The organism is Burkholderiales bacterium (assembly GCA_035543335.1).
Taxonomy (GTDB): Bacteria; Pseudomonadota; Gammaproteobacteria; order Burkholderiales; family JAHFRG01; genus JAHFRG01.
This window is the reverse complement of the sequence record DASZZH010000003.1, coordinates 1-57448: the sequence shown is the minus strand read 5'-3', so window position 1 is coordinate 57448 and position 57448 is coordinate 1. Positions and strand designations below refer to the sequence as shown.

General features: G+C 57.4%; 53 protein-coding genes, 1 tRNA gene and 2 pseudogenes (1 of these 56 cut by a window edge). 32 read left to right on the top strand and 24 right to left on the bottom strand.

Annotation, left to right across the window (positions count from 1 at the left end; all coding sequences use genetic code 11):
• From guaB to fabG, 5 genes are all read left to right on the top strand, one after another.
• Window positions 1–1438 carry the 3' portion of an IMP dehydrogenase gene (gene guaB / locus VHE58_00835; GenBank protein HVS25852.1) on the top strand. 23 nt of this gene lie to the left of the window's left edge, so only the last 1438 of its 1461 coding nucleotides appear in the window; its start codon lies off the left edge, out of view; the stop codon is at window positions 1436–1438.
• A gap of 86 nt (window positions 1439–1524) precedes the next feature.
• Entirely contained in the window at window positions 1525–3150 is a 1626-nt protein-coding gene (gene guaA / locus VHE58_00830; protein HVS25851.1) for a glutamine-hydrolyzing GMP synthase, read from the top strand.
• A complete protein-coding gene (gene tadA, locus VHE58_00825; GenBank protein ID HVS25850.1) occupies window positions 3141–3611 on the top strand; it encodes a tRNA adenosine(34) deaminase TadA in 471 nt (156 codons plus the stop codon). The genes guaA and tadA overlap by 10 nt, the downstream gene beginning before the upstream one ends.
• Entirely contained in the window at window positions 3611–4096 is a 486-nt protein-coding gene (locus tag VHE58_00820; GenBank protein HVS25849.1) for a L,D-transpeptidase, read from the top strand. Before tadA ends, VHE58_00820 begins: the two co-directional genes overlap by 1 nt.
• 169 nt (window positions 4097–4265) lie before the next feature.
• A complete protein-coding gene (gene fabG / locus VHE58_00815) occupies window positions 4266–5006 on the top strand; it encodes a 3-oxoacyl-ACP reductase FabG (protein HVS25848.1) in 741 nt (246 codons plus the stop codon).
• Between the two features lie 131 nt (window positions 5007–5137).
• On the opposite strand, the gene mtnA is transcribed toward fabG, so the two are convergent.
• The gene (gene mtnA / locus VHE58_00810; protein HVS25847.1) at window positions 5138–6187 is read right to left on the bottom strand and encodes an S-methyl-5-thioribose-1-phosphate isomerase; all 1050 of its coding nucleotides are present in this window, start codon (window positions 6185–6187) and stop codon (window positions 5138–5140) included.
• Entirely contained in the window at window positions 6187–8163 is a 1977-nt protein-coding gene (locus VHE58_00805; protein ID HVS25846.1) for a bifunctional aldolase/short-chain dehydrogenase, read from the bottom strand. The genes mtnA and VHE58_00805 overlap by 1 nt, the downstream gene beginning before the upstream one ends.
• 86 nt (window positions 8164–8249) lie before the next feature.
• Between VHE58_00805 and VHE58_00800 the strand changes: the two genes are divergently transcribed.
• Window positions 8250–8651 (top strand): GNAT family N-acetyltransferase, encoded by a 402-nt coding sequence (locus tag VHE58_00800; protein HVS25845.1) that lies wholly within the window; start codon window positions 8250–8252, stop codon window positions 8649–8651.
• On the opposite strand, the gene VHE58_00795 is transcribed toward VHE58_00800, so the two are convergent.
• From VHE58_00795 to VHE58_00785, 3 genes are all read right to left on the bottom strand, one after another.
• Window positions 8646–9425: an NRDE family protein gene (locus VHE58_00795; GenBank protein HVS25844.1), complete on the bottom strand. Its 780-nt coding sequence runs from the start codon at window positions 9423–9425 to the stop codon at window positions 8646–8648. The two genes, VHE58_00800 and VHE58_00795, sit on opposite strands and share 6 nt — an antisense overlap.
• Window positions 9426–9427: 2 nt before the next feature.
• Window positions 9428–9709 (bottom strand): DUF4936 family protein, encoded by a 282-nt coding sequence (locus tag VHE58_00790; GenBank protein HVS25843.1) that lies wholly within the window; start codon window positions 9707–9709, stop codon window positions 9428–9430.
• Between the two features lie 395 nt (window positions 9710–10104).
• Window positions 10105–11142 (bottom strand): folate-binding protein, encoded by a 1038-nt coding sequence (locus VHE58_00785; protein ID HVS25842.1) that lies wholly within the window; start codon window positions 11140–11142, stop codon window positions 10105–10107.
• A 136-nt stretch (window positions 11143–11278) separates the two neighbouring features.
• Between VHE58_00785 and VHE58_00780 the strand changes: the two genes are divergently transcribed.
• From VHE58_00780 to VHE58_00740, 9 genes are all read left to right on the top strand, one after another.
• Window positions 11279–12946 carry a CTP synthase gene (locus tag VHE58_00780; GenBank protein HVS25841.1) on the top strand — a complete coding sequence of 556 codons (1668 nt, stop codon included), beginning with the start codon at window positions 11279–11281 and terminating at the stop codon, window positions 12944–12946.
• On the top strand, window positions 12943–13815 hold the full coding sequence (kdsA, locus tag VHE58_00775; protein ID HVS25840.1) for a 3-deoxy-8-phosphooctulonate synthase: 873 nt from the start codon (window positions 12943–12945) through the stop codon (window positions 13813–13815). The genes VHE58_00780 and kdsA overlap by 4 nt, the downstream gene beginning before the upstream one ends.
• Window positions 13815–15101 carry a phosphopyruvate hydratase gene (eno, locus tag VHE58_00770; protein HVS25839.1) on the top strand — a complete coding sequence of 429 codons (1287 nt, stop codon included), beginning with the start codon at window positions 13815–13817 and terminating at the stop codon, window positions 15099–15101. The genes kdsA and eno overlap by 1 nt, the downstream gene beginning before the upstream one ends.
• The gene (ftsB, locus tag VHE58_00765; GenBank protein ID HVS25838.1) at window positions 15098–15391 is read left to right on the top strand and encodes a cell division protein FtsB; all 294 of its coding nucleotides are present in this window, start codon (window positions 15098–15100) and stop codon (window positions 15389–15391) included. Before eno ends, ftsB begins: the two co-directional genes overlap by 4 nt.
• A 279-nt stretch (window positions 15392–15670) precedes the next feature.
• A complete protein-coding gene (locus VHE58_00760; protein HVS25837.1) occupies window positions 15671–16246 on the top strand; it encodes an HNH endonuclease in 576 nt (191 codons plus the stop codon).
• Window positions 16247–16253: 7 nt separating this feature from the next.
• Complete coding sequence (locus VHE58_00755; GenBank protein ID HVS25836.1) at window positions 16254–17447, top strand: RtcB family protein; 1194 nt, start codon at window positions 16254–16256, stop codon at window positions 17445–17447.
• Between the two features lie 13 nt (window positions 17448–17460).
• Window positions 17461–17934, top strand: a complete 474-nt coding sequence (locus tag VHE58_00750; GenBank protein ID HVS25835.1) for a cytochrome c — start codon at window positions 17461–17463, stop codon at window positions 17932–17934.
• Between the two features lie 307 nt (window positions 17935–18241).
• On the top strand, window positions 18242–20578 hold the full coding sequence (locus VHE58_00745) for a diguanylate cyclase (GenBank protein HVS25834.1): 2337 nt from the start codon (window positions 18242–18244) through the stop codon (window positions 20576–20578).
• Window positions 20557–21171: an EAL domain-containing protein gene (locus VHE58_00740; GenBank protein ID HVS25833.1), complete on the top strand. Its 615-nt coding sequence runs from the start codon at window positions 20557–20559 to the stop codon at window positions 21169–21171. The genes VHE58_00745 and VHE58_00740 overlap by 22 nt, the downstream gene beginning before the upstream one ends.
• Window positions 21172–21267: 96 nt before the next feature.
• On the opposite strand, the gene VHE58_00735 is transcribed toward VHE58_00740, so the two are convergent.
• A complete protein-coding gene (locus VHE58_00735) occupies window positions 21268–23154 on the bottom strand; it encodes an MFS transporter (GenBank protein HVS25832.1) in 1887 nt (628 codons plus the stop codon).
• Between the two features lie 1365 nt (window positions 23155–24519).
• Here VHE58_00735 and VHE58_00730 point away from each other — a divergent pair.
• Entirely contained in the window at window positions 24520–24888 is a 369-nt protein-coding gene (locus VHE58_00730; protein HVS25831.1) for a hypothetical protein, read from the top strand.
• 443 nt (window positions 24889–25331) lie between these two features.
• Here VHE58_00730 and VHE58_00725 read toward each other — a convergent pair whose 3' ends face one another.
• Window positions 25332–25859 (bottom strand): hypothetical protein, encoded by a 528-nt coding sequence (locus tag VHE58_00725; protein ID HVS25830.1) that lies wholly within the window; start codon window positions 25857–25859, stop codon window positions 25332–25334.
• A gap of 260 nt (window positions 25860–26119) precedes the next feature.
• On the opposite strand from VHE58_00725, the gene VHE58_00720 reads away from it, so the two are divergent.
• Window positions 26120–27100, top strand: coding sequence for a hypothetical protein (locus VHE58_00720; GenBank protein HVS25829.1), 981 nt, complete (start codon window positions 26120–26122; stop codon window positions 27098–27100).
• 506 nt (window positions 27101–27606) lie between these two features.
• Window positions 27607–28134, top strand: a complete 528-nt coding sequence (locus VHE58_00715; protein HVS25828.1) for a hypothetical protein — start codon at window positions 27607–27609, stop codon at window positions 28132–28134.
• 155 nt (window positions 28135–28289) lie between these two features.
• Here the strand turns inward: VHE58_00715 and VHE58_00710 are convergent, their stop codons facing one another.
• The 8 genes from VHE58_00710 to VHE58_00675 are packed head-to-tail and all read right to left on the bottom strand — an operon-like array spanning window position 28290 to window position 35830.
• Window positions 28290–29102, bottom strand: coding sequence for a formylmethanofuran dehydrogenase subunit C (locus VHE58_00710; protein ID HVS25827.1), 813 nt, complete (start codon window positions 29100–29102; stop codon window positions 28290–28292).
• A gap of 48 nt (window positions 29103–29150) precedes the next feature.
• Complete coding sequence (gene fhcD, locus VHE58_00705) at window positions 29151–30035, bottom strand: formylmethanofuran--tetrahydromethanopterin N-formyltransferase (GenBank protein HVS25826.1); 885 nt, start codon at window positions 30033–30035, stop codon at window positions 29151–29153.
• Window position 30036: 1 nt separating this feature from the next.
• On the bottom strand, window positions 30037–31698 hold the full coding sequence (locus VHE58_00700; protein HVS25825.1) for a formylmethanofuran dehydrogenase subunit A: 1662 nt from the start codon (window positions 31696–31698) through the stop codon (window positions 30037–30039).
• A gap of 26 nt (window positions 31699–31724) precedes the next feature.
• A complete protein-coding gene (locus VHE58_00695) occupies window positions 31725–33062 on the bottom strand; it encodes a formylmethanofuran dehydrogenase subunit B (GenBank protein ID HVS25824.1) in 1338 nt (445 codons plus the stop codon).
• 20 nt (window positions 33063–33082) lie between these two features.
• Window positions 33083–33430 (bottom strand): molybdopterin dinucleotide binding domain-containing protein, encoded by a 348-nt coding sequence (locus VHE58_00690; protein HVS25823.1) that lies wholly within the window; start codon window positions 33428–33430, stop codon window positions 33083–33085.
• Window positions 33431–33480: 50 nt separating this feature from the next.
• Window positions 33481–34857: an FAD-dependent oxidoreductase gene (locus VHE58_00685; GenBank protein HVS25822.1), complete on the bottom strand. Its 1377-nt coding sequence runs from the start codon at window positions 34855–34857 to the stop codon at window positions 33481–33483.
• A 12-nt stretch (window positions 34858–34869) separates the two neighbouring features.
• Window positions 34870–35175, bottom strand: coding sequence for a ferredoxin family protein (locus tag VHE58_00680; protein ID HVS25821.1), 306 nt, complete (start codon window positions 35173–35175; stop codon window positions 34870–34872).
• 43 nt (window positions 35176–35218) lie between these two features.
• On the bottom strand, window positions 35219–35830 hold the full coding sequence (locus tag VHE58_00675) for a hypothetical protein (GenBank protein HVS25820.1): 612 nt from the start codon (window positions 35828–35830) through the stop codon (window positions 35219–35221).
• Window positions 35831–36876: 1046 nt separating this feature from the next.
• Here VHE58_00675 and VHE58_00670 point away from each other — a divergent pair.
• The gene (locus tag VHE58_00670) at window positions 36877–37179 is read left to right on the top strand and encodes a hypothetical protein (protein ID HVS25819.1); all 303 of its coding nucleotides are present in this window, start codon (window positions 36877–36879) and stop codon (window positions 37177–37179) included.
• Window positions 37180–37339: 160 nt separating this feature from the next.
• Here VHE58_00670 and VHE58_00665 read toward each other — a convergent pair whose 3' ends face one another.
• The 4 genes from VHE58_00665 to VHE58_00650 form a co-directional block, all read right to left on the bottom strand.
• Window positions 37340–38005, bottom strand: a complete 666-nt coding sequence (locus tag VHE58_00665) for a VWA domain-containing protein (GenBank protein HVS25818.1) — start codon at window positions 38003–38005, stop codon at window positions 37340–37342.
• Between the two features lie 24 nt (window positions 38006–38029).
• Window positions 38030–39481, bottom strand: coding sequence for a hypothetical protein (locus VHE58_00660; GenBank protein ID HVS25817.1), 1452 nt, complete (start codon window positions 39479–39481; stop codon window positions 38030–38032).
• 266 nt (window positions 39482–39747) lie between these two features.
• Window positions 39748–39912 carry a hypothetical protein gene (locus VHE58_00655; GenBank protein HVS25816.1) on the bottom strand — a complete coding sequence of 55 codons (165 nt, stop codon included), beginning with the start codon at window positions 39910–39912 and terminating at the stop codon, window positions 39748–39750.
• A 222-nt stretch (window positions 39913–40134) separates the two neighbouring features.
• The gene (locus VHE58_00650; protein ID HVS25815.1) at window positions 40135–40275 is read right to left on the bottom strand and encodes a hypothetical protein; all 141 of its coding nucleotides are present in this window, start codon (window positions 40273–40275) and stop codon (window positions 40135–40137) included.
• Window positions 40276–40426: 151 nt separating this feature from the next.
• Here VHE58_00650 and VHE58_00645 point away from each other — a divergent pair, with 151 nt between their 5' ends.
• The 4 genes from VHE58_00645 (at window position 40427) to VHE58_00630 (ending at window position 43327) form a co-directional block, all read left to right on the top strand.
• The gene (locus tag VHE58_00645; GenBank protein ID HVS25814.1) at window positions 40427–41785 is read left to right on the top strand and encodes a hypothetical protein; all 1359 of its coding nucleotides are present in this window, start codon (window positions 40427–40429) and stop codon (window positions 41783–41785) included.
• A 150-nt stretch (window positions 41786–41935) separates the two neighbouring features.
• Entirely contained in the window at window positions 41936–42175 is a 240-nt protein-coding gene (locus tag VHE58_00640; GenBank protein ID HVS25813.1) for a CDGSH iron-sulfur domain-containing protein, read from the top strand.
• A gap of 86 nt (window positions 42176–42261) precedes the next feature.
• Window positions 42262–42573, top strand: a complete 312-nt coding sequence (locus VHE58_00635; GenBank protein HVS25812.1) for a hypothetical protein — start codon at window positions 42262–42264, stop codon at window positions 42571–42573.
• Between the two features lie 16 nt (window positions 42574–42589).
• The gene (locus VHE58_00630) at window positions 42590–43327 is read left to right on the top strand and encodes an RNA polymerase sigma factor (protein ID HVS25811.1); all 738 of its coding nucleotides are present in this window, start codon (window positions 42590–42592) and stop codon (window positions 43325–43327) included.
• A gap of 251 nt (window positions 43328–43578) precedes the next feature.
• Here VHE58_00630 and VHE58_00625 read toward each other — a convergent pair.
• Window positions 43579–44076, bottom strand: a pseudogene (locus tag VHE58_00625) (YgcG family protein).
• A 495-nt stretch (window positions 44077–44571) separates the two neighbouring features.
• Between VHE58_00625 and VHE58_00620 the strand changes: the two are divergent.
• Both VHE58_00620 and VHE58_00615 read left to right on the top strand, forming a co-directional pair.
• Complete coding sequence (locus VHE58_00620; GenBank protein HVS25810.1) at window positions 44572–44838, top strand: hypothetical protein; 267 nt, start codon at window positions 44572–44574, stop codon at window positions 44836–44838.
• A gap of 32 nt (window positions 44839–44870) precedes the next feature.
• Window positions 44871–45392 (top strand): site-specific integrase, encoded by a 522-nt coding sequence (locus tag VHE58_00615; GenBank protein ID HVS25809.1) that lies wholly within the window; start codon window positions 44871–44873, stop codon window positions 45390–45392.
• Between the two features lie 13 nt (window positions 45393–45405).
• On the opposite strand, the gene VHE58_00610 is transcribed toward VHE58_00615, so the two are convergent.
• Window positions 45406–45481 (bottom strand) — tRNA-Asn (locus VHE58_00610).
• Window positions 45482–45495: 14 nt separating this feature from the next.
• Between VHE58_00610 and VHE58_00605 the strand changes: the two genes are divergently transcribed.
• Entirely contained in the window at window positions 45496–46926 is a 1431-nt protein-coding gene (locus VHE58_00605) for an AsmA family protein (GenBank protein ID HVS25808.1), read from the top strand.
• A gap of 6 nt (window positions 46927–46932) precedes the next feature.
• Here VHE58_00605 and VHE58_00600 read toward each other — a convergent pair whose 3' ends face one another.
• Window positions 46933–48123 carry a pyridoxal phosphate-dependent aminotransferase gene (locus tag VHE58_00600; protein ID HVS25807.1) on the bottom strand — a complete coding sequence of 397 codons (1191 nt, stop codon included), beginning with the start codon at window positions 48121–48123 and terminating at the stop codon, window positions 46933–46935.
• A 177-nt stretch (window positions 48124–48300) separates the two neighbouring features.
• Between VHE58_00600 and uvrB the strand changes: the two genes are divergently transcribed.
• The 4 genes from uvrB to VHE58_00580 are packed head-to-tail and all read left to right on the top strand — an operon-like array spanning window position 48301 to window position 52142.
• A complete protein-coding gene (uvrB, locus tag VHE58_00595; GenBank protein ID HVS25806.1) occupies window positions 48301–50325 on the top strand; it encodes an excinuclease ABC subunit UvrB in 2025 nt (674 codons plus the stop codon).
• Between the two features lie 9 nt (window positions 50326–50334).
• Window positions 50335–51084: a hypothetical protein gene (locus VHE58_00590; protein HVS25805.1), complete on the top strand. Its 750-nt coding sequence runs from the start codon at window positions 50335–50337 to the stop codon at window positions 51082–51084.
• A gap of 22 nt (window positions 51085–51106) precedes the next feature.
• The gene (locus VHE58_00585; GenBank protein HVS25804.1) at window positions 51107–51649 is read left to right on the top strand and encodes a hypothetical protein; all 543 of its coding nucleotides are present in this window, start codon (window positions 51107–51109) and stop codon (window positions 51647–51649) included.
• A 22-nt stretch (window positions 51650–51671) separates the two neighbouring features.
• Window positions 51672–52142, top strand: a complete 471-nt coding sequence (locus tag VHE58_00580) for a low molecular weight protein-tyrosine-phosphatase (protein HVS25803.1) — start codon at window positions 51672–51674, stop codon at window positions 52140–52142.
• Window positions 52143–52160: 18 nt separating this feature from the next.
• On the opposite strand, the gene VHE58_00575 is transcribed toward VHE58_00580, so the two are convergent.
• Window positions 52161–52769, bottom strand: a complete 609-nt coding sequence (locus VHE58_00575) for a MarC family protein (GenBank protein ID HVS25802.1) — start codon at window positions 52767–52769, stop codon at window positions 52161–52163.
• 410 nt (window positions 52770–53179) lie between these two features.
• A pseudogene (locus VHE58_00570) lies at window positions 53180–55180 on the bottom strand (Rne/Rng family ribonuclease).
• Between the two features lie 356 nt (window positions 55181–55536).
• Between VHE58_00570 and VHE58_00565 the strand changes: the two are divergent.
• A complete protein-coding gene (locus VHE58_00565) occupies window positions 55537–56481 on the top strand; it encodes an RluA family pseudouridine synthase (GenBank protein HVS25801.1) in 945 nt (314 codons plus the stop codon).
• Window positions 56482–56498: 17 nt separating this feature from the next.
• Complete coding sequence (locus VHE58_00560; GenBank protein HVS25800.1) at window positions 56499–57155, top strand: HAD-IA family hydrolase; 657 nt, start codon at window positions 56499–56501, stop codon at window positions 57153–57155.
• The last annotated feature ends 293 nt before the right edge of the window (window positions 57156–57448 follow it).

The window sequence follows — 57448 nt, the reverse complement described above, 5'->3', positions numbered from 1 at the left end:
AACCTTTGACGACGTTCTTCTCGTTCCCGCCCACTCGACCATCCTGCCGCGCGACGTCGACCTCACCACGCAACTGACCCGCACCATCTTCCTCAACATCCCGCTGCTTTCCGCGGCGATGGATACTGTGACCGAAGCGCGCCTGGCCATCGCGGTGGCGCAGGAAGGCGGCGTCGGCGTCGTGCACAAAAACATGCCGCCCCAGGCGCAGGCGGCAGAAGTGGCAAAAGTCAAGCGTTTCGAGAGCGGCGTGGTGAAGGACCCCATCACCATCTCCCCGGAGATGAAAGTGGGCGAAGTGATGAAACTCACCGAGCAGCACAAGATTTCCGGATTGCCGGTCGTAGAAGGCTCCAAAGTAGTGGGCATCGTGACCAACCGCGATCTGCGATTTGAAACGAACCTCGCGCAACCGATCAAGAGCATCATGACTCCGCGCGAGCGCCTGATCACGGTGAAGGAGGGCGCAAGCCGCGAAGAGGCGCTGAAGCTCATGCACCAGTACCGCCTGGAGCGGGTGCTGGTGGTGAATGACCGTTTCGAATTGCGCGGGCTGATCACCGTGAAAGACATTCTCAAATCGAGCGAACACCCTTATGCCTGCAAAGATGAACTAGGCCGCTTGCGTGTCGGCGCGGCGGTGGGCGTTGGCGAAGACACCGAAGAACGGGTGGAATGCCTGGTTGAGGCGGGCGCTGACGTAGTTGTGGTGGACACCGCCCACGGCCATGCGCAGGGTGTGCTGGATCGCGTGAAATGGGTGAAGAAAAATTTTCCCGCGACCCAGGTCATTGGCGGCAACATCGCCACCGCAGAAGCGGCGAAAGCGATGGTGGATCACGGCGCCGATGCGGTCAAAGTCGGCATCGGCCCGGGATCGATCTGCACCACCCGCATCGTCGCGGGAGTGGGCGTGCCGCAAATTACCGCGATTCAGGATGTGTCCGAAGCGTTGAGGAACGCCGGGATTCCGGTGATTGCCGACGGCGGCATTCGCTATTCCGGCGACATCGCCAAGGCAATTGCCGCCGGGGCGCATGCAGTGATGCTGGGCGGCTTGTTTGCCGGCACCGAGGAAGCGCCTGGTGAAATCGAGTTGTTCCAGGGCCGCTCCTACAAATCCTACCGCGGCATGGGTTCGCTGGGCGCGATGCAGCAGGGCGCGGCCGACCGTTATTTCCAGGATCCCGAAATGAACGCCGACAAGCTGGTGCCCGAGGGCGTGGAAGGGCGCGTACCGTATAAAGGCAGCGTGGTGGCGGTAATGCAGCAGTTGACCGGGGGCCTGCGCGCCAGCATGGGCTATGTCGGTTGCCGTACCGTCCCCGAAATGCGCACCAAAGCCCAATTCGTCGAAATCACTTCCGCGGGCATACGCGAGTCGCATGTTCACAATGTGCAGATCACCAAGGAAGCGCCGAATTATAGAATCGAGTGAGAGTGAAGAGCGAGGGGTGAGGAGTAAAACGGATATTTCCCCATGGAATTGTTCCTCATGCCTCGCGCCTTACGTCTCACTTAGCCATGCAGCACCAAAAAATCCTGATTCTTGATTTCGGCTCACAGTACACACAGTTGATTGCGCGCCGCGTGCGCGAATGCAACGTCTACTGCGAGTTGCATCCTTATGACACGGGTGGAAAATTTATCCGCGAATTCAACCCGCGCGGCATTATCCTTTCCGGCGGTCCGGCCTCGGTAGTGGAAGGCGGCACTCCGCGCGCGCCGCAAGTCGTGTTCGAGCTCGGCGTGCCGGTGTTGGGCATTTGCTACGGCATGCAGACCATGGCGGCGCAGCTCGGCGGCGAAGTAGAGAACGGCCTGGTGCGCGAGTTCGGCTACGCCGAAGTGCGGGCGCGCGGCCATTCTTCTCTCTTGCGCGAAATCCAGGACCGGGCCAATGCGGAAAATCACGGCCTGCTTGATGTGTGGATGAGCCACGGCGACCGGGTGAATACGCTGCCTGCCGGTTTCAAGATGATTGCCGACAATGAATCGACCCCCATCACCGGCATGGCGGACGAAGCGCGCAAATTCTACGGACTGCAATTTCATCCTGAAGTCACTCATACGCGCCAGGGCAGGCGGATTCTCGAGCGCTTTGTGCACGAGATTTGCGGGATCAAGGGCGACTGGAACATGCCGGATTACGTGGAAGAGGTGGTCGCCAAAATCCGCTCACAGGTGGGCAAGGAAGAGGTAATTCTCGGCCTTTCGGGCGGGGTTGATTCGGCGGTCGCCGCGACGCTTTTGCATCGCGCTATCGGCAAGCAATTGACCTGCGTGTTTGTGGACAACGGGTTGCTGCGGCTGAATGAAGTTGAGCAGGTGATGAATACCTTTGCCCGTAATCTCGGCGTGAAGGTGGTGCAGGTGAACGCAAGCCGGCAGTTTTTAAGCAAGCTCGCCGGAGTGGCTGATCCGGAACAAAAACGCAAAATCATTGGCAAGGAATTCATCGAAGTGTTTCAGCGCGAAGCGGAAAAACTGCCGCAGGTGAAATGGCTGGCGCAAGGTACGATTTACCCCGACGTGATTGAATCCGCGGGCGCCAAAACCAAAAAGGCGAACACCATCAAGTCGCATCACAACGTCGGTGGGCTTCCCGAAACGCTGCATTTGAAGCTGCTCGAGCCGCTGCGCGAATTGTTCAAGGACGAAGTGCGCGAATTGGGTTTGGCGTTGGGCTTGCCGCGCGAGATGATCGACCGCCACCCCTTCCCCGGCCCGGGGTTGGGTGTGCGTATTCTCGGCGAAGTGAAAAAAGAATACGCCGAACTGCTGCGCCGAGCGGATGCGATTTTCATCGAGGAGCTGCGTGCAACCCCTTATATTCCCTCCCCCTCACAGGGGGAGGGTCAGGGTGGGGGTCAGAACACACCAAGGAACTGGTACGACGCTACCGCCCAAGCGTTTGCGGTGTTCCTGCCGGTGAAATCGGTGGGCGTGATGGGCGATGGCCGCACTTATGAATATATGGTGGCGCTGCGCGCGGTCACCACCCAGGACTTCATGACCGCGCAGTGGGCGGAACTTCCTCACGCGTTACTCTCGAAAGTCTCCAACCGCATCATCAACGAAGTGCGCGGCATCAACCGCGTGGTTTACGACATTTCCGGAAAGCCGCCGGCGACTATCGAATGGGAATAACGGCAAGCGACGAAGACTTTATGCGCGAAGCCCTGAAGCTCGCGCAACAGGCGTGGCAAGCCGGCGAAGTGCCGGTGGGTGCGGTGGTGGTGAGCAATGGCGAGATCGTGGGGCGCGGGTTTAATGCGCCCATTTCGAAAAAAGACCCGAGCGCGCACGCGGAAATCCGGGCTTTGCGCGACGCCGCCGCGCGGATGGGCAATTATCGCCTTGCCGGTTGCACGCTGTACGTGACGCTGGAGCCTTGTCCCATGTGCGCGGGCGCCATCATGCAGGCGCGCCTCGCGCGCCTCGTTTACGGAGCGGTGGATCCGAAAAGCGGCGCCTGTGGGAGCGTGGTGAACCTGTTCCAGGAATCGCGGCTCAACCATCACACGCAAGTCGCGGGCGGCGTGCTCGCCGCTGAATGCTGCGCAATACTGAAGCGTTTTTTTGCCGAGCGCCGCGGGGTTGAAAACTGATGGCGAAAATCATCGTCAGTTTGCCGCAGCAAACCCTGACCCTGTTGGACGAGCAGGGCAGGGAAGTGAGCCGCTATCCGATCTCCACTTCAAAAAATGGCGCAGGTGAATTGAATGGCAGCAACTGCACGCCGCGGGGGCGGCACGTCGTCCGCGCCAAAATCGGCGATAACTTACCGGTAAACACGGTATTCGTCGAACGCCGGCCCACCGGCGAGGTTTACACGCCGGAACTCGCCAGGCTCTATCCCGACCGCGACTGGATTCTGACGCGCATTCTTTGGCTTTCCGGCTGCGAAATCGGATTCAACCGGCTGGGCAACGTTGATACCATGCGCCGTTGCATCTACATCCACGGCTCGCCGGATACGGTGGCAATGGGCAAGCCGGGGTCAATCGGCTGCATCCGCATGCGTAATTCGGATCTCATCGAGCTTTTTGACGGCGTAAGCCCGGGTACGCCGGTCGAGATCCGCGACCGCTGATTTTAGCCTGCTTTTTTAATTGTGGCGCAAAACCTTAAACCTTGATTATTTTTTGAAAAATACGACATTATGTACTGATATAGAATATATTGTGCGCTGCACAATGCCATGCTACACTTTTCCTGTCCAGGCGCTTACCTGAACTGATTTGAAGGGAAGGATAATGTGTATGAGACTGAAAAATAAGGTTTCCATCATTACCGGCGCTGGCCGCGGCATTGGCCGGGCAACTGCCGTCAAATTTGCCAAGGAAGGCGCCAAGGTCGTGGTATGTGACCTGACTCCCGAGTGGATAGATGAAACGGTGCAGGCCATTCAGGTCGCTGGCGGAGAGGCGGTGGGTTTTATAATGGATGTAAGAGACAAGACCAGCATCGAAAACATGGTCAAGGCGGTGATGGAGAAATACGGGCGCATTGACTGTCTCGTCAACAATGCCGGCATTGTCATGGACAGTCAGCTGAAAAACATGACTGAAGAACAATTCGACCAGGTGATCGAAATCAATCTTAAAGGCGTTTACAACTGCACCCGGGCGGTGGTGGACATCATGCTGCAGCAGAATTCCGGCGTCATTCTCAATGCCTCTTCAGTCGTCGGCCTTTACGGCAATTTCGGCCAGACTAATTATGCGGCAAGCAAATCCGGCGTGATCGGCATGGTAAAAGCCTGGGCGCGCGAACTGGGCAGGAATGGTATACGCGCGAATGCCATCTGTCCCGGTTTTATCAACACGCCGATTTTGAGCTCGATGCCGGACCGAGTGCTGAAAGCGATGGAAGAAAAAGTGCCTTTGGGCCGTCTCGGCAGTCCGGAAGAAATCGCCAACACCTACGCCTTCCTCGCCTCCGATGAGGCGAGCTACATCAACGGCGCGGTGATCGAAGTCAGCGGCGGCATGACGCTTTGAAACTGCCGCGCACCCCATTTACTTTGTTGCTCGGTCGCTCGACGCTCGCCGTACTTCAGTGTACTGTCTCGCACCTCACTTCTTCGCGTCGCGTAACTGGGGTTGCTCGCGACGTTTCAAAAACCGCTTGCTTACTTCTTAAATAGCGCTTCTAATTTACTTCGATCAGGATTGAGCACCACGCCTTTTTCGGTGATCAATCCCGTCACCAGTTCCGCGGGGGTCACATCAAACACCGGGTTGCGGATATTCACCCCTTGTGCCGCCCACCGCGTTTCGCGATAACCGCTTACTTCTTCAGCCGCGCGTTCTTCTATTGGAATGTCCCTGCCGCTTGCCACCTTGAGATCAATGCTGGAGAGCGGGCAGGCGACATAAAAAGGAATGCGGTGACGGTATGCCAGCACCGCCAGCATGTAAGTGCCGATCTTGTTCGCCACATCGCCGTTGGCCGCCACTCGGTCGGCGCCGACGATGATCACATCGATTTCCCCGCGGCTCATCAAGTGTCCCGCCATATTGTCGGTAATCAGCGTCGCGGGAATCTGCTCTTGAACCAGTTCCCAGGCAGTGAGCCTTGCGCCTTGCAGGAAAGGGCGCGTCTCGTCCACCACCACCGAAACTTTTTTGCCTGCTTCCATGGCGGAGCGAATCACACCCAGCGCGGTGCCGTATCCGGCAGTGGCCAGTGCGCCGGCGTTGCAATGGGTAAGGATTCTGGCCTCATTTTTTATAAGTTCAACTCCGTGTCGGCCGATGGCGCGATTAATGCGGATGTCTTCAGCCTGGACGGCCTGCGCTTCGCCCAGCAGTTTTTCCGCAATCAACGCGGGTTGCCGGCTTTTGGCCGAATTCCAGGTTTCGCGCATGCGCGTGAGCGCCCAAAACAGATTCACCGCGGTAGGGCGGCTCCCCGCGAGCAGGCGGAAACCCTGTTCCAATGCCGCTTCGAATTCTTTTGCCGGCAGATGTTTCAGCCGCAGCGCTTCAAGCGCGACACCATAGGCGGCGGCGCAACCGATGGCGGGCGCGCCTCTCACCACCATGTTGCGTATGCCGTCGGCGACGGCAGCGGCGGAATCGAAACTCAAGTATTCAAAGCGTTCGGGCAGGATGCGCTGGTCTATCATCTCCAGGCGGTTACCGCGCCAGCGCAGCGTTTCGACTTTGTCGGTTTGCATCAAATAACCCGCTCATTGCCGCCGTCTACGGGAACTTGCGCGCCCGTAGTCTTGGCAAACAGTGGGCCACACATTTCCGCCGCCAGCTCCGCCACATCGCGGCTGCTGACTTCTGTCTTGAGCACATTGTTTTTCCTGTATTGCTCTACGGTGAGGCCGTATTGGGCCGCGCGCGAAGCCAGCACCTCATCGCTCCAGATGGCGGTATCAAAAACGGCATTGGGATGTATGGTATTGATGCGGATGCCCTCCGCTCCCCATTCCAGCGCCGCCACCCGCGCCAATTGATTGAGCGCCGCCTTGGACGCGGAATAGGCAGCGGCCCCCGGGCCCGGCGCGGGGACGTTCTTCGAGCCGATGACCACCACCCGCCCGCCCTTGGGGGCGAGCTTGAGCAGGGGATGGCATTCGCGCATCAGCATCAGGTTGGCGTCGAGATTGACGTTCATCACCTTGCGCCATTCATCAGTTTTCAAGGCTTCGATGCGGCGGCTAGCAGGGAAAATTCCGGCATTGAGCACCAGCATGTCGAGCCCGCCAAATGCCCTGGCGCCGGCCTCCAGCGCTCCTGCCGCCGCTTTTTCGCTGGTGACATCGCAACGCAACCCCAGAAAATCGCTGCGCTGGTAAAGCGATTCAATCGCCGGATTCAAATCGAGCCCGATGACCGCGGCGCCGCGAGCCAGCAGCGAGTCCGCGCAGGCCCTGCCTATGCCGGAAGCGGCACCGGTCACTAGCGCGATTTCGCCGGCAAACACCGGGGGCTTGCCGCCTTTCTTCAGTTTCGCCTGTTCGAGGTCCCAGTACTCGACTTCAAATAATTCTTTTGCCGGAAGAGCGTGAAACCCGCCCAAAGCCGTCGCGCGCAAAATGACTTCAATCGTGTGCAGGTAAATTTCGGCGACGATTGCAGCATCTTTCGCCGTCTGCCCCACCGCGCCCAGGCCGAATTCGGAGTCCAGAATCACCCGCGGCGCGGGATCGAGCATGGTCTTCTTTTCCCTGGCGCCGCGCACATACCGATGGAAGTATTCCTTGTAGGATTTGGAATAGGCTGCAACGTCTCTTCCCACCATCGGGATGCGCTTGGTACGAATCACATGATCGGGCGTGGCCGGGCCTTGCTGGGAAATTTTCGCTACATCCTTGCGTTGAGCAAAAGCCAGCGTCCGGCTGTCGGTATAGGTGGCGAGAACCACCGAGAAGCCGGCGGCTTTCGAGATTTCTTTTCTTAGCGCAGCCAGGTCGAATCGCAGCGGCTTGGTGGAAGCGTTCATAAGGCGTGGGGCGGTGATTTTCCATGCGCCTTTTTTGGCCAGATATTTTTCCGCGCGTGAGACCAGCGCAACCATTCGCTCATAAGATTCCTTTGCGGTTTCGCCGAAGGAGAATATGCCGTGATTCAGCAGCACCATGCCTACAGTCTTGCGCGTGGACTCGCTGGCGAACCGCCTGGCGCAGACCCGCGCCAGGTCAAAGCCGGGCATGACATAAGGAATTACCACCACGCTGTCGCCGTAGATTTCCCGTATGTGCGCCTCACCGTTATCGGTATTGGTCACGGTAATCACCGCATCGGCGTGGGTGTGATCGACATATTTATAAGGGAGAATCGCGTGCAGGATGGTTTCGATGGAGGGTGCGGGGGCAGAAGCGCGAGTCAGGTGCGTTTTCAGCTCGTTCACCATTTGCGGATCGGACAGCGCATCAAGCCGAGCGAGCCGCAGCAAGTGCGGCATGCGTACCGGGGAGAAACCGGCTTCTTCTATAGTTTCCAGGTCCCAGCCGCTGCCCTTGACGTAGAGAATTTGTTCTTCCGCGCCGAGAATGTCGCACTCCTTGATTTTGACCGAAGTGTTACCGCCGCCGTGCAGCACCAGCGATTTGTCGCGCCCGAGCAGGCGCGAAGTATAAACGCGCAAGCCCAAATCACCCTTATGCTGCGCGGCTTCCTTGTCGTTCCACAAGTTTTTCATGGTTACCTGATTGCTAGTTTGTGCAATATTATATCGTTGGCCGGATGGGGATTCCGCAAAAAATGCAAGATTACCGAATACGCAAAGTGAGCTGGCAAGAAGCGCAGCATGAACTCAAGCGCGTCCGCGAGACGGTTTTCATCGTCGAGCAGAACGTTCCGGTCGAGCTGGAATGGGATGGGCTGGACCCGAAGGCGCGTCATGTTTTGGCGCAAAGCCGCGGCGGCGTAGCCATTGGCACGGCGCGCCTGCTCCACGATGGCCAAATCGGCCGCATGGCGGTATTAAAAGAGTGGCGGGGGCTAGGCGTGGGCAGCGCGCTGCTTGAAGCTCTTTTGCAAATAGCCAGAACCCGGGGATTCAGCAAAGTCTTCCTCAATTCGCAGACCCGCGCTGTCGCATTTTATTCCCGCCGCGGTTTCAAGGTGGCGAGCGGGGAATTCATGGACGCAGGCATACCGCATGTAAAAATGGTTCTGCATTTATAAAGGCGTAGAATCGATTAAGAACTCATGGTCCACGGTAGCGCCCTCGACGCCGGCCCGCTTAAAGGAGCGCTCGATGAGTTCGACCCGGTTGTTCGAATGGATAAAGAGCAGGGTGGAGGAACGCGTGCCGTACTCGGCGGTAGCGGTAAAAGCCGATGACAACCGTCGTTCCCATTCCAGCCCGATGCCGGTGTTCGGCAGCTCTATATCTTCCGGAACAAAGCGGTCGGCCAAAATGGAAAACAGCGCCTCGACAGAAAGCGGCGGCGGCGCCGAAAAAAACCGGATGAGCTGTTTCTTGCCGCGCTCCACCTTGGGCCAGGGCGTATCCAGCAGATGGTTGCTCAAGCCATACAACCCGGGAGCAAGTTTTTGCATTTTTCCGCCGCGATTCGAATAGTAGTAAACCTCTTTAATGTCCCCGACTATCAGGTTAAAGCCGTCGTATTCGGCGGCATGCTGCTGCAGCCGCTGTAAATAGTCCCTCGGTTTTTCTTTTCCCAGCAGATAATTGCTCACCAGCGCGCCGCGGGACGGCGCATTTTTCTTCAGGGCAAATCCCTGGCGAAAATTAGTGACGGCGGCAAAACGCCCGCTGCGCGTGACGCCGAGCCAGGTTCCGTGCTTCTGCAAGTCGCGGCCGCCGAGAACCTCCGGATGATCTTCCCAAAACGCCGCGGCCGCGGTGGAGCGCTCGTAGAATTCATCGCGATTGGCGACGAACAGCAAAGGCCAGTCCGGCGACAGCTTATAGGCGAGCAAAACGAGACACATGGTTAAAGGACAAAGCACTCGGTATGCCGTTGTGATCCCGCTTCCACAAATTGTTTCAGGTGGTATTTTTCGACAGCTTGCATCAGCGCATCTTCAAACGGACCGGATTCGGCGACATCTTCGTAGATTTCCATCCACAACAGCGAATCGTCGCGTTTCTTCAGCAGACGTCCGGCAACCCCGGTCTGTTTCCGCAAAGCGGTTTGCATGGCGTGAATACGGAGTTCCAGCGACGCAGCATGGGCCTGCTCCACCCGGTAATAAATGTAAAAATTGAGCGGCATTAAGGGAACCTCTGATTAAGTCCCACGCGGTTGCGACGGCGGCTTTCCGGGATGGGATGCGCGAAGCGAGGCGCAGCCAATGGCCATTCCCCTTGGCAAGCCGAGCGACAAAGCAGTCCGCCCGGAAAGGCGCCCCGAACTCGGTCTCGCGCAACGTGGTGCGGGCAGGGGCGCAAAGCTGCCGCAAGCAACACCGTAAAACGGGGTGCTCATGCTGCCGCTCCCGCACCCCCAGCTTCGCTTACCGTGTCGCGGCAGCCGTCCTGTCCGGGTTGCGGTAAAATGCGGTGTCTGCGTCGTTGCGCTCCTCGGTGTCGTAGTCCCGGCTACGACCTTCGTCGCGCGCCTTGCATCCATCCGCATTTTACCTGCAACGCAATTCGCGGAGGACCTAATCAGAGGTCCCTAGGTAAATAGGGCAGGGGCAACAATTTCAAAGCGGCGCCGTCCACGGATTTCCAGCGTACCTCGCCACTTAGCGCACTGCTGATTTGCACGACAGCCAGCACATCATAACCGCCTTCAGGCGCCGCTGCGGCGTTCACTATCATTCCGCTCGCCTGGCCTTCGATATCCTTGCTGAGAAGCTCGTCGCCCGGTTGCGGCGAAGCTTCAATGTCCACGTGAGCCCAATACATGCGCCGCTTGAGCAAACCCAGGTGCTGGATGCGCGCGACAATTTCTTGCCCCGGATAGCAACCCTTATTAAAACTCACCGCGCCGAGGAGTTCCAGGTTCGCCATTTGCGGCACAAATTGCTCCTGGGTTGCCGCGGTAATCACCGGAACGCCATCGCGGACGTTGAGCCAGTCCCAGCAGGCGCTGCCCGCCGACTTTGCTTCGGTACGCAGGGCATCCCACAGTTTCGCCGCTCCCTGGTGCGGGACAATTATTTCGAAACGATTGGGAGACAGGCGAATCAAGGTCGCCGCCTTCTCGCGAACCACGCTCAGCCTGGCTGGGGGCAGGCTGCCGAGGTGTTTTTTCACCAATGCTTCGGCCTGAACGCCGGCGAGTCCCAGACGGACATGGCTGTCGCTGACGTTGCTGATTTTCACTTTGGAGCGCAGCACGAATTTGGTGAGACGATTTTGAATGGATTCGAGCAAACCGGCATGAAGCTGGGCAAAAAAACCTTCATTGGATTGCCAGAGCAGAAAATTCGCCAGCATACGTCCCTTGGCCGTACAGTAGCTGCTGTATTGGGCGGCGGCAAGATGAATTTTTTTGACGTCGCTGGAAAGCTGGGCGTGCAAAAAAGCCTGGGCCTCGTCTCCCGCAAACAGGAGCAGACCGTATTGCGAAAGGTCGCATAGGACTGTGCCATCCCGTGCGGTGCGCAGCTCGGCGCGCAGGTCGCCGAAATCACGGGCTGTGTCATCGGTCAGATTGGCGCCGGTGTTGCGCAGATGGGTTTCCCATATGGCGTGCATGGATGAAGAGGGTTTCCGCTTTTTCGGATTTGGCAGCCGTTATTCTAGCGGGTCTGCCGCTTGTGGGGAGTTTTCTCTTTCATTGTGACGCGACCCTTTTTGCGTTATCATATTCGCTACTGTTACTGGCCATTTCATGACCAAGTATATTTTTGTAACTGGCGGCGTGGTCTCCTCCCTGGGTAAAGGGATCGCCGCCGCCTCCCTCGCAGCCATCCTCGAATCACGCGGCATCAAAGTCACTCTCCTCAAGCTCGACCCGTACATCAACGTTGACCCCGGCACCATGAGCCCGTTCCAGCACGGAGAGGTGTTCGTGACCGAGGACGGCGCGGAAACCGATCTCGATTTGGGCCACTACGAGCGCTTCGTCAACGCCAAGATGAGCAAGCGCAACAATTTCACCGCCGGCCAGATTTACGAGAGTGTGATTAAAAAAGAGCGCCGCGGCGAATATCTGGGCCGCACCGTGCAGGTGATTCCGCACATCACCGACGAAATAAAATCCTTCATCGCCAAGGGCGCGCAGGGCGCGGAAGTCGCCATTGTTGAGGTCGGCGGCACGGTGGGCGATATCGAGTCGCTGCCGTTCCTCGAGGCCATCCGCCAAATGGGGCTGGAGCTGGGGCGCGACAACACCTGCTACCTGCATTTGACGCTGGTGCCTTTCATCAAGTCGGCGGGGGAGATGAAGACCAAGCCGACGCAGCATTCGGTGAAAGAACTGCGCGAAATCGGCATCCAGGCCGATGCGCTACTATGCCGCTCCGACCGGCCGATACCCGAGGACGAGCGCAAGAAAATCGCGCTCTTTACCAACCTGCCGCCCAACGCGGTGATTTCGGTGTGGGACGTGGATTCCATCTACGAGATTCCTTACATGCTGCACCAGCAGATACTGGATGAAATCGTCTGCCACAAGCTGCAAATCCTCGCCAAGCCGGCCGACCTCAGGATCTGGAAACGCCTGATTGACGCGCTGGAACATCCGCAGCACGAAGTCACCATTGCCATGGTCGGCAAATACGTGGACCTCACCGATTCCTACAAGTCACTCAACGAAGCCCTGGTGCATGCCGGTATCCACACCCGCTCCAAAGTGAAAATCCAATATGTGGATTCCGAAGCGATCGAGAAAGAAGGCACCGATTGCCTGAAAAAAGTGGACGCCGTGCTGGTTCCCGGCGGCTTTGGCAAACGCGGCGTGGAAGGCAAGATCAAGGCGATTCGCTACGCGCGGGAAAATAAAATTCCCTATCTGGGCATCTGTCTTGGCATGCAACTGGCGGTCATCGAGTACGCGCGGCACCAAGCGGGGCTCGCCCAGGCCAACAGCACCGAATTCGAGCCCGATACGGCGCAGCCGGTGATAGCCTTGGTTACGGAATGGCAAAATCACGATGGAAAAGTCGAGCGCCGCGACGCCCATTCCGATCTCGGCGGCACCATGCGCCTGGGCGCGCAGACCGCGGATATCATTTCCGACACCCTGGTGCAGCGTATTTACAATAGCAATATTGTCAGCGAACGGCACCGCCACCGCTATGAAGTGAACAATTTCTATCTGCCGAAGCTCGAAGCTGCGGGGCTGAAAGTCGCGGCGCGCACCAAGGCCGGGCAGCTGTGCGAGATGATAGAGCTTCCCGACCATCCTTGGTTTGTCGCCTGCCAGTTCCACCCCGAATTCACGTCCACCCCCCGTGCCGGTCACCCCTTGTTCACGGCCTTCATCGAGGCGGCATTGCATCACTCCGGCGCGTTTACCGAGAGCGAAGGCGCCAAACAGCTGAGCGTGGCTCGATGAAGCTCTGCGGCTTCGACGCCGGTCTGGATAAACCACTCTTTTTGATAGCCGGCCCGTGTGTTGTTGAATCGCGGCAGATGGCTCTCGATACCGCCGGTGCGCTCAAGGAAATCTGCAGGGAAGCGGGCGTGCCGTTGATTTTCAAATCATCTTATGACAAAGCCAATCGCAGCTCAGGAAAATCATTTAGAGGCATTGGGATAGATAAGGGTCTTAAGATTCTGGATGAGGTTAAAAACCAGATCAAAGTCCCGGTTTTGACCGATGTCCATGAAGCTGCCGATGTGGCGCAGGTCGCTGCCGTGGTTGATGTACTGCAAACCCCCGCGTTTCTATGCCGTCAAACCGATTTCATCCACGCCGTGGCTGCAACGGGCAAGCCGGTCAATATTAAAAAAGGCCAATTCCTTTCCCCCGGCGAAATGAAGAACGTGGTGGACAAAGCCAGAGAGGCGAGCGGCAAGGACAATATCATGGTGTGCGAGCGCGGCGTGTCGTTTGGTTACAATAATCTGGTTTCCGACATGCGCTCGCTCATGATCATGCGTGAGACCGGCTGCCCGGTGGTGTTCGATGCGACGCATTCGGTGCAATTGCCGGGCGGACAGGGCAATAAAAGCGGCGGGCAACGCGAATTCGTTCCGGTGTTGGCTCGGGCGGCGGTGGCAAGCGGCATTGCCGGGATTTTCATGGAAACGCATCCGGATCCGGACCAGGCCTTGTCCGACGGCCCCAACGCCTGGCCGCTAAAATACATGCGGGAACTGCTGCAAACGCTGAAAGCACTGGACGAGTTGGTGAAGCGCCGCGGCTTTGCCGAACAGGCGTTAACCGAGAAAACAATCAAACCAACGAGGTCAAGCAAATAATGAGCGCCATTGTCGATGTGGTAGCAAGAGAGATACTCGATTCGCGCGGAAATCCCACGGTGGAAGCCGACGTGCTGCTGGAATCCGGCGTGCTGGGGCGCGCCGCCGTGCCATCGGGAGCTTCCACCGGAACCAAGGAAGCGATGGAACTGCGCGACGGCGACAAGAAGCGTTATTTCGGCAAAGGCGTGCTGAAAGCGGTCGAGCACATCAACACCGAAATCTGCGAGGCCATCATCGGGCTGGACGCCACCGAGCAAAGCTTCATTGACCGCACGCTGATTGATCTTGACGGCACGGAAAACAAGTCCCGCCTGGGGGCAAACGCGATACTCGCGGTTTCAGTGGCGGTGGCCAAGGCGGCGGCGGAGGAAGCGGGGCTGCCGCTTTACCGCTATTTCGGCGGGTCGGGGCAGATGCAGATGCCGGTGCCGCAGATGAACGTGATTAACGGAGGGGTGCACGCCAACAACAACATCGATCTGCAGGAATTCATGCTGATTCCGCTCGGCGCGAAGAGCTTCCGCGAAGCGCTGCGCTACGGCGCCGAAGTGTTCCATACGCTGAAAAAACTCTTGGATGAAAAAGGCATGCCGACCACCGTGGGCGACGAAGGCGGCTTTGCGCCAAGTCTTCCAAACAACGAGGCGGCGCTCAAGCTGATCGTCGAAGCTATCGAGAAAGCGGGCTATCAGCCGGGCGCGGATGTGGCGATCGGCCTGGATTGCGCGAGTTCCGAGTTTTTCAATGAGGGCAAGTACCAGTTGAAATCGGAAAAGTTGACCTTGAACTCCAAGCAGTTCAGCGATTACCTCGCTGCCTGGACCGACAAATATCCCATCATCAGCATCGAGGACGGCATGGCGGAAACCGACTGGGACGGCTGGCGGACGCTGACCCGCCGGCTGGGCACTTCGGTACAGCTGGTCGGCGACGATATTTTTGTCACCAACACCAAAATCATTGCCGAGGGCATCAAGCAGGGAATCGCCAATTCGATATTGATCAAAATCAACCAGATTGGCACGCTGACCGAGACTTTCGCGGCGATCGAGCTTGCCAAGCACTCCGGCTACACCGCGGTAGTGTCGCACCGTTCGGGCGAAACCGAGGACACCACGATTGCCGACATCGCGGTGGCGACCAACACCATGCAAATCAAGACCGGCTCGCTGTCGCGCTCGGACCGGCTCGCCAAGTACAACCAGTTGCTGCGGATTGAAGAGGACCTCGGCGACAGCGCGGTCTATGCCGGTCGCGGCGCCTTTTACCAACTGCGCAGATGAAATTCGTCACCCTGATCCTGATTGCCCTGATCGCCGTGACTCAATATCCGCTGTGGCTCGGCAAGGGAAGCTGGCTCAGGGTATGGGAAATCGACCGGCAGCTCAAGGAGCAACGGGCCACCAATCAGAAACTGCAGGCGCGCAACGGCGCGCTGGACGCCGAGGTACGCGATCTCAAGCAAGGTTTTGAAGCCATCGAGGAACGTGCGCGCTCTGAACTCGGCATGATCAAGCAGGACGAAATCTTTTTCCAGATCCTGGACGAGCCCCAGCAAAAATCCCGCAAGTAGAACAATACCAAATCACTGCCGGGTCATTGCGAGTTCTGCGACGGGCTCGTTTGTTTGTCTCCCTTCTTAAGGCGGGGCGGCTGCGCTTATCTGGGCTGATCGCTCTTCATGCTCCCTGGCTGGCCTAACGGGATAAGTTAAGTTAATAATTTAGTCTTATCACTAAGTCGCTAAATTATTGGAAAATACCCTTCGCAGGAGATACAATGGACGAATCTGCGGGCAGGCGCGTTTATTTGGCATTATGCGCTGCCCAACGAGCTAAACTGGATTAAACACATGAGCACACCGCTGGTATTGACGCTTGATGTCGCCGGCCTTCCGCGTCGCTGGATCGACACGCAGGAGGCGGTGCTGTATTACGCGCGCGAACTGGTGACCTGGTCCATCGGCGATCCGGTGTGCGTGTACCACGGCGGCATTTCTCGGCTCACCGGCAAGCGTTCGGAAATCGCGCCGCGTCCCATCATCGCGGTCGAAGGCAAAATGCACACCGGACATTTCGAATGCGAGCCGTGGCTTAATCGCGAAACGTTGTTCCGCCGCGACCGGCAGATGTGCGCCTATTGCGGCGGCCGGTACCACGCGCACGAACTCACCAAGGACCACGTGACACCGACTTCGCGCGGCGGCGCGGATCGCTGGACCAATGTGGTCACCGCCTGCCGTATGTGCAACGAAGTCAAGTCCAATCGCACGCCGGAAGAGGCGAGGATGAAGTTGTTTTACGTGCCTTACGCGCCTAATCGCTATGAAGGCATGATTCTGGCGAACCGCCACATCCTCGCCGACCAGATGGATTATCTTCTCGCCCACGTTCCAAAATACAGCAGGCTCTGGGTCGGCCGGGCGTAGTCCCGTCATGCAACACGCGGCGCAAATCCGGATGTGGACCGATGGCGTCCCTGTCGAAGCGGAAGCCTTGCGCCAGCTTGAAAACATGGCGAAGCTGCCGGTGCTCGCCGGGCACATCGCGGTGATGCCCGATGTGCATTTGGGCAAAGGCGCGACCGTCGGCAGCGTGATCCCCACCAAAGGCGCGATTATTCCCGCGGCAGTCGGCGTGGATATCGGCTGCGGCATGGTGGCAACACGCACGCGTCTGCAGGCAAACGATCTACCAGACAGCCTGGGAAAAATCCGCTCAGCGATTGAAGCCGCGGTTCCAGTCGGCTTCAATGCGCACCGCGCGCCGCTGCAGATCGAAGGCAAGGGCGCCTTACTCAAGCAAAGACCAAAAGAAATTCATCGGCGCTTTGAGCGGCTTGGGATTTTGTCCCGCGTCAGGCGACTCGATGAAAAACGCATCTGGTGCCAAATGGGCACATTGGGCGGCGGCAATCATTTCATCGAGTTGTGCCTCGACGAGCAGCAAAACCTGTGGGTCATGCTGCATTCGGGCTCGCGCAATATCGGCAAGACGCTTGCGGATGTAGCGATTTCCGATGCCAAGCAGTATGCCGCGCGCATGCACCATCAACTTGCCGACCGCGATCTCGCTTGGCTTGACGAAGGCACGAAGGAATTTGCCGATTACGCCGAAGCGCTCACCTGGGCGCAGGATTACGCGGCGCTCAACCGCGAGCTGATGCTGCGGCAGATTTTGTGCGCGCTCGAGCGTTTTTTCGGCGAACGCATTGCAACCGGCGAAATGGCGGTGAACTGCCATCACAACTATGCCAGTATCGAAGAGCATTACGGCCGGAAAATCTGGATTACGCGCAAAGGCGCGGTGTCGGCACGCGCGGGCGAGTTCGGCATCATTCCCGGCTCGATGGGCACGCGCTCCTACATCGTGCGCGGCAAGGGCAACCCGGAATCCTATTGCTCCTGCAGCCACGGCGCCGGCCGTCGCATGTCGAGGGCCGAGGCCAAGCGCAGGTTTTCGCGGGCCGATCTGGAGATGCAAACGCAAGGCGTGGAATGCCGCAAGGACGGCGGGGTGCTGGATGAAATTCCCGGCGCGTACAAGGATATTGATGCGGTGATGGCCGCGCAATCCGAACTGGTCGAGGTTGTGCATACTCTCAAGCAAGTCTTGTGCGTCAAAGGATGATGGGAGAAGTCTGATGAAACGAATCAACAAAATTGTTTTTTTCCTTGCGGCAATGGTCATCGGTCTTGCTGCTTGCCAGCAGTCAAGCGATACCGCACCCAAAACTCAAACGCAAACGGCGGCTCCCGCACCGGCACCAACGCGAGCAGCGGCCAAAACAGACGAACCGCTTTATACGGTAACGGACGGCGACAAAGTTGATGCCAAAACGCTGGAAGGCTGGAAATCCTGGCGCGCGATGGCCTGCGAACGCTGCCATGGCGCGCAACAGCAAGGGCTGGTTGGTCCTTCGCTCATTGACGCGCTCCAGCGCCTCACCAAGGAGCAATTCAAGGAAGCGGTCCTGAACGGCAGGCCAGGAACGGCGATGCCGCCGTACAAGGACTCGAAAACCGTCACCGATAACATTGACAACTTGTACGCCTATCTCAAGGGCCGTTCAGACGGGGCCATCAAACCGGGGCACCTTCACCCGATCCAGAATTAATCCCCAACAAGCATCATCAACCCGCGCTTTTGCCGCGGGTTGGTTTTGTGGGCAGTAAACGCAGGTAAGGTTACCTGGGGCAAGGCCAAGCCGCCCGTTCACGTCTGCGAGCGGATCCCGCAATTGTGGATAGCACTGATTTACGTGGAACATTTTCCTAAAATATTTGAAAAAATGAGCTACTATAAACAGAAAAGGAGAGGGGGTGTTTCTGTAACCAAGCAAAACTGCCCCGAATCGCAGTATAGGGTAACAAGCACTCGCCACGCTGGCCGGTCAAGAGCGGCCATATGAGGGGAACCGAAGCATGGCCGGAACTTACAACACCTGGCTGGTAATTCTTTCGATAGTGGTTGCGGTCATCGCATCCTACGTGGCGCTTGACCTGGCCTCGCGCATCGCCGCATCAACGGGAAGCAAGACAGCGCGGTATTGGCTCGCCGGGGGCGCGCTGTCCATGGGAACCGGCATCTGGTCGATGCACTTTATCGGCATGCTGGCCTTTCGTTTGCCGATACCGATGTCATACGACATCCCCATCACGCTGCTGTCGCTGCTGATTGCGGTCATCGTGTCGGGATTCGCGCTGTTTACGGTGAGCCATGGCACCTTAAGCATGCGCCGGCTGTTGGGCGCCGGCTTGCTCATGGGCATTGGCATCGCGTCAATGCACTATACCGGGATGGCGGCGATGCAAATGAAGCCGCCGATACGCTATGACTCGTTCCTCTTCAGTCTCTCCATTCTGATCGCCATGGCGGCCTCACTGGCCGCTTTGTGGATCGCTTTTCAACTGCGCTCGGAGACGATCTTGTCGGCGTTCTGGAAGAAAGCCGGCAGCGCGCTCGTCATGGGCGCCGCAATCTCCGGGATGCACTATACCGGCATGGCAGCCGCGATCATTGCACCGAACAGCATCTGCACCGTGAGTCCGCAGGACATCAATAACGTCTGGCTCGCCGGCGCCATCGGAGGATTTACTTTCATGTTCTTGACGACGACCCTGCTGATTTCGGTGTTCGACGCCAGGCTCGCCGACCGCTCGGCGAAGCTTGCCGAAACACTGCGCCGGGCGAATGTTGTCTTGGAAACGCGCAGCGCCGAACTCTCCCGCGCCAACGCGCTGCTGCAGCAGGAAATGCAGGAACGCATGCAGGTGGAAAACGCTCTGCGGGAAAGCGAGGAACGCTACCGCCAGTTGGTGGAACTCTCCCCTGACGCAATTTTAATCCAGAGCGAAGGCCGGTTTACCTTTGTCAACAGCGCGTGCGTGAAACTGCTGGGCGCAGCCACTCCTGATGAACTCATCGGCAAGCCGGTTCTCGATATCGTTCACCCGGATTACCTGGAAACCGTCGTGGAGCGTATGCGCCAAATCAGGGAAGAAAACCGCACGGTGCCGCCACTTGAAGAAAAAATGCTCAGGCTTGACGGCAAGGCAGTGGATGTCGAAGTAACTGCTTCACCTTTCACATATAAGGGCAAACCCGGTGCGCAGGTGGTGATGCGCGACATTACCCGACGCAAGCGGGCGGAAGAGGAAATCCGCAGTACTCAGACCTTCCTCAGTTCCATCGTCGACAATATTCCCAACATGATTTTCGTCAAGGATGCCAAGGATCTGAAATTTGTGCGTTTAAACAAGGCCGGCGAGCAACTGACCGGTTATTCGGAGAAAGAATTGCTGGGCAAGAGCGACTACGACTTCTTTCCGAAGGAGCAGGCCGACTTCTTTACCGGCAAGGATCGGGAGACCCTGCGAATCGGCAAGCATGTTTTCATTGTGGAAGAACCGATAAAAACCAAGGATGGCACGAAAAAGATACTGCAAACTAAAAAAATGCCCATTCTCGACGAAAACGGAAATCCACAATACCTGCTCGGCATTTCAGAAGACATCACCGAGCGCAAGAAAGCCGAAGAACAACTGACCTATCTCGCCCAGTACGACTCGCTGACCGGGCTGCCCAACCGCAACCTGTTCCGCGACCGGCTGTCGCTCACCATGGCGAGGGCCAAGCGCGATGGGAAAATGCTGGCGCTGATGTTCCTCGATCTTGACCGCTTCAAGGAAATAAACGATACGCTGGGACATACGATTGGGGACGAGGTACTGCAAGCCACCGCCGGTCTTCTCAGAGAATCGCTGCGGGACGTGGATACCATCGCCCGCCTGGGAGGCGACGAGTTTACCATCATACTGGAAAACATTACCCATGAAGACCAGGTAACTACGGTGGCAGAAAAGATTCGAAAAGCTTTCGCCGATTCGATCGTCATCCAAGGACGGGAAATCTTCGTTACCGCCAGCATCGGAATTACCCTCTATCCACGCGATGCGGAAGACATCGATGCGTTACTGCAAACCGCCGACATTGCCATGTATCGCGCTAAAGAGGAAGGGCGCAATACCCACGAGTTTTATGCCCATGAGATGAATGCCCAGGCCGCCGAACGTCTCGACATGGAAAACCTGCTGCGGTATGCCATCGACCGCCAGGAATTACTGCTGCATTACCAGCCCCAAGTGGAGATAAAAAGCGGAGAAATCGTCGGCACGGAAGCATTAATCCGCTGGAATAGCAAGGAGCTGGTCTCGTTCCGCCAGCCCGGTTTATCCCGTTGGCGGAGAAAACCGGGTTGATCATTCCCATCGGCGAATGGGTATTGAAAACCGCCTGCGCCCAAAACAAGGCGTGGCAGGATCAAGGAATCCCGCCGTTGCTGATGTCGGTCAATCTTTCGCCACGCCAGTTGCGGCAAAAAAACCTGGTGGAAATGATAGCCGAGGTGCTGGACAAGACCGGCCTCGCCCCCCGTTTTCTGGAGCTCGAAATCACCGAGGGCGTGATTATGCATCATGCCGACAAAGCCATTGCCATACTGCAGCAGCTCCATCAGCTCGGCGTGCAGCTTTCGGTTGACGATTTCGGCACCGGTTACTCGAGTTTGGCTTATCTCCAGCGCTTTCCGGTGCACAGACTCAAGATCGACCAGTCGTTCGTGCGCGACCTCATCTCCGACGCCGACGATGCCAGCATAGTCAAAGCCGTAATTGCCATGGCAAAAAGTCTCGGGCTCGAAGTGGTTGCGGAAGGAGTGGAAACCAAGGAACAACTTGCCTTCCTGTCAAAATTCCACTGCGATGAGTATCAGGGTTATTATTTCAGCAAGCCGGTACCAGCGGAAGAGTTTGTCCGGTTATTGCAAACACGGCGTCGGGCAGGCGCCGTCTGATACAAATTGGTTTTTTTAACGTCAACTTTAGCCCGCCCTCACTCGCCAGCGCTCGCCGAGATCGCCGTGAGAATTCTTTTTTACAAAATACCCAGTCTAAAGCCAGTTCCCTCGCAGTTGCAGCACAGTATTGTGTAATCTCTCCAGGGTGACCTCATGTGGTAGCACGGGCGGCGCAGCTACCAGACTGATACGGGAAAATATGCGCCGTGCAATGCGTACCCATCGTGTCATCGCCGGGCCTTCGTGCCGGGAAAAGAAGCTTCCCCAGAGACCGCGTAATGCGAGCGGCACAATGGGTACCGGAGTGCGTTCAACGATGCGCGTTACCCCGAGTTTGAATGGGTTTAGCTGGCCGTCATTGGTGATCTTACCTTCAGGAAAAATACCAATCAGATCCCCTTCAATCAGTGCATGGGCAATCTCATCATAGGCCAACTGGAGTGCGCTAGGATTCTCGCGAGCGGGCGCAATTGGGATTGCACGGCCGGTACGGAATATAAAGTCGAGCACAGGAATTTTAAAAATCTGATAATCCATTACAAAACGTATCGGGCGTGGACAGGCGGCGGCAATCACTAGCGCGTCTACGTAACTTACGTGGTTGCATATCAGAATTGCCGGTCCCGACTCAGGAATATGTTCGAGTCCTGATTTTTCCAGGCGGTAAACCGTGTGTACTAGCAGCCAGATCAGGAATCGCATCAAGAATTCAGGAACCAGGGTATAGATGTAAATTCCGACAACTGCATTAAAGAAGGCGGTAGCCAGCAGCAGTTGCGGAATGGTAAGCCCAGAGTTAAGCAGTGCAATCGAAATCCCCGCCGCAAACACTACAAAGAGCGCATTCAAAATATTGTTGCCTGCGATGATGCGAGAGCGATGACTGGCTTCCGAGCGGGTTTGGATAAGCGTGTATAGGGGGACGATGTAGAAGCCGCCGAATATGCCAATCAGGCTTAGGTCTGTGAGGATGCGCCAGTGCATGGGTTCACGTATAAAATTCAATACTCCCACCGGCGCATGGGCGGGCAAGGCCGCGCTTGCGAAGTAGAAATCGATTCCGAAAAGCGTAAGCCCGATCGAACCAAACGGGACTAATCCAATTTCAACCCTCCGTCCTGAGAGCCTCTCGCACAGCAGCGAGCCCGCGCCTATTCCGACGGAGAATGTAGCGAGTAACAAGGTCACGACTTCCTCAGTGCCAAACAGTATGTTCTTTGTGTAGCCGGGAAATTGAGTCAGATAGACCGCACCGAGAAACCAGAACCATGAGATGCCGAGTACCGACAGGAATACCGTGCGGTTCCCCCGCATAAATTGCAGGATCCGCCAGGTTTCGGAGAGCAGATTCCAGTTGATCTCCAGCTTTGGCGCGGGCGCAGGGGAAAAGGGTATCCAGCGGCTTGCCAGATAACCCAAGGCTGCTAACGATAGTATGGTGGCTGATATGGTTACTGTAGATTCTCGGGCAATCAGAAAGCCTCCTAGCAACGTGCCCAGCAAAATGGCGAGGAAGGTTCCCATTTCCACAAGGCCATTGCCCCCTATGATTTCCTCTTGTTTTAAATGCTGGGGAATAATCGCGTACTTCACAGGTCCGAAGACGGTAGAGTGAAGACCCAAAAAAAATAGGGCGGTCATTAACAAAGTGAGATTGCGCCAGTAAAGACCTATTGCACCCAGCATCATGATGCAAATCTCCGCGAGCTTTATCAGGCGGATGAGATTTGATTTTTCATATTTGTCTGCCAGCTGTCCGGCGATCGCGGAAAACAGGAAGAACGGCAAGATGAAAAGCCCTTGAGCCAGATTGGGGAGTGTGTTTTCATTTAAGGTACTTAGACTTGCTGCGTGGAACGTTACCAAGATGACCAAGGCGTTTTTGAAGACATTATCGTTAAACGCGCCCAGGAACTGAGTTAGGAAAAATGGCAGGAAGCGTTTTTGTTTGAGCAGTTGGAATTGGTTGGGCTGACTCATGTATATAGTTTTCTGCAGAGGTCTTCTGCGATTGACAATTTCGCGGGCGGCCGTCTTCCAGGAGAGCCGGTGCTTCGCTCACATGCACATGATACGGTGGCCCCTCGACTTCTGCGATTTTATGCTTCAGAAGCTAGAAGAGGCAATTACGACAGAGGAGAGGTAGGGTAATGCCGAATGATGCTTGCTAGACTAAGGGCAGCAATAACCCTTATATTCTGACAAACTCCGAATTAGTCTCACCAGCTGAGTCCGCTTAGTGCAGTCCATACCGCGCCTTGGGTCGTTTTTGCCTCTAACCAGGTTGCATGGACCTCGATAACCTCAATGCTGGCATTCTCCAGTATTTTGGCGTATCCCTCCATGTTTTTGACCTGAACGCACTCCGGCTTTCGACAGTAATACTGCGCTTGCGAAATGCTCAGTTTGTAAAGTGCTGTTTTAACGTTTGGGGTCAACATGAGGGCGCCTGGTTGCTGGTAATGATCTTAAGTATAGCGACTCTTGGTTCGCCCTGTTCCTCATTCTTAAATTGTCGGGGCATTAACACTTTAATTGCTCCGATTTCTGTCTTGCCATAGTTTTTCAGGGCACTTGGGATCAATCTTGCGGAGTTGAGCGTGCATCGCCTCACACCGAGATTTCATTTCCGGCAGAGGGGGACACATATAAACCGCTAACTGATAATCGCAATCGAAATAATCAAGGCGCTCATTGAAGACGCGAACGGCTGACGCCAACTCCCGCCTTAACCACCAGATTTTGAATGCACCAGCCATGTTCTTGCCTCAGATTACTACAAGAGAAATCTTGTCTTGGACTTGAGACAGGGACGAGGAGAGGGAAGAGGCCGAAGCACTGAAGAAGCGTCGGCTGGATCGATATCCGGGTCAGAACCCCAGAGCAAAACAACATCACCTAGGGCCCGGGTATTGTAATACCCCGTCTCGGCCCAATTTCATGAACTTACGTAAACAAGCTACACCCTTGGTGATGAAAGTCAAATAGAAAAATGAGGGTGTGCAGATTCTTAATATCCCGTTTGAAACCATTGCTGAAATTATCACGTTAGGGGGTGATGTGTTAATTTCACGGCGTTTTGACCCGCGATTTTTAACTTGCGTGACCCACCATAGGGTGGTCTGAAACGCTTCTTTCCGCCGAGCCTACAAAACATTGCAGTGGGTCATAGCTTGGTGAAAAAGTTGCTCCAACCGGGGCGGCTCAGCTGCCTCGCCCCCAACCTACAAGGTGAGGTGGTTTAATGAGGGACTACTTCCGGTGTTTCTCGATCCCGTCTACTTCACAGCGGCCCCATATGCGGCGAGTATAATGGCCTAAGATATTCCAAAAGGAGGGATAGCAATGGGCACGGGAATGGCAACCGACGAAGTGACCGACATCATCGCCAACATCGAAATGCAGCGACAGGAAATGGTAAAGGAGGCCGGTCTCGCGGCGGCGTGTAGCGCGGCGCTTCGCAAGTTGCACGAACTCCTTGACCGTGAGAAGGAAGCATTACAGCTACACGGCTCAAGCACTCAACATCCAGCGAACATTGAAGCCGTGATGATCGAGATCAAGAGAGTGAAGAAATTGGCCGGCATCATGAGCCAAGGCTCAATCCCCAAGAGCGCGCGCCTTGGGCAGCGGCAAGTGTCGTGGCAAAACGGGCCACAAAATCCTTCTAGAAATCGGGGCCGCAGGACGATGGGGCGAGGCAGCGGTCGTTAGCCAGTTACCGAGAGTTGCCGTTGAGTGCAGTCCAGAGTTGTGGCTCCCCAACCAGGGCAAATCTGGGCACTCTTGGGTATTGACGGTGCAGCTAATTTAACGAATCGCTTCACTGGGGCGCACGAGCAAATTCGTACGCGCCCGCGTGCAAGCGACGCCCGTTGAGCTGGTACGTTAGGGAAGTCTTAGCCGCTCCTGCCAGTGCCCAGATTTGCCCTGGTTGGGGAGCCACAGAACAGGTTCATGGAAAACACGGATAGTGTGCGGGGGTGATTTTCATGAAAACCTCTGCAGCGATGGTCGGGAAAAAAACCGGGCACCCCAATGTTTGTAGGTGCCCTTGTCAAAGCCGGATTACTTCTTTCAAGCGGCTGAGTAACTGCAGCGCTTATTCCTTAGTTTTGTGTCAGCACGATGCGCAGCGCTGAGCGTTAGCGACAGGCTCACTTAATCTCCCAGGTTGTGTTGTGCGGAATGTCCATCGCAGTATAGCCGCCGGGACCAGCCAGTGGAGGCATTGCGATACAAGCAAATGGCTCACTCCCAGTGATTCCCGCGTATTTGCCGGTGCCGCCCGTGATGATATGGGTGCCACAATTCCTTTTCGGCTGCGACTTGTCGACGTCGCGAGTATCAAAGGTCGAGAAAATCTTGTCACCGTCGCTATCGACCAACACGCAGGCACCGTCAATGTATTTCTTGTCGCCCGACGCAACGCTCAGCGCTGCGCACTGTGCTGACATCTTGTCGAGCATCTTCTCTCCCTTCATGTTTTCGGTGGTTCCGACCGCCTCCAGCGCGGTGGCCGTACCGAGGCCGGGAATGTCAATGCTCATCAAAGGCCGAAAAATGAAGTGCGTCACGTAGGGCGTGGTCCCCTTCTTTGGTATCGGGTCTGCTAGGACGACCCCGGGCGCAAGGGCCATGAGTGCCCCAGAGAAAAGGGCTATTTTGATAAATTTGCTGGTCATTTCGGTCTCCTTCTTTCATAACACGTGTTTTGGGGTAGCTATTCGGGTCAGCCGATGGCTGCGACAGCCGAGGGGCGACACATATCGACTTTCCCGTTCAAGCTTTTTTACACCTAAATATGAAAGTCTAGCTAAAGGGGGCGGTTTGTCCTAGTATTTAACAGTAAGTAACAGTAACAGAACCCAAGTGGACTCCACTCTTAGATAAACAGCGATGGAGCTTTTCACCAGTCAACTCGGGCACATAACCCATACCCTTGATGCACGGGCTTGCACGAGTGGCATCCAGCGCAAGCAATGGCAAGGCGGTACAGATGGACCAACCGGCGGTCAATTGGACCGAGACACAGACTGCGGTGATCCGAACTCAGCTTAATCGGATCCTCGCAAGTCCCGAGTTTGCGCAATCTAAACGCCTGTGCCGGTTCCTGCAGTTTATCGTCGATAGGGCATTGGACGGTGGTACCAATTACCTTAAGGGTTACACCATCGCCGTGGAGGTCTTTGAACGGCCTGCCACTTTTGATCCCACCGTCGACCCCGTCGTCCGCGTCATGGCCAGCCGCATGCGCGCAAAGCTCCACGAGTACTATGACAGCGAGGGGTGCGAGGACCTGATTGAGATCGACGTGCCGAAGGGATCCTATACGCCCAAGATCGCTTTCCGACAAGCGAGCGTGTCTGCAGCGGCGCCCGGGGAGACGATAGTTCAGGGCCGCGAGCAGATGGCCCGTCCAGCTTCGGCGCTCTTGCGCTCAACCGAGGACCAACCATCGCTCGCAGTGATGCCCTTCGTCAACATAAGCGCCGATCCCAAGCACGAATACTTCGCGGACGGCATTACCGATGACATCATTACAGACCTCTCGAAGCTCTCCGGTCTCTTTGTCATCTCACGCCACTCTAGCTTTGCCTACAAGGCAACGAACAAGCCACTCGCCGAGATTGCTGCGGCGCTGAGAGTGCGGTACCTCGTCGAAGGCAGCGTCCGCCGCCAGGGCGATCAGGTCCGTATAACCGCAAACCTTGTCGACACGAAGTCGGAGCGTTCACTCTGGGCTGAGCGCTACGATCGCGATTTGACGGACATTTTTGCAGTCCAGGACGACGTCGCACATAGCATTGTGCATGCGCTTAAGATCAAGCTCACCAGGTTTTTAGTTCTTTGGATCACTAATTGGGTGCTATCTGAATCGATTAATGATTATTCAATAGCAGCGGTATCCGGTTTTTGCATTTAGATGGCTCCCCGAGTAGGGCTCGAACCTACGACCTGCGGATTAACAGGCGCTATAAGTAGCTATTTTTAACCTAAGTTGGGCCCGCCCTCACTCGCCAACACTCGCCAACACTCGCCAACGCTCGCCAAGCGTGCTACGTTTTTGCTACGTTTGGATTGGGTCCCCAACCAGGGCAAAACTGGGCACTTCTGGGAATTGGCCGTGCCTCTCGCGTGATGGCGCTCCCGCCGCGTATTCTCATACACACCTGGGTTTCGGAGATGGCGGCAACCGGCCAAAAGCGGACATTGGCGAACCACGCTTGAAGCTTACGAAAAACGGGTGGAAGATAGGCATTAAACACAACCGAACAACCGAAATATGACAATGCCTTTTTATCTTGCATGGATATGTTATCCCAACACGCGCCTTTGTTATGCGAACAGGCGAGAAGAATTATCCCAATACGGCGATGTTATCCAGCAGTGGTGCTGGATAATAAGAAGTTAGAACGCCGAATTCTGCAGATGGCGACCTCCGAATCAGTTGTGATCGAACTGACCAAGCCGGTCCTCCTCGAATTTGCGAAGGCCGTCTACATCTGCCAATGCTTCGAATCCAGTCTCTGCTTTTTGCTCTCCCTGATGGCGCACGAAAAGATACCGGAAGAAGGGGCGTTATCGGCCTCTTGGGACTTCCATTCAAAGAAAACACTTGGTCAATTGCTCCATCGCCTCAGTGAGCAGATTGAAGTCCCTCCCAAGCTGGACGAATATTTGGGCATCGGCGTCGAAAAACGAAACGAGATAATTCACGGCTTCCTCACCAAGAACGTAATGCGCCTTGCCGCCCCGAAAGGTCGTATTGAGATCGAAAAGGAACTGGTCGAACTGAAGTGGGCCGTCAAAAAGCGTGACATCGTCGTAAACAAGCTCATCGACGCCTTATTGGCTAAGTACGGGCTGTCGAACGAAATGCTTGAATGGAACGCGGATCGCTATTGGGAGTACATGAATCCCCAGGAAGGCGATGATTTGCAGAAGCACAAACACTGAACGGCGTTTAACAACGCAGCCGATCCGTATGTCAAACATGGGCTCGTAACGCGGTGGCGCGTGCGGCCGTGGAACACTGTCGTAGGCGCGAATGCATCGAACCCCGTTCGCGTTGGCTAACATTTCATTGCAGCGGACGCGCTAACGCGCGCCGATCAGCCTTCCTCCAGAAGCAATACTTCCCCGCGGCTTGTCTCGACCCCGTCCCCGCTCCAGCGGCGGTAGCGCCCGGCGAGCTGCTCGTCGGTGATGGCAAGCCCTCGTTCGCGCAGGTAACCGAGCACCAGTCGCAACGCCACCGGACGGTAGGTGCAGGCGTAGCCGAAGGTGGGTAGCAGTTCCGCCGGCTGGCACGAGGCGACCGTTCCGCGCTTCATGCCGGCGCCGGTCCGCCATCCGAGCCGACCGAGGACGACTACAGTGCCGGCCAGCATGTTGACTCCAGTGAAATCACCACTGTTCCCACCTACCGCAACGAGGCCGCGCCGCATTCCGCTGCCGACCTCGTTGCCGGCGTTGCCATGGATGATGATCTCCCCACCGCGAGTGCCAACGTCTTCGCCGCGCAAGGCGCTACCCACCAGATGACCGGCGTTGCCCTTCACCACGATCCGCCCGCCCGACATCCCCGCACCCACCCAATCTGTGGCGTTGCCCTCGACCAATATTTCGCCGCCGCTCATGGCGGCACCGAGATGCATACCGGCGTTGCCCTCGATAACGATCCGGCCGTGCGTCATGCCGGCGCCAATCATCTTTACCCGAAAAACATCGCCGACGATGCGCAACTCGCCGTCGGGTCGGCCGTCGATTCGGAAGAAATCCCCGAGTGCGGCCTGCTGGTTGCCGTAAAGGACCTTGGCAGCGGCGACCTGCGTGGCAGTCATTCCTTCGAACCGCTGCGGGATAAGCGTCTCCGCCTCGAGAGGAACATTGGGTTGGGTGTGCAGGGTAAGCGTGAGGCTCATGTCATAACCTTGCGTGGCTGGCGCATGCTAACGGATTTCATCTGCGCCCTATAGCAAGCTGCGCAACTCGATCTTGTACTGTCCCAGGTTGCCCCCATAGTTGCCGGCCGAGATCCGACGAAGCCCCGGACGCGGCGCCGCGGCAAGCCCACGCCGCATGGCTTCTTCGACCGCTTCAAGGTCGAGACCGTCGATCACGATCTCGAGCACGCAGGAGACGTCCGCGGGAATCTGGGAACCTTCGGAGACGGCGCGCAGCGTCGGGCAGTAAGCGTCGTTGGTGGACGCGATGACCGACTTGTAACGCGAGCCCACTTTGCTGCCGCTGCGCACGACGCCGTCGGGAAACGGCAGGATCACTCCGGGAACCTGCCGCATGGCGTCGACCGCGGCCTCTGCCGCGGCGAGTGTCGGCGCCACGTCCTCGCCCAGAAGGAGCAGGTTGCCGCCACCCACGGCGGGTTGAACGCCGAAGCGGTCCTCGACCACAAACTCCCCGTCCATGACCGGCACGCGCCAGAAGCGGCGCCCGTTCAGAAGCTTGCTTGCCTGGAAGCCGTCACCAAAATAGCGGAGCGATCCGCCGACGACCACTGTGTTCTCGCCGCGCAGCGCGTTATAGCAGGCAGTGGTCGGGCACGTCATGACGCATTGCCCGACGCGCTCGACGAGCCGCTTGCCCAGGCCGTCCGCGCTGGTCGCGAAGAGAAGCACCGCTATTCCCGGCCGCCTATCGAGAGTCTCGGCGGCCGGCACCGTGCGCTCGATGCCGGCCTCGCATTTGCATCCGATCACCGACGTCGCGAAGCCGGTCATGGCGCGCGCCGCCGCGAGCGCCCATTTCTCGTTCTCGGCGGTGATAAGCACCCGTGCGCCCCACATCGTGAACGCTTCCGCGAAGGTATCGTCGATGGTGACGCCGTCGATCAGCATGTCAGGTCGCTTGAGCGCGCTGCGCGGCGGTCGGGATGACCTCGTGCTTGCCGAGGTAGCTGTCGTCCACCGCATAGTTGTTGAAGCGGATCGAATAGTAATCGTCGAAGAACGGGCGGATCACCTCCACAATTTGCGGATCGTAATCGGGAGACACATGTAGTATTCGCCCCTGGTGTTCCGCCCGGAACTCGTGGTCCTCGACGACCACCTGCCCGTCCTTGATGACGTAGCGCGGCGCCCCGAACATGCGCTCCTTGTCCTCGTGCTCGTCGTAGATCGTGATGTCGGCGTCCGCCCCCGGCCCGAGATGCCCCTTGTTCGCCAGGCCCAGCAGCCGGGCCGGGCCTGCGCGGGTGATGATAGCGATCTCCTGGAGCGTGTACTCGCGGTCCAGGCCATCGGCGAGCGCCGTCTGCCGCAACGCCCTCGGATTGATCTTGCGCATCTCCTCCTTACGGAATTCCCGATCCATCAGCAGGCGGATGAGCCGCGGATAGGTCATGAACGAGCCGCCGTTGGGATGGTCGGTGGAGAACACCATTCGCCAGGGATCTTTCGAGAGCAGGAACAATTCGAGCCCGATCGCCCATTGCAGGGCATGGGTATACACCCGGTCCTGGTAGGCGAAGGGAAGGATGCCGCAGCTGGATTCGTGCTCGGTGTCGGCATTCACCCATTTGCCACCGGCATAGCGCGAAAGCATGTAGGCGAGCGGCGCGTCCGCCGTCATGATCGTCGCCTTGCCGAACATCACCTGGCCCACGTCGGCGCTGATGTTCGGGTGCGTGTTGACGTATTCCGCGATCTCCTTCGCCCGCGAAGTCGGGTTGTGGCTGGACTTGCCGGGCACCTCGCCGTAGCTGTGGAATTGGATATGCGCGATGTGAGCGCGATGCCCCTCGGCAATGCGCATGGTCTCCAGGGTAGTGGCGTAGTTGCCGGAATGCCCGAGGTTGTTGCAGTGAATGTGCGCCGGGTGCGGTAATCCCAGCTCGTCTACCGCCTCGATGAGCGCCCCGATCACCCGTCGCGGGGTCAGCTCGAAGGACTCGATCTTCTCGTCCAGGCTGGTGATATTGGCATTGCGCCGGCCCTTCCAAGCCTCATCGCCCCCGGGATTGACGAGCTTGGCGGTGTACGCCTTGGTTGCCGCGAGCCACCACGCGAGCGCGTTGCGGAATTCCTCGCGCCGCCCCTGTTCCAGCAGCTTGTAGAGCAGCACGTTGTTGCCCATCAGTATGTAGAAGCCCTTGTCGATGACGGGCGTGTCGTGGAATTCCTCCAGCGTGTGGCGCGCGCCGATGGGAGGCACTGCCGCCTCCATGGCTGTGGTGTAACCGAGCAGGGCATAGCGGTAACCGGTGGCGAAGGTGGACGGAACAGTGCCGCCGACGCCGGAGCGGGTGAACGCCGTGCGCGGGTGCACATCGTACCGGTGGTCCTCCGGCTGCAGCTTGCGCGCGAGGTTGACCTTGGGACCGGCGATGTGGCAATGCATGTCCACTCCGCCCGGCATGATCACCAGCCCCTTGGCATCGATCCGCCTTGCCGCCGGCGGGACGTCGCTCACGATCTTGCCGTTGGCGACGTAGACGTCGCGAACTTCGCCGTCGACGCCATTCGCAGGGTCATACACGCGACCGTTAGCGATGTGCAGCACGATGGCTCCGGGGTTGTCTGGCGCCTTTATGCGGCGCTCATGGCGGGAACGCGGTTCCCGCCGAGCAGTTCGCGCACACGCTCCTTGATCCGGGTGAGTACTTCCTCGTCGCTCGGATAGGGCGACGTCAACGCCGGCCGCAGGGAAATGGCTACATCGTCCATGCGGTACACCGTACCGGGCGCGCTGATGCCATAGGTCGCAGTCGTGATCGCCACCCGTGCGAGCTTGCTGGTGTGGGTAGGTTTGGGATCCAGCACGATCACGGGAATGCGCCGCAGGTGCTCGATGGCGTCCTGCGGGAAATTGGCAGCGGGATCGGCTGCGATAATGAGTGCCGCGTCCGCTTCGCCCCGCCCCAGCAGGTCCACGGTAGTGAATTCGCCCGGGTTGAAACGCGGATAGCCGCGCCCTAGGTTAACGCCGAACGGGAAGCCGGTCTGCCATGACACCACGTTGTCCGCACCTGTGACGTTGCCGTGGCCGCGCACCGGCTTAGCCACGAAATGGGTGAATTCGTTGAGATCGGTGGCGAGCGCAAGCAGCGCCCCAGAATTGAAATGCCGGCCCCGCGTCATGGTAAGCCCCATGCCGAACAGCAGCGCCCCGAAGCGGCAGTTCTTCATGCGCTGCGCCAGGTCTTCCAGTGTGGCGAGAGGGACGCCGGTCACCTGCTCGATCGCGGGATCCACCCGCCGCCCCTTAACCAGCGCACGTAGCGCCCACAGCACCTCGAAATCGCGCTGGGGTTTCACCTGCACGAAAATGTCCGCCACCGCGGCGCTCGGACTGCGGCGCACGTCCACCAGCACCACGGTGCGGTCTTTCTTGCCCTGCGGGATGTACATCCCCTTGCATGTCACCGTATAGCGCGTAAACAGGCGCGGATGGGACTCCGCCGGATTGCCCCCCCAAAATACCACGAGGTCGGCGCGGTTACGGATCTCGCCCAGGGTCGCCGTGCTTTCCCCTACTCCCTCGAACGCCATGCCGGACGGGCCATGGCAGACCGAGGTGGTGGTATCTATGTTGCCGCCGATCATGTCGGCGATCGCCACAGCCTCGCGCTGCGCCTCACAAGTGGTGTCGGACAGTCCGTAAATCAAGGGGAAGCGCGCATTGGCAAGAATTTGTGCTGCGGCCTCGATCGCCTCCTCCGTGCTCGCGTCGTGCCCTTCGATAAGCGCGAAAGGGCGGTTTTCTTCGGTACCATGCTCCTTGAACCACGCGCGCCCGAGCACACAGGCGTTCTCCGCCTTGGTGATCTTGTTGGTGTCCAGATCCACAGTAAGGTGCATGTCGTCGCATACGCAACCGCAGAAGGTGCAGGTGGCGTCATTGATGATGCGGATGTTGTTGCTCATGATGTGCGTCCCTCCTGGCCTTACCCGGAGACCGGTTCGACCGTTACCGCGATGTGCTTGGAGATGGGCATGCCGCTGCCGGCCGTGTCGCTTGCCATCAGCCGGCTGGAAAGCGGGCCGTAGGCGATGAACAGCAGCCCGGGCGGCAGGTCCTTGGTCGTTCGCCCCTTGCAACGCACGTCCACCTCACCGCTAGCGCTACGCAGGCGTACCGGGTCGCCGTCCTTGAGGCCGAGCCGCGCCATGTCCTCCGCGTTCATCTCCACTGTGGAAGAGACCTCGATGTATTCGGCTTCAAGCTTGCCGGCACAGAGCGAAGTGCCCTGCCGCGACGTGCGTCCGCCGATCAGTGTCATGGTTTCGGGCACGATGGTATTCTCCTTTAGCTATCCATTCGAACATAGGCTAACCCGCACCGTCAAGAACCGTCGAGGCACTGAAGCATCTCGGCCACGCGCGTGAACTTCTCGCGCGGTTTGCCCTTGGGCTGGCCGCGCGCAACTTCAGCTGCGTCGATCTTGAGCCAGTCAGCGAGGTTTACGACGCGCACGCCGCGCGATGCAAGCAGCGGCACCAGAGCTTCGGCGCCGGCTTTCGCCGCGGGCGCCAAGCGGGGAAGGTCGGCGAGCAGTGACTTGACTGTGGCTATGCTGTCGGCCCGGTTGGTGCCGATGATCCCGGTCGGTCCGCGCTTGATCCAGCCTGCCGCATAAAGCCCTGGCACGCCGCTGCCGTCTACAATGCGCCCGTCCTGGGTCGGAAATACGCCCCGGCGGGCGTCGAACGGGACGCCCGGGATCGGCACTCCGGAATATCCGATACTGCGGAACAGCAGCCCGCACCGCAGCAGATCGGTTTCACCGGTTTCCCGCGCCACTTGCTGCATGGGGGCGCCTTCGAGCCGATTGCGCCCCAACACGACCTGCTCCATGCGTGCGGCGCCGGTGAGCGCAACCGGGCTCTTCAGGAAGTGAAAGACAATGCGGCGCGGCTTGCCGGTCGGGGCGCGGGCAGCGAAAGCGCGGAAGATCTCGACGTTTTTCGCACTCACGAAGTTGCTCTTGACTTCGAGTTCAGCGACGCTTTCGGAATTGAGTTCCATGTCTTGCGGATCGACGACATCATCGCAGCTGGCCAGCTCTCCCAGTTCCTTCAATTCCTTGTTGGTGAACTTGGCTTGCGCCGCGCCGCGTCGCCCGATGACATGTATCTCCCGCACGCGGCTAGCTGCCAAGGCATCCAGGGCATGCTCTGAGATGTCTGTGGCCTTGAGCTCATCGACCGACTTGGCAAGGATGCGGCAGACGTCTGCCGCGACATTGCCCTGACCGACGATGGCCACGACTTCAGCAGATAGATCGAAGCTGCGCTCCCGATAGTCCGGATGGCCGTTATACCAGGCGACGAACTCGGTGGCGGTGTGGCTGCCCGGGAGATCCTCGCCGGGGACGCCGAGACGGCGATCAGTTTCCGCGCCGCAAGCAAAAATAACGCCGTGATAATGGGCGCGCAGCTCTTCGACCGTCACGTCGCGTCCGACCGCGACATTACCCAGCAGGTTGAAGTGGGGCAGGCGCGCGATCACAGCGTAGACCAGGATCGCTTCCTTGAGCTTGGGATGGTCCGGCGCCACGCCATAGCGCACCAGCCCGTAGGGCGCGGGCAGCCGCTCGATCATGTCGACGCTTACTGTCTGACCACTCTTGAGCAGCGCCTCCGCGGCATAGAAGCCGCTTGGACCGGCACCCACCACCACCACGCGAAGCGGGTTGCCCGCGGTTCCTGGCGCGTCCATGGCAGGCTGGTGTCAGTAGCCGAGTGCCGTCTTGCGCTCGAGCGCGCCGGGCAAGGGCTCCTGCTTGTCGCTTATCACGGGGAGCGCCTGCGAGCGCTCGGCGTTGATCTCGATGTATTGGCGCTTGTCCTCGGGGATGTCGTCATCGGCATAGATCGCGTGCACCGGGCATATCGGAATGCAGGCGCTGCACTGGATGCACACCAGATTGTCGATGTACAGCATGTTGTCGTCAGCGTGGAAACAGGCAACGGGGCACACCGTGACGCAGTCGGTGAAGCGGCATTCTTTGCAGTTGTCGGTGACAATGGTGGTCATGACGTTTCCAATTGTGTTGTAGTGAAGGGTCGGAGATAGCCTCTCAGCCCAGGCGGTTAAGCCAGCGGCCGATCAGGCGCTCTACCTCGTCCGCCCGCAGCGGAAGCTTGTGGGTATCCGGCCAGATCAACGACGCATTGTCCTCGATGATGCGCCGTATGCCTGCGACATCGCGACAGCGTTCGGGAAAGCTCCTGAGCACTGCAAGGGCTGCGCCCAGGACCTGCTCGTGGGCATCCGGGAAGCGGTCGACGATACGCCGAGAATAATGCCGGGCGCTCAACTCGGCGCCTGCAATTCCCTCCGCCAGACGCTGCAACGGGTCCTGCTCCAGCACCGGGGCCAGCTCGTTCGGGATAGCAATTTGCCGGCTTTGAGCCCACTCGAGAAATTCGCGCGGGTTTACGCGACGGTCCGGCACCGCCAGCGACAGATCGTCCCGGCTGAACGGCTTCAGAGTGCCGCCGATCATCGCTTCGCGGACAAGTTCGGCATATTGCTCGAGCGCCACGATCAGCGGGTTGGCGCCCCCAACGCTGTGTGAATCCTTGAGCCACGGGGTTTCCGGTTCTATCGCCAACAGCAGGCAGATCGCCTCGTGCACCGTCCACAACTTGCGATTGCACCACTTCCCGTAAGTCGGCGCTGTCATCATGACGTGCTTCCCACTGGAACTGCCCTCAAAGGGGTCATGAAGTCCATTTTTCCCAAACTCTCCCGGACATAGTGCAATCCCCGATCCGATTCCCTCGGTTGTGCCGCACGTTCAGTATCGATCTGCTCATCTTGATAAAACACTCATGTTTTGTTCATTTTTCTTCACATCTTCTTGCATGTAAGAACTCTCACCGCCCCCGGCGATTGGCCCCGCGATACCAGCAATCAGTGGGTGGCCGTTCTGCTGCGGCGTCACGGAAACACAAGTCACGATATGACATTCTACAGAAAATTTTAAGCGCGGGAAGCGGCACGGTCATCGAACATTCCAAGATGCGTCTGGGCCTGAAGAGCAGCTTCCATGTTATGCCGGGGGCCGACCGAGGAAAAAAGCTGGAAAAGTACTGACATGTCGGGACCGGGAACGTCAAACACTAAAATAATTTGCTGCGCAGGGATATGATCTAAATTAAATGCAATCAACGTGATTATTTTGCGTGCGGAAACAAAATTAATTTATGATTTCCCGCATGCGCGCATGCGCGCATGCGCGAGATGAGCATAATATCTCTTCGTTTGTTGAGTGGACGAAAGGCCCGATCAGCAAATACATCCTTCAACGCAAGGCGATATTGAAAAATCAACCCAATCCGCCGGCGCCGGCAGTCGGTAGCCCACGCTGCTACGCGGCTGCTCGGTGTGATAGTGCATGATGCATTGATCGATGATCACTTGCAGCCCTTTAATCCGTAGAACAGCTCCCCGACAAGGACTCGAACCTCGACCTGCGGATTAACAGTCAGCGGGAATGACCGCTTTGGGTCGGAAAGCGCCCGTCCGACCTGGAAACTTTTGCGAGAGCCCTTACGGCAAAGCCGCAGGCTGGTTCGCCCCGCGAACCTCGACGGGCCCCGCGAATTCGCTGCGGTTTGGATCGACGTGGAGTTTGCGGCTGTCGGCCGAACGGAACTATCCCGGCACCCACCAAAACCTTACAATGCACACTACGCCGGATTTGCGCAGGGAACTGCAGCAAGGAATTTGATGCAAACTGACGAGGAGCGGTCCACACTCACTGGGAGTGACGCGCGCTTTAGCACGAATGCGTTAGGCTTGCTGGGTAAGGTGCTGACGTTTGCGTCGGGTGCTGTGCTGCTGGTCGTGGCGTTCATGTTCTCACTGCTGGTGTTCGCAATCTTGGTGACAGGTGGGTTGCTGGTTTGGGGCTACCTGTGGTGGAAAACGCGTGAACTGCGTAGACAGATGCGCGAGCGGCGGCCGGGCGGGCGCGTGATCGAGGGCGAAACGATCCGCGACGTCGGGTCCCACGATAAAGTTGAGCGTTGATCGCAAAGTACAGACGAACGGACGGAGCGCCCCGTTGTCAATCGTCGTTGCCGGGGCGAACGGTCACGCTGTGAAGTTATTGCCTGACGTACTGGATGCGATCGTGGCGCTACGCCCGCCGGTAAAGTCCTCGAGGAACTCCTCCTCGTCGAGCTAATTGCTAGCTTTTCGAAAAGATCGCATCGAGGTGTTCGATGTCGTTGATCACCTTCCACTCGGACGCCCCGGCCGCCTCGACCTGCTTCTGCCAAGCCTCCAACCGGCCGAGGTAGCGCCTCGGATCGATATTGTCCGTCTTGAGCTTGGTGACATTGACCGCGATCACGCGGATGTTCTTGAGGCTGATGGGGAAGTTGCGGATCGTCGCATTATCGAGTTCCTCCTGCATGTCGGAGAAAATGAGGATAGTCTTTTTCCCCGCCCCCGTTTCGTTCAGGAATTCCGCGCCCTGGATCAGCCCGCCGGTTATATCGGTATAGGCGCTGCCTTTGACCGTCTTGAGAAATGCGTCGATCTTGTCGCGGAAGGCGCGCTTCTGAGCATTGGCCTGGGACGGGCGCGTATCGAACATGGCCTTGGCGATAATGTCCTTCTCGCTGAAGCTGCGGCTTTCCACCCGCGCCACTGCCAGCGAATCACCGGACTGGAGCGTTCCCAGCAGGTAATTGATGATGATCTGGGCCTTTGCGGATTCGCGTGCGTAGGTCCCGGAGGTGTCCACGAGCATGTACACCGCGTGGGCCTGGCCGCGCGAGTCAACGCAGCCGGAAAGGGCCGCCAGCAGCCCGAGAATCGACAATGACGCCAGGAACGCCCGCTTGATCATGATCGCCCCCTGCTCAATTGAGTTCTACAGTTTGCCGCCGATATCCAGGGGTCGCGCCTTCACCCCCGCCCCGCCGCCGCGCGTCGCCCTTACTAGGTGCTCGAGGAGAAGCGGCAATATGATCAGCAGATCGTAGAAGTGGATCAGCACGCGGCTCGTCTGCCGCGCCAGATTGCTGAGGATGCGCAGCGCGAACCCCAGCGCGCGGACCAGCATGACCAGCAGCGCGCCGGCGACGGTCCTGGTCGAATGGATGAAGGACTCGAGCGGGACCGCGACAAAAGCCAGCGCGAAGGGCAGGATGAATCCCAATACCATCTGGCCGGCGGTCGGAATGCGCGCAATCCAGCCTTCTGTGGCCGCGGTCGGCTGCGTGGCGGCAAGCGTTTGCAGCAGGGCCTGCTTGTCGGCGATCAGTATGTCGCGCATCAGCGCGAGGGCGGCCTCGATTCCCGCCAGCGTTACCAGGAGGACAAGCGATATCCAGATCATGCGATGCCGCATGCGGTCGTTCAGGTTGGCAATGCGCGGGAAGAGGTGCGTGATCCGCAGGGACTCCATCAGGAACAACCCCATCGACGCCTCGACGAGGATGATCACGAGCGCGGCCACTTCGGAGGTGCGCAGCGACGAGGTGATGTAGTCGCCCGCGCCGACCATTTCCGACATCGGCAGTGCGATCAACTTGAAGTTGATGAACGCCCCGCCTATCGCCACGGCCATGACGATGGCCGCGATGGCGAACTGGGTGAATGCCGAGTTCGTCAGGGCATGTTCGGCCTTGTCGGTCTTGGCGTTGATCTGCTTGTATCTTTCCATCTGCGCGTCCACGGCCCCGGCGCTTTCCTGCAGACCGGTCACTTTCTTGTCGACCTGCGTCATGGTCTTGTCGACGGACCGCCAGAACGGCATGAACCCTTCCAGGATCTTGTGTCGCGTCTCGTAGGAGCGGCGATACTCGGCAATGGCCTTGTCGTGGATTTTGTTGACCGACTGGCGGATCTCGTCGAGGATCTTCTGCACCACTTCGGTGCCGCCTGACTTGATGTTGGCGACCGCGGCGACGGCCTCGACCCAGTCGGGAGGCGGCGGCGGCACCTCGCCACACTTCTTGTAATCCTCCTCGATGCGTGTGATCTCCTCGAGGAGCTTGCGCTGCAGGGTCGGATAGCCCTGCAGGTCGCGCGTGACCAGGACGCCCACGCGCTCGAATTCGCGCTCCACGCGCTGGCCCACCTCCTGGCGTCCGTGCGCCATCAAGACGGACTTGTTGCGCTCCCTCATTTCTGTTGCCGCCACAAACAGCCAGCGCGCGCCCATGCGCAGGGGGCCGCTGAGCGCATGGCCGATGGAGCGGATGAGGCCGTGCATGGGCGTGCGCGCGGCGTAAAGAAAAATCATGGCGATGAGAAACAGGATCAGCGCCGACAACATGGCGTTATCCGGCCAGATCATCCAGAATTGCGAGCCTGTCATGGGGACCCCCTTTTACTACCGCATATAGGCGATTGTCATACGAAGAAATAGGAAAATCAATGCGCCCGTCGCCAGCATCCTGTGCCAATGCAACGCTGCAGTGATGCCGGATTGGTGCTCGGTGCGCCCGATGGCGCGCGATCGGGGCTGCCCGCGCGTGCTCCACCGTCCGATCCGCGCTGCCGGGGCGCTTCGCAACGGAAGTTGCGGCAAATTATGCAGTCCCCGGGAGCGCCAAGTCAAGCGCGGGGCGCGCCGCCCTGCGCTCAGGCGATGTCGGGAACCGGGTGGTAGGTGAGGGGCAGGCTGGCGTGCACCGGCCAGGCCTCGGGACCCAGTGGCGGACTTCGTTGCATTGCCCGCGGCGCCCACAGGCCCAGGTGCTCGAGGATGCGTCGGATGACTGCCGGATCGTCGATCAGCGCGATCACTAGCATCGGCCCCTTGCACTTGGGGCATGCGAGCGGACCGGCTTCGTACACCTTGCGAATGAGCTGCGCTGATACCGCTCTGTCTGCAGGGTTCAGTCGTCCCCTGAGTGTCTGCTTTGGGTCGTTAGCGACCGTCACGTCTCGGCCATGAGCGGACGTCCGGGCCGTAAACTTCTTCGTTTCGTAGGCACTCCACTGGGCCAACCTACCGATCAACGAACATCAATTCAGCGGGTTATCCTTCTGCCCCGCCATAATGGGGCTTATCCTCGCCGAAGAGCGCAGCTGGCGCTTTACCCGCACCAGAACGTTGGACGCCTGAGCTTCATCTAATATAATAGCAATTGCCTCAAGATCCTTCATGGATGAGTAAAGGTTCAATGTATCTACGCTCTGTCGCGGGGCAAGGAAAGGGGTGTCTGGCTGTTGAATTGAGAGGCATCTCTGGTTTTGTGATGTTTTTGGACGAATCTCGTATCAAGCAATCTCATCTCTTACAAACAGGAGTTTCCTCATGAAACATAAGGGGATGTGGCTGGTTGCAGTCTCTGTCCTGATTGGGTTTACCCTTCTTATCGGATTCGGATGGGGCAGCGGGGAACAAGGAAATGCCCAGACGCAAGCGTCCCGAAAACCGCTCTCCGACAACGACCGCCAGATCAGTGCGCACGCGCAACGCATGATGGACGAAGGCCGTCAGATCTTTCGCTTCGACACCTTTGGCTCCGAAGCTTTCTGGGGCGATGCCTTGCAGTTGCACAAAGCCATTGCTGGCGAAAAAAACGGTGGCGTCGGAGGCGGAGTGAGCCCGAAGACGGCGCTGTCGGTCGGCCTCAAAGTGGACACGGAGGCTTTGCCCGATGCGCTGGTGTCGCAGATCAAAGCGGGCAAGGTGGACCTAGACGATCCGGCCACCACTCTCGCCTTGCTCAAGCTCAACGCCGTGGTCGGGGTGACCGGCAAGTTCGACAGCGCGGGCAGGATCCGGTCGATGGGTATCCAGTGCGCCTTCTGCCATTCGACGGTCGACAACTCTTTTGCCTCCGGCATCGGAAAGCGACTGGACGGCTGGGCCAACCGCGACTTGAACGTCGGCGCCATCGTCTCGCTCGCGCCGAACCTCAAGCCTTTCACCGATCTTCTCGGCGTCGATGTGGCAACGGTGAAGAAGGTACTCGCCAGTTGGGGCCCCGGTCGCTTCGACGCCGAGCTCGACAAGGACGGCAAAGCTCTCCGGCCCGACGGAGGACAAGCGGGGACGCTGATCCCACCTGCGTTCGGTTTGGCAGGGGTGAATCTTCATACGTGGACGGGCTTCGGCTCAGTTCCGTACTGGAATGCCTACGTCGCGGCAACCGAGATGCACGGCTCGGGTACTTTCTTTGACGCGCGGCTCAATAACAAAGACCAGTATGCGGTATCGGCGAAGAGCGGCGCCGGCAATACGCGGGGAACGCCTGACTTGATCACATCGAAGTTGGCCGCTCTGCACTTCTATCAGATCGCCATCCCGGCGCCGAGGCCGCCTGCAGGCAGTTTTGACCAGGTGGCGGCCTTGCGCGGGAAAGACCTCTTCAACAAGAAGGCGCAGTGCGCGACCTGCCACGTCCCGCCGCTCTTCACCGAGCCGGGGCACAACCTGCACACGCCGAGCGAGATGGGTGTCGACTCTTTTCAAGCCGACCGATCGCCGACGCACATGTACCGTACCGCGCCGCTCGCGGGGCTCTGGACGCACCAGAAGGGCGGCTTCTACCACGATGGCCGCTTTGCTACGTTGCAGGATGTTCTTGAGCACTACAATGGCTTGTTGAAACTTGGGCTGACGGATCAGGAAAAGAGCGAGTTGATTGAGTATTTGAAGTCGCTGTAGAAGAGGAAACGGCGAAGTATAGGAGGCCAATGGCCCCCTTGAGGGGGCCATTGGCCTCTTTGTGCTATGAAATGTCTGTGGGTACTTCGTAGACAAGGGCGGTACAACGCAAGCTACTAACGACTTCACCCAGTCGATCAAGAGGCAACCATGCCAAGACTCGTAAAGCGCTTTCGCAACAGACCCTATGCGGTGACCATCGGTGGTGAAACCGCAATACTTTGCGGCTGTGGACTCTCCAACACCCAGCCGTTCTGCGATGGAACGCATAAGATTACTCAAGGGGAAGCCCCCGGCAAGCTGTATTGGTACGACGAAGACGAACACCGTCACGATGCCGCAGACAGCTATCCCAACATTCGTAGTGACAAACAAACCAAAGATGCGTAGCAGAAGGAGTAGCCCGCGACCCACCTACTAGGCGCAATCCGATCCTGGATGCAACGTGAGCGCGGGTCATATTGAGGAGCGACACGATGACGATGCTTCCTGCTGACGGTCCCTGCGTTACCGAGCCGCACGGTTCGCCATCCGTCAGCGCTCTGGAACGAGTTTTGAGGGCTCTTTCGGTCCTCACGATGCTGATGACGGTGCCACAAGTGCTCACTATTTGGGTCGGTCGTGACGCTGGCGGCGTTTCGCTCCTTTCCTGGGGCTCATATCTCGTTTCCGCATGCCTGTGGTTTGTCTATGGCGTACAGAAACAAGACAAGACGATTTACCTGGCCTGCATCGGCTGGATCCTCTTGGATGTGGCTATCGTGATCGGGATCATCATTTATCGGTGATCCGCGTAGAACAAGTATGAGACGCAAGCCTGCAACTGCCGCACCACGCCAAAATAAGTTACGCGACACGGAACTAGTACGGCGCATCATCGCCGGTGACCACAACGCGTTCCGGCTGCTGGTGCGGCGCTACAACCGGATGCTCTTCCGCGTCGCGCGCAGCATCCTGAAGGACGACGTCGAAGCAGAGGACGCGATGCAGCAGGCGTACATGTCCGCCTGCCGTGCGATCGACGCCTTCCGCTTCCGCGCCAGGTTTTCCACTTGGCTCGTGCGCATCGTCGTCAATGAAGCAATCGCGCTTTCTCGTAAGCGCAGCCGAAGGACTAACCTAATTAGCCCGGACGGAGATGCGGAACATCACGGCGAAACTGCAGAATCGAACCTCAATAAAGCCACACCCGAGCAACCCGAGCACGCCACGCAGCGTATGCAGATGCGCCGAATGCTCGAGGCCAGTATCGACGCGTTGCCCGACGCGCTGCGCACCGTTTTTATCTTGCGCGCTGTGGAGGAAATGACCGTTAAGGAAACAGCCATCGCTCTCGACGTTCCGGAGGCGACAGTACGCACGCGTTTCTTTCGCGCGAAAAGGCTGCTCCGCGAGGCGCTGTCGCGAGAGATTGACGAGGTCTCTTTCGACGACGTTTTTCCTTTCGCAGGTGCGCACTGCGATCGCATCGTCGTCGCCGTGCTTGCCGGGCTCAAGGAATGTAGTCACCCCTTGGGAACGAAATTGATGCTACGAAGCTAATCCTGACCCGCTCAGAATTGCGAGTAGGCCGTGTGGGGCGAATTCATAGTTTGCCTGTAGACGGAGTTCAAATGAAGTCTTGCGGACAGCCCCCTGTCGGCAAGGGCTTACCTAACATCGGTTTCCAACCTTCGATAAATTGAGTCTCCGAAGGCATGTTTTTCTAACCTGCGATGACGATGGGCCTTCCGAACGCTAAGACTTCTAACCTCCGAGAACGGTGGTTTCGGAACGCAGCTTCCGCTCGGCTATTTAGGCGATGCGACATCTTTGCCTTCGAGCTGGGCGATGATCGTGTCTACGCCGCCAGAAACGCCGCTGGAAAAATCACCGCTGCGAAACTTTGGAGCGATGATTTCATCAATGATCCGCTTGGCAGTGGCATTGTTGAGCACCACTTCGAGGCCGTAGCCGACCTCGATGCGTAATCTGCGGTCGTTCTTCGCCACCAGCAATAGCACGCCGTCATCGACGCCTTTGCGGCCAAGCTTCCAAACGTTGAATACGCGAGTAGCGTACCGATCGATAGTTTCAGGCTGGGTACTGGGAACGATGAGCACTGCGATCTGGGCGCCCTTACGGCTTTCAAACGAGGCAAGCTTCTGCTCAAGCACCGCACGCTCGTCCGAGGAAAGCGTGGAAGTAAGATCGGTGACCCGGGCCATGAGCGGCGGCACTGGTAGCCGTGCTGTACCATCAGACGCTTTTTGAGGATCATTTTTTGCGTGATCGGAAGGCGGCTGCGTCAGCACAAAAAAGTTATTTATCGCTCCGACGGCCTTAATACTCTCGTTTCCGAGGTCAGTATCGTAGACACTCAAAAATACATAATCGCTTCATTTTTGTTGCATTGGCGATCAAGCTGCTAGTAAAGCTCCCCAACACCAATCCCAGCGTTTTGGTGAAGCCGTCGTGTTTCCCAGTGTCTTGAATTATTCGGTTGTGTATAAATTGCTCATAATCTGCCATCTTGGGGTTCGTGTAGGCCAAAAGCCCGAGCAGGGCAACTATGACAATGGTGGTAATTAGTGATTTCATAAACTGTCCCGTTCATGTCCACGCATACTGCGAGGGAACCCAAAAACGTTTTGGCAGACATTTTTCAGGAGAAACTTGGTATTAACAGGTGTTCGGCCCCCGTTACTGTAACACGGGGGCCTACGGATACATTACCCGATTATAGTGGCTTTTTCGTAGGAGTTGGAGGGCTCGACTTTTGTGAGCATATTTCGTAACCTGAGTTTATGACAATAGTTGATAAGGAATACGGAAAACTCACCGAGAACCAGTTCAAGCGCCTTATCCGTAAGTCGAAGGAGTTTCGGCAGGAGTCAAAGCAGCTGCAAGAAGTACTGCGAACTGCCTCCAAAGAAAAACTCCGCGAGCTTTTAGGTGACGGTGTCTGGTGGGCGCCTGTCTATGAGTTGTCGCTTGTGCAAGGGATAGCGTTCCTCGTTTATGTCCTTGGCGAGACCGATCGCATAAAAGCGGTCGCCCAGTTAACCGGCTGATATCGGTTTGCCCGCCACATTTAGCTGCGATTGTGCGTTTTGCACTTGCCACAGGATGCCGTTCGAGCGAGATTACTGGTTTGGAATGGAGCCGAGTCGATTTGGAACGTAAAACGGCTTGGCTTGACCGTACCAAGAATGGAACGCCGCGAGGTGTTCCGTTAAACCGTGATGCGGTGGCGGTGCTGGAAGTGGAGCGCGGCAAGCATGAGAGCTACTGTTTTACTTATCGTGGAAAGCCGATCCGACGGGGTATTTGCAATAACGGCTGGCTTGAAGCGGTGAGGAAATCGGGGCTTCAGGATTTTCGCTTTCATGATCTTCGGCATACTTGGGCTTCCTGGCATCGCCAACGGGGCACCAGCACCGATGAGCTCAAAGAGCTTGGAGGTTGGAAGTCCCGCGTCATGGTGGATCGTTATGCGAAATATGGAACTGAGCATCTAGCGGTTGCTGCTTCGCGTGTCGAATCCGGCAGGGGTGGGCAGGTTGTGGATATTTTTCCACGTTTTCCCCACGGTGAGCTTAAAAAGAAAAAGCTAGTTTCGAGCTAGTGATTGATTTATTTGGCTCCCCGAGTAGGGCTCGAACCTACGACCTGCGGATTAACAGTCCGTCGCTCTACCAACTGAGCTATCGGGGAATTTGGATGCGCTTTTGAAGCGCGCTTATGTTAGCGTTTCGGGCGTTGGCGGTCAATCAAAACTCGCGGAAAAGACAGGTAAATCGGCCATGAGATGGTTCAAGCGGTTGTTAATTACGGGCGCGGTGCTGCTTGTCGTTCTCATCGCCGTACCGTTTTTTGTCCCGCTCAGCACCTATATTCCTGAAATAGAAAAGCTTGTCAGTGAGAGACTGCATGTACCAGTGACGATTCAGTCGCTGCATATATGGCTGGTACCCACACCACACGCCGTGTTGAGTGGGATTACGGTCGGCAGGACAGGGAATATCAAAATCGGCAAGATCAGCGTCGAGCCGGACTGGTCTTCTGTGTTCGAGTCGGTCAGGGTGCTGAAAAGCGTGGATATTGATACTTTGACGCTGCGCCAAGAAGTGCTCAATAAAATTCCTGTCTGGATTGAATCAAGCTCGTCGTTGCGACAAGCCGTCAGAATCAAGCAAGTGCGGTTGCACAATCTGCGCCTGGAGTTGAAAAAACAAACACTGGGGCCGTTTAACGCTGACGCCGAAATCGGATCTGACAACAAACTCGAAACGGCGATGATTACAAGCCCGGACGAGAAGCTGAAAATCACAGTGAAGCCGGAAAAGGGCAGCTACCTGTTAAATGTGGCCGCCAAGAAATGGCAGCCGCCGATCCCACAGCCGGTGTTGATTGACGAGTTATCCATGCACGGCAGAGCGACTCAACAAGATCTCAGCCTGCAGCAAATCAGCGCCAAACTCTACGGCGGTAGCGCAACCGGTAAAATGCAAATGAGCTGGCACGGCGACTGGAAGGGAAATGGGGAGCTTCACATTAAAGAAGTTGAAATCGAACCGCTGCTGAAGCTGTTTACCAAGACCTCTTTAAGCGGCAAGCTCACCGCGGACGGCCAATTTAGCGGCAACGGCAATAGCGCCGAGCAACTGATTGACAACCCGAACCTCGACATGGCTTTCAGCATCGCCGATGGCGTGATCAACAATGTAGATCTGGTGCAGGCGGTGAAGCTTATCACCATGGAAGGTTCGAGCGGCGGGCAGACGCGTTTTAACGAACTTTCCGGCAATTTGCAGCTCGCCGACAAGCGCTATCGGCTGCGCAACATTAAAGTAACATCGGGCATGCTCGGCGCGGATGGCAACGTGGATATAGCACCGAATCAGGAATTGTCAGGAACGCTGAGCGTGAAAATAAAAAGCGGCATCAACCTGGTGAGCATGCCGCTGGCGGTTTCGGGAACGGTCAACGATCCGCTGCTGCGGCCGACTGCCGGAGCCATGGCTGGCGCTGCTGCCGGCACGGTGCTGCTGGGCCCGGTATTGGGGACCTCGCTAGGAATTAAGGCCGGAGAATTTACCCAAAACTTGTTTGGCAAAAAAGAAAATAAACAGGAGAAACAGGAGAAACAGGAAAAATAGACCGGATTAAATCAGCGCCTGGTGTATCCTCTCCAGCGCTTTCTTGAGATTCTCCATTGATGTTGCAAAAGACAAGCGGATATAGCCCGCCGCGCCGAACGCAGACCCCGGCACTACCGCTACGCCTTTTTCCAGAAGATATTCACTAAACGCGATATCGCTGCCGTTTTTGAGCAAGCCTTTTGCATGCAGCCGGGCAACCGCTTCGCTGATGTCGGGAAAGGCGTAAAACGCGCCGCCGCTTGGCAGGCATTTCACTCCCGGCATGGCGTTGAGCTTTTCTACTACAAACGCATGACGCTCGCGGAATGCCTTGACCATCGGTTGTATGCACGACTGGTCGCCGTTCAACGCAGCTTCCGCCGCCACCTGCGAAATCGAGGTCGGGTTGGAGGTGCTTTGCGACTGCACGTTTTCCATCGCCGTGATGATGTGCTCCGGACCGGCGGCGTAGCCGATCCGCCATCCGGTCATGGAATAGGCCTTGGACACGCCGTTTAGCACCATGGTGCGCGGATAGAGATCCGGGCAAGCGTTGAGAATGTTCACAAACTTGCCCTGGTCGAGCAGAATATGCTCGTACATGTCATCGGTGGCTATCAGCACCTGCGGATATTTGCGCAGCGCCTCGCCCAGCGTTTTCAGTTCATCCCTGTCGTAAACCGCGCCAGTGGGATTGCTGGGGCTGTTGATGACCACCATTTTGGTCTTGGGCGTGATCGCCGCCTGCAATTGCCTGGGGGTAATCTTAAACCCTTGTCCGATGCCGGCTTCGATGATGACCGGCTTGCCTTCCGCAATCAACACGATATCGGGGTAGGAGACCCAGTACGGCGCGGGGATGATGACTTCGTCGCCTGGATTGATGTGGGAGAGCATCAGGTTGAAAAAGCTGTGCTTGCCGCCACAGGAAACCAGAATCTGCCTGATGGTGTAATCCAGGCTGTTGTCGCGCTTGAACTTGGCGATGACTGCGCTTTTCAGGCCGGGCGTGCCGCCGACCGGTGTGTACTTGGTAAAGCCCTGGTTAATGGCGACAATCGCCGCATCCTTGATGTGCTGGGGCGTGTCGAAATCCGGCTCGCCGGCGCCGAGGCCGATGATGTCTTTGCCTTCGGCTTTAAGCTTGGCCGCGCGGGCGGTGACGGCAAGGGTGGGGGAGGGTTTGATGAGCTGAACTCGCGCTGAAAGTTCCAATGGGTTTCCTCTATGGCAGATGCGGCGCCAGGCAAAGCCGGCGTGCTAAAATCAAATGTTTAAAACTTTGATAGGTTTTACGATCCAATGTGAAGCCGGACACAATTTGGGGTAGAGGTGTTGCGCGACCTCTACCCCAACCTCGCAGTTACTTACACAAGGGTCGTTATTCTACCCGTGATTGTCACTTTTCCCAATAGCCCTTACCGCCTGCATCAACCGTTCGAGCCGGCGGGCGATCAGCCGGAAGCGATTGCGCAGCTCACCGAGGGCATCGAGAAGGGCCTGGTTTACCAGACACTGCTAGGAGTCACCGGCTCGGGAAAAACCTACACCATGGCCCACGTAATCGCCCGGCTTGGCCGCTCGGCGATGGTGCTGGCGCCGAACAAGACGCTGGCCGCCCAGCTCTACGCCGAATTCCGCGAGTTCTTCCCTGAAAACGCCATCGAGTACTTTGTCTCTTATTACGACTACTACCAGCCGGAAGCCTATGTGCCTTCGCGCGATTTGTATATCGAGAAAGATTCGAGCATCAACGAGCATATCGAGCAGATGCGGCTTTCCGCCACCAAATCGCTGCTCGAGCGCGAGGATTGCATAATCGTTGCCACCGTCTCGGCGATTTACGGCATCGGCGATCCGGTGGATTTTCACGGCATGATCCTGCATCTGCGTGAAAAGGAGAAAACCGCGCAACGCGATATCATCAAGCGGCTCACCGAAATGCAGTACGAGCGCAACGAGCTTGAGTTTCGCCGCGGCGTGTTCCGCGTGCGCGGCGACGTGGTGGACGTTTTCCCGGCGGAAAACTCGGAAACCGCTTTGCGCATCACGCTTTTCGACGACGAAGTGGAAAGCCTGTCGCTGTTTGATCCGCTGACCGGCCACATCGAGCAGCGTGTCGGACGCTACACAGTTTATCCCTCGAGCCATTATGTCACGCCGCGCGACACGACCTTGCACGCCATCGAGGCCATCAAGCTGGAACTGCGCGAACGGATCGAATATTTTCAGAAACACAACAAGCTCGTCGAAGCGCAACGGATCGAGCAGCGCACGCGCTTTGATTTGGAAATGCTGAACGAACTGGGTTTTTGCAAAGGCATAGAGAATTATTCGCGCCACCTCTCGGGCAGAAAGGAGGGCGAGCCGCCGCCGACCCTGATCGATTACCTGCCACCCCAGGCGTTGATGATTATCGACGAAAGCCATGTCACGATCCCGCAGCTCGGCGGGATGTACCGCGGCGACCGCTCGCGCAAGGAAAACCTGGTGGATTACGGTTTCCGCCTGCCTTCCGCCTTGGACAACCGCCCATTGCGTTTCGACGAATTCCAGAAAGTGATGCGCCAGGCGATTTTTGTTTCCGCCACGCCCGCCGAATACGAGCGGGAGCATGCGGCGCAGGTGGTGGAGCAGGTGGTACGGCCCACCGGGCTGGTTGATCCGCGTCTCGAAGTCCGGCCGGCCGCGACCCAGGTGGATGATTTGCTATCCGAAGTGAATGTGCGGGCAAAGGCCGGCGAACGCGTTCTGGTGACTACGCTCACCAAGCGCATGGCCGAGGACCTGACTGAATATTTCGCCGACCACGGCGTGAAGGTGCGTTACCTGCACTCGGACATCGAAACTGTGGAGCGGGTGGAAATCATACGCGACCTGCGGCTTGGGGTGTTCGATGTGCTGGTCGGGATCAACCTGCTGCGCGAAGGTCTGGACATTCCCGAGGTGTCGCTGGTGGCGATACTCGATGCCGACAAGGAAGGCTTCCTGCGCTCCGAGCGTTCGCTGATTCAGACCATAGGCCGCGCCGCGCGGCATATCAACGGCGCGGCGATTCTTTATGCCGATAGAGTAACCGGTTCGATGCGGCGCGCGATTGATGAGACTGAGCGGCGCCGCAAAAAGCAGGTGCGCCACAACCAGCAGCGCGGCATTACACCGAAAGGGGTGAGCAAGCGCATCAAGGACATGATAGACGGTATTTATGATTTCGACACCGCGCAGCAGGAACTGAAGGCGGCGCAGAAAGAAGCGGCCTACAAAGTCATGAGCGAAAAGGAATTGACCCGCGAGGTCAAGCGGCTGGAGAAAGAGATGCTAACCTGCGCCAGGAATCTCGAATTCGAGCGCGCCGCAGAATTGCGTGACCAGCTGAAGGAACTCAAGCAGCGATTATTTATTGGCCTAACCACATAGACCTTAGGGATGAAAAATCAGTATTTCGGCGACGTTAATGATTACCGTAAATACGGATTGCTTCGCTTACTTTTTGAGAACCCCGGCTCGGCTATGAAGCTGAGTGTTTGTTGGATGTTGACCTCAAACGATTCACGTAAGGATGGCGAATTCCGCAAGTACCTCAGCGATAAAAAACATAACTGGTGCGCTTACGATCCAGAACTTTTCAAAAAACTTAAAAAATCGGATCGACCTCGACGAGGTCGAAGTGTCAAAGATGCCGGGATTCACAACTTATTGAGGAATGCGACCTATTTTTCTTATCCTTTAGGGGATTCGGCGGCCAAACGCGGAGAATACTTCAAATTTATGCAGGAGAAATTCGGTGAGCAAGACGTAAACTTAATTTTTCTAGATCCCGATAATGGGCTTGAGACTGATTCAGTTGGGTACGGAGGAAAAGACTCATCGAAGTATCTTTACTGGGACGAAGTGGAGCGCGTTGCCAAAAAAAGATCATTGATCATTTATCAACATTTCCGGCGCGAGCCACGGAATTCTTTCATTCAAAAGCAATTAGCTAATCTCAAGGTTCACACAAATGCTGCGGAAACACACGCATTTTTTACATCATATGTGGTTTTTCTCGTTGCGATCCACAGAGATCATGCCGACTTGAAAAACGCCTGCAAGGCTGCCGCTAAGGAGTTAAGCGAAAGCCGCCATGTTCCTGGACGAAGGGTGCGGTGGATTCTCAAGTGGGTGTATCTAGACTAAGACAACAGCCGGTTGATTTTACGTGCCTTTCGCTTATTACCGACGACTGAACGAGGAACAAAGGCGAATTTACCGCCGCAGTGACGAGGTCCGTTTTATTCCTTTGCTACCGAAGTTACGTCCGATTTTGCCGCTGGGAACGCTGGCCCGTGCCCTCAAGCAGGACGATTTGAAGGAAGCGCAAACCGTTTGCCGGCAAATCCTGGATAACCTGACAGCAGCGCTTAAGGTGCCGCCGGTTTCAGTAGCGGTCCACGCCGTACGCCCGCGCGGGCACTGGGGCGAGTTGCACGGGCTTTATACACCGGGGGATGGCGGCAAGCCGGCGCACGTCGAGATCTGGATGCGCACCGTCCGACGCCGGCAGGTTGTGGCGTTTCGAACCTTCCTGAGAACATTGTTGCACGAACTTTGTCATCATCTGGATTATGAGTTGCTCAAGCTGCCGGAGAGCTTTCACACTGAAGGTTTTTACCAACGCGAGTCCAGCCTGTTAAATCAGCTTGCGCCTAAAGATGACGCCGGGATCCAATCACCAGCTACAGCGCAAAAGCAGCTGGTGTAATCACCATTAATTTGCGATCAATATGCAAAGAATCAGAATCTTGTTTGTATGCACGGGCAACATCTGCCGTTCGCCCACTGCGGAGGCGGTGTTCCGTCGGCGCATTCAGCAAGCGGGTCTAGAACATGCCTTCAGCGCGGATTCGGCGGGGACCCACGATTTCAATCTCGGCAGCGCGCCCGATGCACGGGCGCAAGCAGCGGCGGAGCACAGGGGTTACGGCATGGAAAGAATGTGCGCGCGCCAGGTGACGATGAGTGATTTCGAAACTTTTAATTTCATCCTGGCGATGGATAAAGGCAATCTGGCGATATTGAAAAGGGCGTGCCCGCCGGAATGCCTGCACAAGCTCACATTGGTCACGCAATTCAGCAGCAATTACCCGGGCTGGGAAATTCCCGACCCATATTCAGGCGACACCCTTGCTTTCGAGCGGGTGCTGGATATGCTGGAGGATGCAGTGGAAGGTCTGGTCATGCGCTTGAGCCGGTAGCTCGAAAGCCGGGTTTGATTAAACGGGCTTGGGCAATTGACGCACGAATTGCTCGATGCCACGCAACAACATTTCCACCGCGATCGCGGTCAGAATCAAACCCATCAAGCGCTGAAAAGCCTGAACACCACGATCGCCGACGAGCCGGCTGATGCGCTCGGCGAATACCAGCACCGAAGTTGCAATGCCGAGTGTGAGGCTGAGCGCGATTATCCAATCAGCGATGCGCTCGGGCTCCCTGGAAACCAGCAGCAGTACCGTCGCGAGCGCCGAAGGGCCGGCAATCGAAGGAATCGCGAGCGGAACGATGAAAGGCTCTCGGTCCACTTTGTCGCCGAAAATTCCGCCGGGGTGAAGGAATATCATGCGCAGCGCGATCAAAAACAGAATCACGCCACCGGCGATGCCGAGCGAGCTTTGCGAAAGATTCAGCACACGCATGAAAGGCGCACCGACGAACATGAAGGCAAGCAGCACGGCGTAGGCAATCGCGCATTCCCTCAGGATGATTTTGAGTTTGCGCGAAGCTTCCGTGCGCGCGAGCGCCGCGACGAAAATCGGGACGTTCCCGAACGGATCAACCACCAGCAGCAGCAAAATGGTGGCTGAAACGAAGGAAATATCCATGACTGCTTCCGTTATTTGTGGGTTTCCACCTGCACCAAAGGTTCGTCTTCGGCTGGAGCGGGAGCGGGTCTGGGGCGTGGAGTCCGCGTTTGTGTTGCCGCCATTTCTTCCGCCTGGTTTTCCGCGTCTTTCAGTTTTTCCGGCTGGGTTTCAATTTGCACCAGATCGTTTGGCTCGCCGATATCGTAGGAATCCAGCACTGCGTTAGCTTGCGGCGATAACTCACTGGTGACCGGCGTTTCCGCCTGCACACGAGCGAGATGCTCGATTGGTGCGGGTGACGGAACATTTATCGGCGCAGGCGCTTCCTGCGCTAATTCTCTCGGTTGAGCCGCAGCTTCCTGCGCCGTTACCGGAGCGATAATGTTTACCGGTTTTAACGCTGGTTCCGCCTGCGGGGAATACCCCTCGCTTCTGCGCTCGCCGCGCTGCTTGCCTCCGCGCCGGCCGCGCTTTCCGCGATGTTCGCCTGCTTCGCGTTGAGGCTCGGGTCTTTCAGGCCGATTATCAGCCTTGGCTTCAAGTCTTGGCTGCGGCGCGCGGTTTTTCTGCTGCGGATTATCGGGGCGCTCATGCGTGCGCGGTTGCTGTGCTTGAGCAGGCCTTGTCGCCGCTTCAGCTTCATGACGGTTGCGCTGGCCCGTGCGCTGTTCGAAACGTTCGCGCCGGCCGCGACCGCGACTGCGGTTGCGCATGGGCGGCTTTGGCTTGGGCTGCGTTTCCTCTTTCTTTTTCTCATCGTGTTTGAACCAGCTCAGTATCTTGGCGATTAAAGTCGGCTTGGCCGTTACCCTCACCGGGGCGGGTTGCTGCGGAGTAATGCCTTGCACCGCCGCTTGCGGGCGGACCGGTTTCGTTTCCTGGGGCGTAACGAGCGTTTTCTCTTCTTCGACTGGCATTTCCACCATGCTGTAGCTCGCAGTAGCTTCGATCTGTCCCATTTCATCGTGGCGCAGGCGGGAGACGTTGTAATTCGGTGTTTCCAGATGAATATTGGGAATCAGCAAAACGTTGGCCCGGAAGCGTGCCTCGATGCGATGAATATCGGCGCGCTTTTCATTCAACAGAAAGGTGGCGACATCCACCGGCACTTGCGCGTGTATCGCCGCAGTGTTCTCCTTCATAGCTTCTTCTTGAATGATTCTCAGGATGTGGAGCGCGGTGGACTCGGTGCCGCGGATATGGCCGGTGCCGTGGCAGCGGGGGCAGGGCATATGGCTGGTCTCGCCCAAGCTGGGCTGCAGGCGCTGGCGTGATAGTTCCAGCAGGCCAAAGCGCGATATCTTGCCCATTTGTACGCGGGCGCGGTCATAGCGCAACGCTTCGCGCAGCCGGTTTTCCACTTCACGTTGATTGCGTTGGATTTCCATGTCGATGAAATCAATCACGATCAGGCCGCCCAAGTCGCGCAGACGCAGTTGCCGCGCAATTTCATCTGCCGCTTCTAGATTGGTGTTCAGCGCGGTCTGCTCGATGTCGGCGCCGCGCGTGGCGCGCGCCGAATTGACGTCGATCGATACCATCGCCTCGGTATGATCTATGATAACCGCGCCGCCGGAAGGCAGCAGCACCTGGCGGGCGAACGCGGTTTCGATCTGATGCTCGATCTGGAAGCGCGAAAACAGCGGCACGTCGTCTTTGTAAAGCTTGATGCGGTTGACGTTGCCCGGCATCACGTGGCTCATGAACTGCCGCGCCTGCTCTTGAATCTCTTCGGTGTCGATCAGGATTTCGCCGATATCGTGGTGGAAGTAGTCGCGGATCGCCCGCACCACCAGGCTGCTTTCGAGGTAAATCAGCGAGGGTGCCTTTTCTGTCTTGGCGGCGTTCTCGATCGCTTCCCACAACTGCAGCAGATAGTTCAAATCCCACTGCAGTTCTTCGAGGTTCCTGTCGATGCCGGCGGTGCGGCCAATGATGCTCATGCCTTGTGGCACTTCGAGCCGGGCCATGACGTCCCTAAGCTCGTTGCGCTCTTCGCCCTCGATGCGTCGCGACACCCCGCCGCCGCGCGGGTTGTTGGGCATCAAAACGATGTAGCGGCCGGCGAGGCTGATAAAGGTGGTCAGCGCCGCTCCTTTATTGCCGCGCTCGTCTTTATCAACCTGGACGATCAGCTCCTGACCCTCGCGCAGCACATCCTGGATGCGTGCGCGGGCAGGATCAATGTCGGTATGGAACCAGGCGCGTGCGACTTCCTTGAAGGGGAGGAACCCATGGCGCTCGCCGCCGTAGTCCATAAAGGCGGCCTCCAGGCTGGGTTCGATGCGGGTGATAACACCCTTGTAGATATTGCTTTTGCGCTGCTCTTTGCCTGCGGATTCAATATCAAGGTCGATGAGTTTTTGGCCATCGACTATTGCGACGCGCAACTCTTCGGATTGCGTCGCGTTGAACAACATGCGTTTCATTTTATGCTCTCCCGCGCTCAACACGGGCAGGGCAAGCCCTCAACGCCGCTATAATAGCGGTGTGTATTTGAGTATTTGTCAGGTGCTCATTATGACTTCAGGATCGACTGATATAGACAATTCACTCAACGGGTTTGTCATTAAAATCCTGTTTATTCGTTTCAGGATTTGAAAATCTGCTAGGAGCGCGTAATCCAATAATTGTTTTCGCTACTTTAATCTTTAAAGGTGGTGAGCGGAGTTAACCAGCTTGTCAGGTTTTACAATGGATTCAGGCACTTGGCACCGAACCGCTGGGCCGGTGGATCTTAAATACCTCCGGCACGGGTAAACCATGAATTTCCAGTATAAGCAAAATGCATGATTTAAGCAAAGACTCCGTTTCCCAGGGAACGGTCGGCGAAGAAGGTGAAAACCAGCGTATAGACAATTATTTGGCGAAGGTTTTAAAAGGAGTTCCTAGAAGCCATATTTACCGGATTTTGCGCAGTGGTGAAGTGCGGGTAAACAGCCGGCGGGTAGATCCGACCTACCGCCTGCAGGCGGGCGACAAACTGCGTATTCCACCAATACGCATTGCCCGTTCTGCCGCAAAATCTGCCGCGCTGCCGCCAAAGCTTGTATTCCAGGTCTTATACGAAGACGATTGTCTTCTGGTAATCAACAAGCCCGCGGGATTAGCCGTGCATGGCGGCAGCGGCGTGAGCTTCGGCGTCATTGAGCAGTTAAGGGCGTACGAACCCAAGCCGAGGTTTCTCGAACTGGTGCACCGCCTTGACCGGGAAACCTCCGGCATCCTGATTTTGGCCAAAAAACGCAGCGCGTTGACTTCCGTGCATCGGATGCTGCGCGAAGGCGAGGTGGAAAAGCGTTATCTGGTACTGGTCAGGGGCCGGTGGGTAAACACCAGGCAAAGCGTCAAACTGCCTCTCAATAAATACGTCACGGCAGCGGGTGAACGGCGCGTATCGGTGAAAGAAGGCGGTCAAGCCGCGCATACGTTGTTTTTTCTGCGACAAAACTTTCGAGATTACAGTCTTCTCGAAGCCGAGCTTAAAACTGGGCGCACGCATCAAATTCGCGCGCATCTTGCCCATCTCGGCTTCCCCATAGCGGGCGATGACAAATATGGGGATTTCACTTTAAACCGCGAATTGGCCAAGCAGGGTTTGAAGCGCATGTTTCTCCATGCCTGCAGAGTAGCGCTAAAACACCCGAAAAGCGGCGCAGTGCTGGAACTGGAAGCACCTCTGCCAGAAGATCTGCAACGCTTTGTCCAGCAGCTGGGGGAACGCGCTTGAACCGGATTGAATCGGCGGTGAAGCCGGAGCGTTTCCATCTTCTGGTTTTCGACTGGGACGGAACGCTCACCGATTCCGCCGACCTCATCGTCGCTTCGATGCAGCCGGCATGCGATGATTTCGGCCTGCCCGTTCCCAATCCGCTAGAGGTGAAACACATCATCGGCCTGGGTTTCAGGGAGGCGCTGGCGCATTTGCTGCCCGACTTTTCGCCCGACGATTACCCGCAAATGGTGGAGCGCTATCGTCGTCATTTTCTTTCGCTACAGGCGCCGATCCCGGTTTTTCCCGGGGTCAACGAAACTTTGCAAGCTTTGCATCAAGTGGGATTCCTGCTCGCGGTGGCGACCGGCAAGAGCCGCAAAGGTTTGAATCGTGATTTTCAGGAAACCGGTCTGGGCCGCTATTTCCACGCTTCGCGCTGCGCAGATGAATGTTTTTCCAAGCCGCACCCCGGCATGTTGCTGGAATTGATTGAGGAAATGGATGTGGCTGCCGAAAAAACGCTGATGATAGGCGACACCACCCATGATTTGCAGATGGCAAAAAACGCCGGCGTGGCCTCGCTCGCGGTGAGTTATGGTGCTCACCCGAAACAAAGCCTGATTGAGCTTTCTCCTTTTGCCTGCTTGGACGATATCCGGGAATTGCTGCCGTGGTTAGGGAACCTCTGATTAAGTCCCACGCGGTTGCGACGGTGCGCAATTCGGGTGCAGGGCGAGGCGTGAGGAGCACCGTTTGGTAGAGGCCAAATCAGCGACGAACAACAAAGTCATGCGCACGGATTGCCCCCTCCGGGTTGCGGCAAAATACGGTGTCTGCGTCGTGCTCGCCGGAGCGTGGAGCCTCGACACATGCGACCGCGAAGGCGAGCGCTGGCCCGCTTCACTGCACAGCTTCGCAGGTGCGGACGCTGCGCGGGCCCTCCTCGGTGTCGTACTTCGAGTACGACCTTCGTCGCGCGCCT

Coding starts and splice junctions, on each gene's coding strand:
- VHE58_00710 (HVS25827.1), bottom strand. CDS start 29,102: ATGAGCCTCACGCTTACCCTGCACACCCAACCCAATGTTCCTCTCGAG.
- VHE58_00720 (HVS25829.1), top strand. CDS start 26,120: ATGCACGGGCTTGCACGAGTGGCATCCAGCGCAAGCAATGGCAAGGCG.
- VHE58_00665 (HVS25818.1), bottom strand. CDS start 38,005: ATGATCAAGCGGGCGTTCCTGGCGTCATTGTCGATTCTCGGGCTGCTG.
- VHE58_00715 (HVS25828.1), top strand. CDS start 27,607: ATGGCGACCTCCGAATCAGTTGTGATCGAACTGACCAAGCCGGTCCTC.
- VHE58_00635 (HVS25812.1), top strand. CDS start 42,262: ATGACGATGCTTCCTGCTGACGGTCCCTGCGTTACCGAGCCGCACGGT.
- VHE58_00695 (HVS25824.1), bottom strand. CDS start 33,062: ATGAGCAACAACATCCGCATCATCAATGACGCCACCTGCACCTTCTGC.
- fhcD (HVS25826.1), bottom strand. CDS start 30,035: ATGCTGATCGACGGCGTCACCATCGACGATACCTTCGCGGAAGCGTTC.
- VHE58_00640 (HVS25813.1), top strand. CDS start 41,936: ATGCCAAGACTCGTAAAGCGCTTTCGCAACAGACCCTATGCGGTGACC.
- VHE58_00675 (HVS25820.1), bottom strand. CDS start 35,830: ATGATGACAGCGCCGACTTACGGGAAGTGGTGCAATCGCAAGTTGTGG.
- VHE58_00725 (HVS25830.1), bottom strand. CDS start 25,859: ATGACCAGCAAATTTATCAAAATAGCCCTTTTCTCTGGGGCACTCATG.
- VHE58_00730 (HVS25831.1), top strand. CDS start 24,520: ATGGGCACGGGAATGGCAACCGACGAAGTGACCGACATCATCGCCAAC.
- kdsA (HVS25840.1), top strand. CDS start 12,943: ATGAAGCTCTGCGGCTTCGACGCCGGTCTGGATAAACCACTCTTTTTG.
- VHE58_00780 (HVS25841.1), top strand. CDS start 11,279: ATGACCAAGTATATTTTTGTAACTGGCGGCGTGGTCTCCTCCCTGGGT.
- VHE58_00575 (HVS25802.1), bottom strand. CDS start 52,769: ATGGATATTTCCTTCGTTTCAGCCACCATTTTGCTGCTGCTGGTGGTT.
- mtnA (HVS25847.1), bottom strand. CDS start 6,187: ATGCAAACCGACAAAGTCGAAACGCTGCGCTGGCGCGGTAACCGCCTG.
- VHE58_00620 (HVS25810.1), top strand. CDS start 44,572: ATGACAATAGTTGATAAGGAATACGGAAAACTCACCGAGAACCAGTTC.
- VHE58_00670 (HVS25819.1), top strand. CDS start 36,877: ATGCAAACTGACGAGGAGCGGTCCACACTCACTGGGAGTGACGCGCGC.
- VHE58_00820 (HVS25849.1), top strand. CDS start 3,611: ATGGCGAAAATCATCGTCAGTTTGCCGCAGCAAACCCTGACCCTGTTG.
- fabG (HVS25848.1), top strand. CDS start 4,266: ATGAGACTGAAAAATAAGGTTTCCATCATTACCGGCGCTGGCCGCGGC.
- VHE58_00760 (HVS25837.1), top strand. CDS start 15,671: ATGAGCACACCGCTGGTATTGACGCTTGATGTCGCCGGCCTTCCGCGT.
- VHE58_00650 (HVS25815.1), bottom strand. CDS start 40,275: ATGAAGGATCTTGAGGCAATTGCTATTATATTAGATGAAGCTCAGGCG.
- VHE58_00755 (HVS25836.1), top strand. CDS start 16,254: ATGCAACACGCGGCGCAAATCCGGATGTGGACCGATGGCGTCCCTGTC.
- ftsB (HVS25838.1), top strand. CDS start 15,098: ATGAAATTCGTCACCCTGATCCTGATTGCCCTGATCGCCGTGACTCAA.
- tadA (HVS25850.1), top strand. CDS start 3,141: ATGGGAATAACGGCAAGCGACGAAGACTTTATGCGCGAAGCCCTGAAG.
- eno (HVS25839.1), top strand. CDS start 13,815: ATGAGCGCCATTGTCGATGTGGTAGCAAGAGAGATACTCGATTCGCGC.
- VHE58_00805 (HVS25846.1), bottom strand. CDS start 8,163: ATGAAAAACTTGTGGAACGACAAGGAAGCCGCGCAGCATAAGGGTGAT.
- VHE58_00685 (HVS25822.1), bottom strand. CDS start 34,857: ATGGACGCGCCAGGAACCGCGGGCAACCCGCTTCGCGTGGTGGTGGTG.
- VHE58_00565 (HVS25801.1), top strand. CDS start 55,537: ATGCATGATTTAAGCAAAGACTCCGTTTCCCAGGGAACGGTCGGCGAA.
- VHE58_00680 (HVS25821.1), bottom strand. CDS start 35,175: ATGACCACCATTGTCACCGACAACTGCAAAGAATGCCGCTTCACCGAC.
- VHE58_00785 (HVS25842.1), bottom strand. CDS start 11,142: ATGCACGCCATATGGGAAACCCATCTGCGCAACACCGGCGCCAATCTG.
- VHE58_00645 (HVS25814.1), top strand. CDS start 40,427: ATGAAACATAAGGGGATGTGGCTGGTTGCAGTCTCTGTCCTGATTGGG.
- VHE58_00580 (HVS25803.1), top strand. CDS start 51,672: ATGCAAAGAATCAGAATCTTGTTTGTATGCACGGGCAACATCTGCCGT.
- guaA (HVS25851.1), top strand. CDS start 1,525: ATGCAGCACCAAAAAATCCTGATTCTTGATTTCGGCTCACAGTACACA.
- VHE58_00795 (HVS25844.1), bottom strand. CDS start 9,425: ATGTGTCTCGTTTTGCTCGCCTATAAGCTGTCGCCGGACTGGCCTTTG.
- VHE58_00590 (HVS25805.1), top strand. CDS start 50,335: ATGAAAAATCAGTATTTCGGCGACGTTAATGATTACCGTAAATACGGA.
- VHE58_00660 (HVS25817.1), bottom strand. CDS start 39,481: ATGACAGGCTCGCAATTCTGGATGATCTGGCCGGATAACGCCATGTTG.
- VHE58_00630 (HVS25811.1), top strand. CDS start 42,590: ATGAGACGCAAGCCTGCAACTGCCGCACCACGCCAAAATAAGTTACGC.
- VHE58_00750 (HVS25835.1), top strand. CDS start 17,461: ATGAAACGAATCAACAAAATTGTTTTTTTCCTTGCGGCAATGGTCATC.
- VHE58_00735 (HVS25832.1), bottom strand. CDS start 23,154: ATGAGTCAGCCCAACCAATTCCAACTGCTCAAACAAAAACGCTTCCTG.
- VHE58_00745 (HVS25834.1), top strand. CDS start 18,242: ATGGCCGGAACTTACAACACCTGGCTGGTAATTCTTTCGATAGTGGTT.
- VHE58_00790 (HVS25843.1), bottom strand. CDS start 9,709: ATGCCGCTCAATTTTTACATTTATTACCGGGTGGAGCAGGCCCATGCT.